Genomic DNA, 57671 nt, shown 5'->3' on the forward strand with positions numbered 1-57671 from the left:
AAAGCATATTGATCACGCCTATACGCATTAAACTGCAAGTTGCAATTTACAACACGATATGAAACCCGATTTCTCCCCGCTTCGCGGGGAGAAATCACTCGCATCTTGAAGTTAGATTGGTATAAGAGTTTAGTTCTTAATATTTTATGGATATTGATTTACTTAAAATAATCTTTAATCTCTTCCAATCTATAGGTATCCTTTTCAAACAAATAGCTAATAATGGCACAACCGCATCAATGAATAAGTTTATTATAAATCAATACACTGACAAAAAATCCCCTCCTTTGCCAGATAAAATAATTAAATTAATAGAATGTATAATGTCATAAAGTAACGACATTACATATCAATAGGTTACTTCCTGCAATAGTGATTAATTTCATTATTGGAATGGATTTAATCCACTGTTTTTTCATCTAACAAAAATACAGCATGAGTATACTTAACAAGCTGATCTCAGGCTGCCTTGAATATAATTTAGAATCATAGCGGAGTATTCATATGGATAAGATTCTGGCTTCTCCATTTATTCATTTCTTTTGGAAATCATGGGTTCTCGAGCCGCACTCACCTAAATATAATATCGTTATAGAACAAAATATTAGGGGGAGTTTAGATGAAAGTAGATTAAAATGGGCTTTGCAAGAATTTATTAATCTTTATCCTTTATTTAAATATCGAATTGAAGAAGAAAATGATGAGTTATATTGGATATTTGGCTCAGATGATATTGAGTTTACATACCTTTCTAATAATGAAGAACAATTGAATCAGTTTGCTCTGCGGCCATTTGACCTCAGAAAAGGGCCAGTCGTTCGTTTTGGTTTAATCAAAGAGACAGAACAGCAATTTCACTTATTTATTGTACTGCACCATATCATCGGTGATGGACAGGGTATAGAAGAGTTTTTTCACAATATCGCTGATCTGTACAACCAACGTCCTCTGCGTCATTCCCCCATGACGCTGCAACAAGCGTCAGAGAAATTTGAACAAGATCGTCAACTTCTACAATTATTGGGTAAATATAACCCTGAGCAATACTGGAAAAAATGTTTGTCAGGAATGACTACCAGTAATCCATTACCTTATTTGCCTCAACACGCGATAGGTGAGCCGGAATTACCGAATGAATTTCGTTTCAACTTGCCATTAGAAGATTGGAAGAACCTCTCAATATCTTTATCCCCTTACAAACCGTTCCTCGTATTTAAGACGTTATGGGCAACGCTCGTAGCCCAATATACTGCAACTGATAGTGTTCACCTTATCTATCCCATTGCAGTCGCTGGCGGGGCATCTGTTTCGCTTGGTGCACAAATCAATGCGGTTGTTTTCCCTTTGCATTTTAATGAGACGGATAGCTTTAATTCTCTCTATCAGGCTACGTTAAACTATAGTACATCATTGAAGGCTCAACCTGATCTGCGTTTTTCAAGTTTGCCTATATTCCAAGCTGTACCCACCGATCTTGTCAATAAGCTCAATGTCGGTATCAATCAGGCCAGTTTTAAGGATCTCAATCTGGAATTAGACGGATGTGAGGTTCATTACGGTAGTCGTTTCAATAACGATTTAGCCGTTACAGAGTGGATACTGGAATATCATCTGGAAGAGGGTTATTGGGCTTTTCGTATCCGCTATCATCCTAACCTTTTCCATGCAAAACAAATCAAAGCGTTAGGTGAACAATTCCAGCAATTGTTGGTTAATGCCTTGTCTTATCCCGAAACGCCAATATCGCAATTTCCTTTGCTAACACCTGAGCAGACACAGACATTACTGGAATACGGTAGCCCACAACAACTAAGCGACACCCAATCAGAACGACACTCCCCTTTGGTGATGGATTTGATCCACAAACATTATCAACAGGCAATCGGGCAATCACAATCTGCTGAAATATCAGGCATCCAAGTTTATGTGTTGAATGAACGATTGCAAATGGTGCCAATGGGGTTAAAGGGCGAACTTTATCTCTCTGGGCCAGAATTGGGCCATAAATATTTGGATCACTCAGTATTGGCAGACAAACAACTTATCGCCAATCCATTTGTTCAATATACCAAGGATAAGTGGCTCTATCGTACAGGCGAACAAGTACGCTGGTTGCCAAATGGAGAGCTAGAATATCTGGGGACAGAAGACTACGATTTTCTGAAAGAAGCGAGTTAAGTTAAAACAACGGCGTGATCGTGATGCTCACCAAGCCTATGAATCACGCCTAATTATTACTGCATCAAACACTACATGACCACAGTTTATTCACTACCACTTATTCAAAATCCTTAAAAGTCGGGCCTTGGAAATAAACAGCTCTTGAAGTCAGATTGGTATAGAAAGCCTATCTTACTTGAGAGTTTTCCCTCTGGTTCTATTATTTTGTGCTTATTGCTCTGATTGCAGAAGATCGCATTTAAGTAAAAATAAACAAATTCTACTTTACGACTGACTCTGGGAAGCACGCTGAAAATCGAAAATGTTTACATCTGCTAAACTTTGGGCAACAGATAACGTCAATCGTGCTCTGGATTACTGTCATTCTTAACACCATAAATCACAACCATTACCTGTGAAGGGGGTTATATGAAAGCACTTGTTTATCATGGAGCCGGAAAAAAACGCTGGGAAGAAAAGGCACCACCTCAACTCATTGAACCAACAGATGCTATCGTCCGCATCGTCAAAACCACCATCTGTGGTACAGATCTGCATATCCTTAAAGGGGATGTTCCCACTGTCGAGCAAGGCCGCACATTGGGCCATGAAGGTATTGGGATCGTTGAATCAATTGGGGAATCAGTACGCAATATCAAAGTCGGTGATAAGGTAATTATTTCCTGTATCACCGTTTGCGGTAGTTGCAGTTATTGTAAACGCCAGCTTTATGCTCACTGTAAAGATGGTGGCTGGATCCTGGGACATAAAATTGATGGTACACAGGCAGAACAAGTGCGTATTCCCCATGCTGATAACAGCCTGCATCGTCTGCCAGAAGGTGTCGATGAAGAAGCGGCATTAATGCTCAGTGACATTCTGCCAACTGGTCTTGAAATTGGTGTTATCAATGGCAAGGTCCAACCGGGGCAGACTATCGCCTTAATTGGTGCGGGACCAGTCGGACTATCAGCATTATTGGCATCACAGTTTTACTCCCCGGCACATATCATCATGATCGATACTGATGATAACCGCCTTAGCGTCGCCCGGCAGTTTGGTGCTAACACGGTTATCAACCCGGCAAAACAAAACGTCGTAGAAGCTATCAATAAACTGACTGACGGCATTGGGGTGGACGTGGCTATTGAATGTGTGGGTATCCCCGCAACCTTCAAAATATGTCAGGACATCATTGCAGCAGGTGGATTCATTGCCAATGTTGGTGTCCATGGCAAATCTGTTGACCTGCATCTGGAAAGTCTCTGGATCAAAAACATTACCATTACTACTGGACTGGTAAACACAAGCAGCACTCCCATGCTGCTGAAAAGCGTTCAATCCGGCAAAATTGCACCTGAAAAGCTGGTCACTCATCATTATCCATTGAGTGAAATAGAAACCGCTTATGAAATATTTGGTAATGCAGCTCAAGAGAAAGCATTGAAAATTGTTTTGTCCGCTTAGTGCGGTATAGCAGAAAGAGGGCAATCCGACTTCCTCTTTCTGCTAAATTATGAGTTATGCATTTCGACTGATACAGAAAAGCCGCCGCAATATACTGCATCAATACACGTATGCAATTCATTACGGCGGCCTTTATGTTGTGTTTGATACTACGCTTGATTTTTAAATTTATTAACTAATTAATAAACCTTCAACTTACAGTTTGTCTTCTTCATCCAAATCTTGTTGTGAAAGGTTCCCTATAGCAATAAATTCATCCAATAACCCTAACAGTTGGGTCAATTTTTCTGGAGAAAAAGCGTCCTCAATCGCCTTATATCCCTCAGCAATTTGCCCTTTTGCTTGCTCATAGAGTTCCTGTCCAGCCGGAGTCAAAGAAACATACAGCTTACGCTGATCATTCATAGGCTTCAGGCGGAATATAAGCCCATCACGCTCCATACGTGTCAAAATGCCTGTCAGACTTGGGCGCAAGATACAAGTGAGACAAGCTAAGTCATGAAAATCAATAGAACGGCTACTCGCAAGTACACGAATAATCCGCCATTGCTGCTCAGTTAAATTATAGCTCTTCAAAATAGGCCGAAAAAAACCCATAGCGGTTTCTCTCGCTTGAAGCAATGCAATTGTCAAGGATTCATGCATAAGTAAAAGTGACTCTTTAGTTAATCGCTAGTCATTCTCTATAAGTTTAACATCCATGCTGCTTATTATAGACAACATGAACACTAAAAAGCCTAACACGCTCAAAATCATCCACAAAGGGGAAAGATTTCAACATTAACAAATAAATAAAACTATCCCACCAACAAAAAGTTAAATAAAAGTTAATTTCAATCTCAAATGACCTTGATTAAAAATATAACAGGCTGATCTTTATGTAGTAAAAACGATCAACAATAAAGTGTTGTTACATAGATCACAATTAAAATTAACAATCTCTTTAACATATTGAAGATTGCCAACACATAGTTTATTAATATATTAATAAGTGGTCTTGCAACACGTCATCCAAGTTTCAAGGAGCTGTCCATGAAAGGCACTGTTTTTGCCGTTGCCCTCAACCATAGCAGCCAGATCAATTTCTGGCATGAGGCATTTAACAAAGAACCTTATAAAACACCACCCAAAACACCTATTTGGTTTATAAAACCCCGTAATACCGTGATTGGTTCAGGGGATGTTATTCCTCACCCTGTCGGGGAAACGGTACAGAGCGGTGCGACTCTGGCGCTGTTAATTGGAAAAACAGCACGCAAAGTTTCAGTTCAGAATGCCGGACAGTATATTGCTGGTTACGCATTGGCAAACGAAGTTAGCCTGCCGGAAACATCATTCTACCGTCCTGCCATTAAAGCAAAATGTCGGGACGGTTTTTGCCCGCTAGGTCAAATGATCAAAGCCAACTCGGTAGCATCACTCGATATTGTCACTGAAATCAACGACCAGGAAGTTGATCGCTGGTCTACCCAAGACCTTATTCGTTCAGCAGCTGAATTATTGGCAGCATTAAGCGAATTCGCCACCTTAAACGAGGGCGATGCCATTCTATTGGGAACGCCCCACCAGCGCGTTACCCTTCATCCTGCCGATAAAGTCACAATCAAGGCCAAGGGCTTCCCTAACTTAGAAAATACGGTTGTATTGGCAGGAGGTCAGGCATGAGATACGCCAAAATTCATTATCAGGGACAAGATCTCAATGTCACCGTTGACGAACAGGAAAATGTCTTCTTACCAGATGGAAATATGGTCAGCGGTGAAGAGGTTGTATGGCTTCCCCCTGCCAGCGGAACACTGTTCGCATTAGGGCTAAATTATGCCGATCACGCAACAGAGCTGGAATTTAAGCCCCCAGAAGAACCACTGGTATTTATCAAAGCAGCCAATAGCTTAACCGGACACCGTCAGGTCTCTGTCCGTCCTGATAATGTGGAATATATGCATTATGAAGCAGAATTGGTTGTCGTGATGGGTAAACCCGCTCACAAAGTTGCCAGAGAAGAGGCCATGAATTACGTTGCGGGTTATACCGTTTGTAACGATTACGCCATTCGTGATTATCTGGAAAATTACTATCGGCCTAACCTGCGGGTAAAAAGCCGCGATACGCTTACTCCAATCGGTCCGTGGATCATAGATAAACAACAGATTGCTGATCCACATAATCTAACGTTGCAAACATGGGTGAACGGTGAACTCCGTCAACAAGGTACAACCGCAGATTTGATCTTCGATATTCCTTTCTTAATCACCTACCTCAGCGATTTTATGACATTGCAACCAGGCGACATGATCGCCACCGGAACACCTAAGGGGTTGTCTAATGTTGTTCCTGGGGATGAAGTCATCGTAGAAGTCGAAGGTGTTGGGCGCTTAGTTAATCGTATTGTCAGCCAGCAAGAATATGAGGAGAGTTTGTCATGACCATGATTAACCATTGGATCAACGGCAAGAATGTCGGCAGCAAAACCTATTTCACAACGACTAATCCTGCAACAGGCGAGGTGCTGGCTGAGGTTGCATCAGGCGGGCAGGAAGAGATCGCCCAAGCTGTTGCGGCAGCCAAAGAAGCGTTCCCCAAGTGGGCAAATACCCCAATGAAAGAACGCGCTCGTTTGATGCGCCGTTTGGGTGAATTAATCGACCAAAATGTTCCCGATATTTCTGCGCTGGAAACCAAGGATACGGGTCTTCCCATCCATCAAACACAAAATGTCCTGATCCCACGGGCTTCGCAAAATTTCAATTTTTTCGCTGAAATTTGCCAGCAGATGAATGGGCGCACTTATCCTGTTGATGACACAATGCTCAACTACACATTAATCCAGCCTGTTGGTGTTTGTGCATTGATTTCCCCATGGAATGTGCCTTTTATGACGGCGACGTGGAAGGTTGCGCCTTGTCTGGCTCTGGGAAATACGGCTGTTTTGAAGATGTCCGAACTTTCCCCATTGACAGCCAACCGCTTAGGCGAATTGGCGTTGGAAGCCGGCATTCCGGCTGGGGTATTGAATGTGGTACAGGGCTACGGTAACACCGCAGGCGATGCACTGGTAAAACATCATGATGTGCGTGCAGTCTCTTTCACCGGTGGAACTGCAACGGGTCGCCTGATCATGCAAAATGCCGGACTGAAAAAATATTCTATGGAATTAGGCGGAAAATCCCCTGTCCTCATTTTTGAAGATGCAGATATTGAACGCGCACTGGATGCCGCTCTGTTTACCATTTTTTCCCTTAATGGCGAACGTTGTACGGCAGGTTCCCGCATTTTCATCCAAGAAAGTATTTACCCCGAATTCGTTAAACGCTTTGCTGAACGCGCGAATCGGTTACGTGTCGGTGATCCCCAAGATCCGCAAACTCAAGTTGGCAGCTTGATAAGCCGGCAACACTGGGAAAAAGTCTCCAATTATATCCGGTTAGGGATCGAAGAAGGCGCCACACTATTGGCCGGAGGCCCCGATAAACCTGCCGATTTACCTGCCCATCTAAAAAATGGCCACTTCTTACGTCCTACTGTCCTGGCAGATGTGGATAACCACATGCGCGTAGCACAGGAAGAGATCTTCGGCCCTGTCGCTTGTCTGCTGCCATTCAAGCGTGAAGAGGATGGGCTACGCATGGCTAATGATGTGGAATATGGCCTTGCTTCTTATATCTGGACACAGGATGTCAGCAAGGTTTTGCGTCTGGCTCGCCATATTGAAGCCGGCATGGTGTTTGTTAATTCCCAAAACGTTCGCGATCTACGTCAGCCATTTGGTGGCATAAAAGCTTCCGGTGTGGGGCGTGAAGGCGGGGAATACAGTTTTGAAGTGTTTGCTGAAGTGAAAAACGTCTGTATCTCAATGGGAGAGCACCCTATACCTCGTTGGGGTGTTTAAATAACGGCCATCCTGATTCCAAGTGAGGGTTTATGGGAAAGTTAGCGTTAGCAGCGAAAATTACACATGTCCCTTCTATGTACCTGTCTGAATTGCCAGGCAAGCATCACGGTTGCCGCCAAAGCGCTATTGATGGACACAAAGAGATCAGCCGGCGCTGCCGTGAAATGGGTGTGGATACGATTGTTGTCTTCGACACGCACTGGCTGGTTAACAGCGCCTATCATATTAACTGCTCCGCCCATTTCTCCGGCATCTATACCAGTAATGAATTGCCACATTTTATCCGCGATATGACCTATGAGTATGACGGCAACCCCGAGCTAGGCCAGATGATTGCACAAGAAGCACGCCAGATGGGTGTTCGTGCCCAGTCACACGAGATCCCAAGCCTGAAACTGGAATATGGCACGCTGGTCCCCATGCGTTATATGAACAGCGACCGCCATTTCAAGGTGATTTCAATTTCGGCCTTTTGTACTGTCCATGCGTTTGAAGACAGCCGCAAACTGGGAGCTGCGATTTTACGGGCAATTGAGAAATACGATGGTACGGTTGCGGTGCTGGCAAGCGGTTCGCTGTCACACAGTTTCATTGACGATCAACGTGCCGAAGAGGGCATGAACAGCTATACCCGTGAGTTCGATGAGCAGATGGATCGCCGTGTCGTGCAGCTTTGGAAAGAAGGCAAGTTTGAGGAATTTTGCAAAATGTTACCGGAATATGCGCAATATTGTCGAGGAGAAGGCAATATGCATGATACCGTGATGCTGCTAGGGCTACTCGGATGGGACAAGTATGACGGCAAGGTGGAATTTTTGACGGAATTGTTCGCCAGTTCAGGGACAGGACAGGTTAACGCGGTTTTCCCGCTGCCGGATTATATTGTGAATCAAAATAAAACTGATGCCTGACAGGAGAAGACCGTGCCACATTTTTACGCTGAGTGTACTGAAAATATCCGTGAAAAAGCCAGGTTGCCGGAATTATTTACCAAAGTGAATCAGGCGCTGGCAGATACGGGCATTTTTCCGCTGGGCGGTATCCGTAGCCGTGCCATTTGGCTGGATACCTGGCAAATGGCGGATGGTAAGCAAGATTATGCCTTCGTTCATATGACACTGAAAATTGGTGCCGGACGCAGCCTTGAAGATCGGCAAAAAGTTGGAGAAATGTTGTTTGGCTTAATCAAGGCGCATTTTAGTGAGTTGATGTCACAGCGTTATCTGGGCCTCTCTTTCACCATGGAAGAACTTGATCCGGTGCTGAATTATAAATCCAATAACGTTCATAGCCTATTTAAAGCAAAAGAGTAACGGCGATAGAGCATTCCAATGTTATCCAATCTAACTTCAAGATGCGTGTGATTTCTCCCCGCTAAGCGGGGGGAAATCAGGTTTCATAGCGTGTTGTAAATTGCAACTTGAAGTTTCAAATCGCGGTCAACAAAGTTATGGCTTGCAAGATGAGGGATATAATTGGAGGACACTAGGGCGTGTTGACGTTTCGTGGAGGGAAGTTTGAACAGCATGATGATCTGGTATCATTGTCTTCGCGAAAAAACCATTACCCCAGCTCATCATGCCAAGAACAATGTTATCAAAATCTTTATGGAATACGCTAGCTGTATTAATGCAACAACATGGATGTATTTACCACAAAGACGCGCATTACCTGACTTTCGAAGGGATCCTTTATCGAATGAGAACGGGATGTCCGTGGCGGGATTTACCCGATGAATTTGGCAAATGGAATACGCTTTTTAAGCGCTTTAACGCCTGGTCAAAGAAAGGTGTTTTTGAATTATTATTCAAATTGTTATCTGAAAATACAGACACCGAATGGTTATTCATTGATGGGAGTATTATCCGCGCTCATCAACATAGCTCAGGGGCAGCTTCAACAGAAGATGAAGCCATCGGTAAAAGTCGAGGTGGACGTTCGACTAAAATTCATTTGGCCGTAGACAGTTATGGTTTGCCTGTCCATTTTGAGCTGTCAGGGGGTCAAACGCACGACATTGTACATGCAGAAAGTTTGGTCACCCATTCACCCGCATCCGATTTTGTGATCGCGGATAAAGGTTACGATAGCGGTACTTTCAGAGATTTCGTTGAAAAACAAGGTTCAAAAACGGTCATTCCCTATCGAAAAAATAGCCGAAAACCCGATAAAAGTATTGATGAAGTTTTATACTGTTATCGGCATTTGGTCGAAAATGCGTTTGCCAGAATAAAACATTTTCGAGCTATTGCGACAAGATACGATAAATTGGCGCGAAATTACGCCAGTATGTTGGCACTGGCGTTTGTCATTATATGGTTACCGATGTGGGTTGAGTAAATGGTGAACTCAAAACGTCAACAGCCCCTAAATTTATTCGCCTTTATTTATTGAGAGGAAACTATGACAGATCATCTGGATACAACTTTGCTGCGTTACCAGGCCTATATCAACGGTCAATGGGTTGACGCGGAAAATAAAGCAACTTTTGAAGTTATTAACCCTGCCAATGGTAAAGTCATTGCTAATGTCAGTGATTTGGGAGCCAAAGAGACACAATCTGCCATTGAAGCTGCCCAGAATGCCCTTCCTGCATGGCGATCATTGACAGCAAAACAGCGTAGCCAAAGGCTTAAACAATGGTTCCATCTGGTGATGGAAAACCAAACTGCCTTAGCGAAAATACTGAGCACAGAACAAGGTAAATCTCACACCGAAGCAATGGGGGAAATCGCTTACGGTGCCAGCTTTATCGAATGGTTCGCAGAAGAAAGCAAACGTATTTATGGCGAAACATTGCCTTCCCCAATACCAGGCCGCCGTCTCGCTACGATCAAACAACCGATTGGTGTCGTTGCAGCCATTACACCGTGGAATTTCCCCAATGCGATGATCACCCGCAAAGTTGCACCTGCGCTGGCGGCGGGATGTACAGTTGTCCTGAAACCTGCTGCTGAAACACCCCTGTCTGCGCTGGCCTTAGTCGTCCTGGCGGAACAGGCGGGCATTCCGGCTGGCGTTTTCAATATTGTCACGGGAATGGATGCTAAAGCGATTGGTGAGGTGCTGACCTCAAGCCCTATCGTGCGCAAACTTTCGTTCACCGGCTCTACGCGGGTCGGCAAATTATTAATGGCACAAAGCGCCGATACTGTGAAAAAACTCTCCCTCGAACTGGGTGGCAATGCACCTTTTATCGTGTTTGATGATGCCGATCTTGATGCTGCGGTAGAGGGCGCCATGGCGGCGAAATTCCGTAATAGCGGGCAAACCTGTGTTTGTGCCAACCGTATTCTGGTACAGGAAGGCATTTATGAGGCTTTTGCAGAACGTCTGGCACACGCGGTAAAACAGCTTCGTGTTGGGCCAGCCACTGATAGTTCATCACAACAAGGTCCACTGATTAATCAAGCGGCAGTAGAAAAAGTACGAACACATATCCGTGACGCGGTATCCAACGGTGCGCATCTGCTGGCAGGAGGAAAATCCCACTCGCTGGGTGGGTTGTTCTTTGAGCCAACAGTGCTGGCAAATGTGACCGAATCTATGTTAGTTGCCCACGAAGAAACCTTCGGCCCGCTGGCACCACTGTTCAAATTCCGTGATGAAGAAGAGGCTATCCGTATTGCTAACAGCACTGAATTTGGCCTGGCTGCTTATTTCTATTCCCGTGACATTGGCCGAATTTACCGTGTGGCGGAAGCGTTGGAAAGTGGCATGGTAGGTATCAATGAAGGTTTGATTTCCAATGAAGTCGCACCATTTGGCGGCATTAAGCAATCGGGGCTGGGACGTGAGGGGTCACGTTACGGTATTGAGGATTATCTGGAAGTGAAATACCTCTGTTTTGGCGGGTTGGAAGCGAAAGGAGCTTAACCCCTATGCTACAGCAAGAAATCGTATCACGAGTCGCACGCCGTTTACATCAGGCAGAGCAAAGCCGTGAGCAAATCCGACAAATCTCACTGGATTATCCAGAGATAACGATTGAGGATGCTTACGCCATTCAACGTGAATGGGTAGATTTAAAAATCAGGGAAGGCCGAATTCTCAAGGGACATAAGATTGGCCTGACATCCAAGGCCATGCAAGCCAGTTCACAGATTAATGAACCGGATTATGGTGTCTTGCTGGATGATATGTTTTTTCAAGACGGCGGTGATATTCCTTGCGAACGCTTTATTGTGCCCCGCATTGAAGTTGAACTGGCCTTTGTGCTGGCAAAACCCCTGCGAGGCCCGAACTGTACGCTGTTTGATGTGTATAACGCAACAGATTACGTCGTTCCCGCACTGGAACTCATTGATGCCCGTTGCCACAACATCGATCCCGAAACCCAACGTCCACGCAAGGTATTCGATACGATTTCTGACAATGCCGCCAATGGCGGTGTGATTATTGGGGGGCGGCCGATTAAACCAGATGAATTGGATCTGCGCTGGGTCAGTGCGCTGCTCTACCGCAATGGCGTGATTGAAGAATCCGGCGTCGCCGCCGCGGTTCTCAATCATCCCGCCAACGGTGTGGCATGGCTTGCCAATAAACTGGCACCGCATGGTGTTCAACTAGAAGCAGGCCAGATTATTCTGGCTGGATCTTTTACCCGCCCTGTTCCTGCGCGTAAAGGCGATACCTTTCATGTGGATTACGGCGTGTTAGGTTCAATTAGCTGTCATTTTGTTTGAGTCTATTGAGGTAACACCATGGATCAGCTAACAAATAAATTTAAACATGCCCTGAAAGCAGGGCGTCCACAAATCGGATTGTGGCTTGGGCTATGCAGCGGGTATAGCGCGGAAATACTGGCAGGAACGGGGTTTGATTGGTTGTTGATTGATAGTGAACATGCTCCCAATGAGATTTCCACTATTCTTGCCCAATTACAGGGGATCGCCCCTTATTCAAGCCAACCTGTTGTTCGTCCGGCATGGAATGATCCCGTAATCGTCAAACAGTTGCTGGATATTGGTGCACAAACGTTATTGTTCCCGATGATTCAAAATGCCGCGCAAGCGCGTGAAGCGGTCAGGGCAACTCGCTATCCTCCCGCGGGTATGCGTGGCGTAGGCAGTGCCCTGGCACGCGCTTCTCGCTGGAATCGTATTCCTGACTATCTGTCCCGTGCTAATGACGAAATATGTGTATTAGTACAGGTAGAAACCTGTGAGGCTTTGCAAAACCTACCGGAGATAGCGGCTGTCGAAGGCGTTGATGGCGTGTTTATTGGCCCGGCCGATCTCAGTGCGGATATGGGACACCTCGGTAACCCGCAACATCCTGAAGTTCAGTCGGCCATTGAACAAGCCATTGTTCAGATCCAGTCTTCCGGCAAGGCCGCTGGTATTTTGATGACCAATGTCGATGTCGCTAAACATTATCTTAATTTGGGTGCGCTGTTTGTTGCCGTAGGGGTTGATACCCTCTTGCTGACCGGAGCAGCCAATGCTTTGGCACAGCATTTCGGCAAATAAGCAGTCAATCATTGGCAATAAACAATGCCAGAATGGCTGATGTCGATCGCGACACCAGCCATAGCAATTGAAGTTAGTTCCTAATCTCTGTGCAAACAACTACATATAGCCAATAAATTTCAAATCCCCAGCCGAAGGAAAATCAAACCACTAACAAAACAAGGAAACACCGATGAGCATTTCACCTGACACGATACCAAAATCCGAAAATCCTCCCCAGCCGCTGAAAAAGCTGACCACTCAACAGCAAAGTGTCATCAATAAATTATTCCGGCGTCTGATCCTCTTTCTCTTTGTCCTGTTCGTCTTCTCTTTTCTGGATCGTATCAATATTGGATTTGCTGGTTTGACGATGGGAAAAGATCTCGGTTTAACATCCACCATGTTCGGTTTAGCCGCAACGTTGTTTTACGCCACTTACGTTATTTTCGGTATTCCCAGCAATGTGATGTTGAGCATTGTGGGAGCTCGTCGCTGGATCGCGACCATCATGGTGTTATGGGGGATCGCTTCCACTGCTACAATGTTTGCCACTGGTCCCACGAGCCTGTATATCTTGCGGATGCTGGTGGGTATTGCGGAAGCCGGCTTTCTGCCGGGTATTTTGGTTTACCTGACTTATTGGTTTCCAGCCTATTATCGCGCACGCGCCAATGCGTTGTTTATGATTGCCATGCCCGTAACGATGGCGTTTGGTTCACTGATTTCCGGTTACATTTTGGCAATGGATGGCATCTGGGATTTGCGCGGTTGGCAGTGGTTGTTTTTGCTGGAAGGCTTCCCTTCTGTTTTGCTTGGTTTTGCTGTCTGGTTTTATCTGGATGACTCACCAGAAAAGGCCAAATGGCTGACTCGTGAAGATAAGCAATGCCTTCAAGAGATGATAGAAAACGATAAGCTTTCTATCACCCAGCCCAATAAACAGATTCAACAGCAAAAAACCCGCTTATGGCGCGAGGTGTTTACCCCGATTGTATTGATGTACACCTGCGCTTATTTCTGCCTGACCAACACCTTAAGTGCTATTAATATCTGGACGCCACAGATTATGCAGAGTTTCAATCAGGGCAGTAGCCATGTAACCATTGGCATTTTGACTGCCATTCCACAATTCTGCACGATTTTAGGTATGGTTTACTGGAGCCGCCACTCAGACCGCCTGCAAGAACGCAAAATGCACACGGTTTTGCCTTATCTGTTTGCTGCCGCAGGCTGGATTTTAACTTCACTGACGGATAACAGCATAGTGCAACTGCTGGGGATCATTATGGCTTCTACCGGATCGTTTACAGCTATGGCGGTATTCTGGACAACGCCAGATCAATCGATTAGTTTGCGCGCCCGTGCCGTGGGGATCGCTGTGATCAACGCTACCGGCAATGTGGGATCTGCCGTCAGTCCTCTGCTGATCGGCTGGTTAAAAGATCAAACGGGAAATTTTAACGCTGGACTTTATTTCGTAGCCGGATTACTGATCATCGGTGCATTAATTGTTTTTCTGATCCCAATGAGACATTCACGGCCACAGGCAAAATTGTAAATAACAAGCAATATATTGGTATACCAATCTAACTTCAAGGTGCGTGTGGTTTCATATCGTGTTGTAAATTGCAACTTGAAGTTTAATGCGTATATACCTTAGCCAACAATAAGATACAGGAGGAAACTGATGACTGTATCCAATGCGCTCAAAGCCAATAAACCCATCATCACGAATATCGATATCAGCAAGGACTATGATGAAATTCAGGGATCGGATGATGTTCATTATCAAACTTTTGGTCGCATGGCGGCATTTTTCGGGCGTAATATGCAGGCGCATCGCCATGACGGTTTTTTCCAACTCCATTATCTGGTGACAGGGCGGATCGAACTGCAATTAGACGCACAGCATTATTCCGTACAAGCCCCTCTGTTTATCCTGATTCCACCTTCCGTGCCTCATGCTTTTTTTACGCAGGAAGATACGGATGGTTATGTATTAACCGTCCGTCAGGAACTAATCACCCCCTTGCTCAGTTCGCTTTATCCTACCCATCGGGAACTGGTTGAGATTCCGGCTATCTGCCTTTCCGTCGCAGATAAATACGATGAATTGGAAACATTCAACCATTATTGGGCACTGATTGGGCGTGAGTCTGCCAACCAATTTACCGGACGAGAACAATCGCTGACTTTCCTGGCTCAATCTCTGTTTACCTTTTTACTACGCAGTATTCCCCTTGACGATCATCATTGCGGTGGTGTCAGAGGAGAATTGAAACTGTTTCAGCGCTTTAATCAATTGATTGATCAACACTATTGCCAGCACCTTGCCGTACCAGAATATGCAGAAAAATTGGGAATTACGGAATCACGGCTAAAGGATATGTGCCGACGCTTTGCCAATCGGCCACCCAAAAAATTGATCTTTGACCGACTACTGCGAGAAGCAAAGCGATTATTACTGTTTAGTGATAGCCCCGTATTTGAGATAGCGTATCAACTTGGGTTTAAAGATCCTGCTTACTTTACCCGATTTTTTAATCGGTTGGTGGGGTACTCACCGAGTATTTGGCGGGAAAAGAATTCAGGGGGACATGTTTAAGTTTTTCAGGACGGCGTAATCATGCAGAAAATCATGATTACCAAAACACAAAGTCGGTCACATTTACGCAACAAACTCTCTACTTTTATCGAAAAGTACCAGTAAACCCTCCGAAAGTCTCTTCAAGAGGAGCCGTTTAGCCGCTTCAATCAAACAGTGAAAGAAACATAAAATTAACAACCATCCCCCCCATATAGATAACAAGTCAAAATAAGGGGATTTTTGGAGCATGAGGTTGCTATGAGACTAGAAAATTTGCGTGCTGATCATAAACGCCCATTTACCAGTAAAGAATACCTGAGTTCACTTCAGGATAGCCGCGAAATTTACATCTATGGTGAACGCGTCAAAGATGTCACAACACATCCGGCTTTCCGCAATGCGGCTGCTTCAATCGGTCAACTGTATGATGCCCTTCATGCCCCAGAAACCCACGATGTACTCTGCTGGGATACCGATACCGGAAGTGGTGGCTACACGCACAAATTCTTCCGTTTCGCCACCAGCGCTGATGATATCCGCCAGCAGCGCGATGCCATTGCCGAATGGTCACGCCTAAATTATGGCTGGATGGGGCGTTCACCCGATTATAAAGCAGCATTTTGCTGCTCATTGGGTGCTTATCCTGAATATTATGGGCAATTCGCTGATAATGCCCGCATATGGTATAAGCGTATTCAGGAAAGCTGCATCTATTTCAATCATGCGATTGTTAATCCACCGATTGATCGCCATAAGCCCGCCGATCAGGTCAAAGATGTTTTTATCAAGATAGAAAAAGAGACAGATGCTGGAATTATTGTCAGTGGCGCCAAAGTCGTCGCGACCAATTCAGCCCTGACTCACTATAATTTTATCGGTTTTGGCTCTGCGCAAGTTATGGGAGATAACCCTGATTTTGCCCTCATGTTTGTTGCACCAATGGATGCCGAGGGTGTGAAATTAATTTCCCGCGCTTCTTATGAATTAGTGGCCGGTGCTACTGGCTCACCTTTTGATTACCCCCTTTCCAGTCGGTTTGATGAAAATGATGCCATTTTGGTCATGGATAAGGTATTAATTCCGTGGGAAAACGTGTTAATTTATCGCGATTTTGATCGTGCCCGTAATTGGGCGGTGCAAAGTGGTTTTGCGCGGCTATTTCCCATGCAAGCCTGTATACGCCTTGCTGTTAAGCTTGATTTCATAACGGCACTGTTACAAAAAAGCCTTGAATGCACTGGCGTGGTGGAATTCCGCGGTGTTCAGGCCGATTTGGGAGAAGTCGTTGCGTGGCGCAATCTGTTCTGGTCACTGACAGATGCGATGTGGGCAGAAGCCAAGCCGTGGGAAAATGGCGCTTATCTGCCTGATACGCAAGCAATTCAGACTTATCGCGTGATGGCGCCCATGGCTTATACAAAAATCAAGAATATTATTGAAAGCAATGTCACCAGCGGCCTGATTTATTTGCCATCCAGTGTGCGTGACATGAATAATCCTGAGATCAATAAATATCTTGAAAAATATGTCCGTGGCTCTAATGGTATTGATCATGTGGAACGAATCAAGATCTTGAAATTAATGTGGGATGCCATTGGCAGTGAGTTCGGTGGTCGCCATGAATTATACGAAATTAATTATGCCGGCAGTCAGGATGAAATTCGCCTGCAATGTCTGCGTCACGCCTATGGCTCTGGCAATATGAAGAAAATGACGGAATTGGTTGATCGTTGTCTCTCTGACTATGATGTGAATGGCTGGACCCGTCCCCACTTACACAATAACCGTGATATTAACCTGTTAGATAAGCTACTGAAATAAATCAGTAGCAGGAGGCCTATTTATGTCTGTAGAAAATAAACATCGCTTGCGTTTCAGGGATGCGATGGCAAGCCTTTCCGCTGCGGTGAATATCATCACCACGGATGGTCCTGCGGGGCGTTGCGGTATGACTGCAACGGCGGTGTGTTCTGTGACAGATACGCCTCCGACTTTGATGGTATGTATTAATCGCAATAGCGCCATGAATCCGGTATTTCAGGAAAATGGCCATCTTTGTGTCAATATCCTGAATCATGAACAGGAATTGATGGCTCGCCATTTCGCGGGCATGACAGGTATCAGCATGGAAGAGCGCTTTAATTGGGATATCTGGAAAACGGGGATACTGGGACAACCCTTGTTACAAGGGACACTCGCCAATTTAGAGGGATGCATTAAGCAAATACAAGAAGTCGGTACTCACTTTGTATATCTGGTAGAAATAAAACAGATTATTGTTCGTGAAGAAGGTCATGGTCTTATTTACTTTAAACGTAATTTTCATCCAGTGATGGATAAAAATATGGCAACCGTTGTTTAAAAAAAGCGCATCAAAGCAGAAATATTCTAACATGAAGGTTCCTTAATAAAGAGCCTTCATTTCTAAATTCTTATCAATCTCTTTTTAATTGGTATTTAATAGAATTGGCATTGGATATCAGCCAGAAATTTCACACTACCCACCTTAAAATACATAAGAAAAAATTCACATATAGATTAAGGTGATTCCATTTCATCCCTATTTTTATTTAATCCACCACTTTTCAACAAACAACAAACGGAAGAGATTAAATGACAGTCAAATTGATTTATTTGCGAGCGCAAAATCCACTTATTAACAATTTTTGATATTAATTTAGTGAATATTCTGCCAGATCTGGTATTACTTTTTTTCGTTCGTGTGATCAACCATCGAGAAGATACCATACCAGTATATTAACCTCCCTCGCTTTACGATCACTTTGAATAAATTAACAAAAGCATAACTTGTGCGATACATTTAAGTTAAAAATATATTAACAACAGTATAATTATCTGAATATATTTTATTTGAGTGTACTGCTCATCTAATGATAGCAAACAGAGGCATCACTATGAGTAAAACCGCTCCGGTAGGTTTATGGGATCAACCTAAGCCTTTCTTCATGATATTTTTTGTAGAACTGTGGGAACGATTTGGCTACTACGGTGTTCAAGGCATTCTGGCTGTTTACTTCGTTCAACAGCTCGGTTTTTCAGAAGCACAATCATTTATCACTTTTGGCGCATTTACTGCGTTGGTCTACGGCCTGATTTCTATTGGTGGTTATGTCGGTGATCACTTACTGGGGACAAAACGTACCATTGTTTTGGGGGCTATCATACTGGCAATAGGTTATTTTATGATTGGTCTTTCCATCATCAATCCTGAGCTGATTTTTTATGCCCTGGGAACCGTCGCTGTCGGTAATGGCCTTTTCAAAGCCAACCCTGCCAGTCTGCTGGCAAAATGTTACCAGCCGCAAGATCCACGTTTGGATGGCGCATTCACGCTATTTTATATGTCCATCAACCTTGGCTCCCTGGTTTCCCTCTCTCTTGCCCCCGTCATTGCCGAAAAATATGGTTATGCCATCACCTATAATATCTGCGGTATCGGCCTGATTATTGCCCTGCTGGTTTATATCGCCTGCCGTCGTATGGTACATAGCATCGGTTCAGAGCCAGACCATGCCCCTTTAAACTATGCCACCTTGTTTTTGGTCTTGATGGGGACAGTAGCTATGATTGGCATCTGTGCATGGTTATTGCACAACATCAAAATTGCCAATATTGCCCTCATGGCGATCTCAGCCATTGTGGTGGTGATTTTCTTCTGGCAGGCATTCAAACAGGACAGAGTCGGCCGCAATAAAATGTTTGTGGCATTTATTCTGATGCTTCAGGCTATCGTGTTCTTTATCCTGTATAACCAGATGCCAACTTCCCTCAATTTCTTCGCCATCAATAATGTTCACCACCAGATCCTCGGTTTTAATATCAATCCCATCAGTTTTCAGGCACTGAACCCCTTCTGGATCATCGTCGCCAGCCCTGTTTTGGCCGTGGTTTACACCAAACTGGGTAACAAAGGTAAAGATTTTTCCATGCCAACCAAATTCACCTTCGGCATGTTCTTGTGCTCCCTGGGCTTCCTGACCGCCGCAGCTTCTGGCTTATTTGCCGATGGTAGAGTAGGCCTCAAGTTTGATGTCATCTCCCCAGCGGCCCCTCGTCAAACCGTGCGTGCGGTTTTCCCGCACACGGCTTTCCGACTGTCTTCTTCCTGCTGCATTACGACGTTACAAGGCGAGCATACCGACTGACTTCGTTTCCGTTTATCGACAGACTATACAACTTAAATAACCCGTGATACTTGTAGAACCAGCTCGGCGGATGGTCCCTCCATCCTTTAGTTCGCTTCTTGTGCTTCTTCCTCAACATAATACAGAGTGTCCATATCGTGTAATTTGCGATGCTTTTGAAATGCATCCGGGAGTTGCACGTCTTGAAATAATTACCCCACCCTCTAAGGATTGGGTTTATTTCTGTTCTGATTAGCTCCGGAAGATCCCGATGCTGACCTTTTCGTGTCACTTCACGAATCTTTCGCTTTACTCTTTTCATCGCTTCTGGTGAGGGGTAGTAATAGGTTCTCAATTTTCCATCCCTTTTGGACGGCTGCACTGCAAACCTGTGCCCCAGAAAGTCAAACGGTGACTTTATTGCATGAACGACTTTCGTCTTTTCGGTATTTAGCGTCAATCCAAGCCGATCAAGTACCTTACAGGCTTGAGCCAGATAAAACCTCGGTGCTTTCTTACACAAAATGACAAAGTCATCGGCATAACGAACAAGATGAGCGTCATGCTCACGCTGATTGAATCCCTCTTTTTCCCAGATATGATCCAGCCAGTGCAGGTAAAGATTAGCCAGTAGTGGAGATATCACGCCTCCTTGTGGAGTTCCTGCTATCCCCGCTTTCAGGTTTCCCTCTTCCATTACTCCAGCTTTCAGCCACATTTCAATCAGTTTCACAACTGAGCGATCTATGACTCTGGTTCTCACCGATAACAACAATTTATCATGGGGGATAGTGTCAAAATAAGACTTCAAATCAGCATCTACCACCCAGTAACATTTAAAATTTAGCCACTTATAGATTTCTCTCAGCGCCTGCTGCGCATTTCTGCGAGGCCGAAAGCCATATGAAAAATCTTTAAAACTCGCTTCGAAAAGCGGTTCTATGACTATCTTTACTGCTGCCTGAACTACACGATCTTCAATAACAGGTATGCCCAGTGGTCTTTCCTTTCCATCCGGTTTAGGAATGTAAACCCTACGCACCGGTTGAGGAGAGTACTTCTTTTGAACTAGCTTCTTCTGGATGTCTTGCAGAAAGTTACCTACACCAATTTCAGTTTCAATCTTATCGATTGTTAACCTGTCAATTCCTGAAGAACCTTTATTGGCTTTAACCTGCGTCCATGCCATAACAAGCACACGACCACTACATACCTTGTCATACAGAACACCAAATTTACGTTTTGGATCCGCCTTGGCTGCCAGGTATAGCTTGCGTTGCAGTACTCGTACCTTTTCAAATGCCGTGTTTAGAGCTTTCGCAATCACGTAGTACCTCCTGTAACAACAGGCATGACAGAAGTAGAGGTCCTTCCCTACGGTCAGGTTATGTTGTCCCTACCATCAACAGTACTATGACCTCCTCCGACTCCTCTATCCTGCATCTCTCAGAATTTCAGCGGTTACCTTATATCTTTGATTACGCAGTGGGTTAGACTACGACAGGGAGAGGTCTCGTTCGTTCCACTCAGTGCTATACATGCATCCCATCCTCAATACCCCGGATCCCTGTCATGACTTCATATGGTTGTTAATCCATCATGATTCACTGGCCTTCGCCCCCATTCTAAAGGCTCGGCAGGATCACCCTACACCACACTCTCCCAGCATAACGGTATGGCTGAAATTTACGAGGCTTGTTCAGGTTCACTTGCGTTACGGGCTGCATACTTGCGCGCACCCACAGTCTGGGTCAGGGGTCACGTTTATCCGGCGTTGCTCCCGTGTTTCAGTCACCATCCACACGTACGCCATAGCTACGCAGTCAAATCAACCAACTACTGCGGCAGGACTTTCACCTGCAAGACACTGAGCAGCTTAGCGAACCGCTCAGAATGGTATTACATCGCCATGGTTTATCGTACTGGTGTATCTGTTCCAGAGCGTCGGGGAGTTAATGATCAGTGCATTAGGATTGGCAATGGTGGCAACGTTTGTTCCTAGCTACCTGACAGGTTTTATCCTGGGCATGTGGTTCCTGTCACAAGCCGCAGCATCAGTATTGGGTAGTTATGTAGCAACCTTTACTGCCGCACCAGAAGGCGTGACGAATCCACTGCAAACCCTGCCAATTTATACTGATGTATTTGGTAAAATTGGGATTACCACCTTGATTGTCGCCGTGATTATGGCCTTTATGGTGCCGTGGCTGAACAAGATTATGAAAGCGTAACCTGCTCGATTAAACAGATTTTCCGCTCGTTGATAAGTCAAATAACGGGTGAGAAATACCAAGTTAAAAGCTGGCTAATTCAAAAAGAATTTAGCCAGCTTTTACATGTGCTAAATAATAAATTTTATCTAAATAACAATTTATTACAGCACATCAATCGCATTCAGTTCTTTAAAGGCCTGCTCCAGACGAATAACCATAGAAGCCTGAGCAGCACGCAGCCAAACACGCGGATCGTAGAACTTCTTATTAGGCTTATCTGCACCTTCTGGGTTACCCAACTGGCCTTGCAAGTAGCCTTCGTTCTTTTTGTAGTAGTTCAGAATACCTTCCCAAGTTGCCCACTGAGTATCGGTATCGATATTCATTTTCACTACACCATAGCTCACAGCTTCCTGAATCTCTTCCGCGGTAGAACCTGAGCCACCGTGGAAAACAAAGTCCAGGCTGTTGTGTGGCAGGTTGAATTTTTCAGAAACGTAGTCCTGTGAATTGCGCAGAATTTTTGGTGTCAGTTTTACGTTACCTGGTTTGTATACACCGTGGACGTTACCGAAAGATGCTGCAATGGTGAAACGCGGGCTAATGGCGTTCAGCTTCTCATACGCATAAGCTACATCTTCCGGCTGAGTGTACAGGGAAGAGCTGTCCAGATGGGAGTTATCAACACCATCTTCTTCACCACCAGTACAACCCAGTTCGATTTCCAGTGTCATGTCGATTTTCGCCATGCGTGCCAGATATTGGCTGCAAATCTCGATATTTTCTTCCAGAGATTCTTCTGACAGGTCGATCATGTGAGAGGAGAACAGAGGTTTACCCGTTTGTGCGTAGTGTTTCTCACCTGCTTCCAACAGTCCGTCGATCCATGGCAGCAGTTTACGTGCACAATGGTCAGTATGCAGGATAACAGGCACACCATAATGCTCTGCCATTTGGTGAACATGGTGAGCACCAGAAATAGCACCGATAATCGCGGCTTGTTGACCTTCTGCTTTCAGACCTTTACCCGCAATGAAAGAGGCACCGCCGTTAGAAAACTGGATAATGACCGGAGCACGTACTTTTGCCGCCGTTTCCAACACTGCGTTGATGGAATCAGTACCGACGCAGTTAACCGCTGGTAACGCGAAATTGTTCTCTTTAGCGACGGCAAAGACTTTTTGAACATCATCACCAGTGATGACACCCGGTTTTACGAAATCAAAAATTTTAGACATGTTACGTGGTCCTGTATTGACATTGAACAGGCAGCCAATGCTGCCTGTTATTACAACTTAATTACTTTTAGCACGTTCTTCCAGCATCACAACGGCTGGCAGTTTTTTGCCTTCAACGAATTCAAGGAAAGCACCACCACCAGTGGAGATGTAAGAGATCTTATCGGCAATTTCAAACAGATCGATTGCCGCCAAGGTATCACCGCCACCGGCAATTGAGAAAGCATCGCTCTCAGCAATTGCGCGAGCAATAATTTCGGTTCCTTTACGGAAGTTAGGGAATTCAAAAACGCCTACCGGACCATTCCACAAAATAGTCTTGGCACTTTTCAGGATTTCAGCCAGGCGTTCGGCAGAAGCATCACCCAGGTCAAGGATCTGCTCTTCATCTTTAATTTCGCTGGTGGATTTCAGCGTTGCTTCCGCAGTCTCAGAGAATTCTGTTGCAACACGAACATCGGTAGGAACCGGAATGTCACAGCTTTCCATCAATTTTTTCGCTTCCGAGATCAAATCATCTTCATACAGCGAACGGCCAACGTTATGCCCTTCTGCGGCAACAAACGTATTAGCAATCCCACCACCTACAATCAGCTGATCGGCAATTTTGGACAGTGAATCAAGAACAGTCAGTTTAGTTGAAACCTTAGAGCCTCCTACAATCGCTACCATTGGACGGGCAGGATTGTGCAGTGCTTTACCCAACGCTTCCAGCTCGCCAGAAAGCAGAGGGCCAGCACAAGCAATTGGGGCAAACTTAGCAACGCCGTGAGTTGACGCTTGCGCACGGTGCGCCGTACCAAAAGCATCCATGACATACACATCACACAGTGCAGCATACTGCTTTGATAACGTTTCATCGTCTTTTTTCTCACCTTTATTGAAGCGAACGTTTTCCAGCACAACTAATTCGCCTTCCGTCACTTCAACACCATCCAAATAGCTTTTTTCCAGACGAACAGGAGAAGAAAGTGCTTCTTTCAAATAATCAACGACAGGTTGCAGTGAGAACTCTTCGTTGTATTCTCCCTCAGTTGGGCGTCCCAGGTGAGAAGTAACCATGACCTTGGCTCCCTGATTCAACGCAGCCTCAATCGTCGGCAAAGACGCACGGATACGTGCATCAGAGGTAACTTTACCATCTTTTACAGGTACATTCAGATCAGCACGGATCAATACACGTTTACCCGCTAGATCTAAATCAGTCATCTTAATTACAGACATGGTGAATCCTCTCATTGATTCTTTATAAAATTACTCAATCTTCTGCTGTGTGCCGTTTGTGACACAACAAATGATTATTTGAAACCGGTTGCGGCCATTGCCAGCGTCGTATCAATCATACGATTGGCAAAGCCCCACTCATTGTCACACCACACAAGGGTTTTAATCAGGTGCTTACCGCTAACCCTCGTTTGTGTTCCATCCACAATAGCACTGTGGGGATCGTGGTTAAAATCCGTTGAAACCAACGGCAAATCAGTATAATCCACTATACCATGAAACTCCCTGGCCGCTGATTTTTGCAGGAGCCGGTTCACATCTTCCACACTCACAGCCGAACAGACTGTTACGCTCAAGTCAATGGCTGTCACATTGATAGTGGGTACTCGAACAGAAATCGCCTCAAACCGATCATTGAATTTAGGGAAAATACGTGTGATCCCCGCCGCCAGTTTTGTATCAACAGGAATAATAGATTGACTGGCCGCCCGAGTTCGACGTAAATCACCGTGATAAGCATCAATCACGGGTTGATCATTCATCGATGCATGAATGGTTGTCACCGTACCAGATTCAATATTGAACGCATCATCCAACACTTGGATGATTGGAATGATGCAGTTTGTTGTACAGGATGCATTAGAAACAATGCGATCTTCGGCAACCAATGCATGATGATTAACACCATATACGACGGTTGCATCCAGATTATTTCCTCCCGGATGTGCAAACAGGACTTTCTTGGCTCCGCTGGCGATATGAGACTCTCCGTCTGCCCGTTCACCATACCTACCTGTACAGTCAAGAACAATATCAATGTCCAACGCTTTCCACGGCAGAGCCGAGATATTCGGTTGATGAAGTAGCTGGATACTGTCACTTCCTACTTGCAATAAATCATTATTCAGGCGCACATTCCATGCAAAACGCCCATGACTGGAATCGTATTTCAACAAGTGAGCAATGCCTTGTGCATCTGCCAACTCATTGATAGCGATCACTGAAATTTCAGCTTGACGCCCTGATTCGTAAAGAGCACGCAAGACACTGCGCCCTATTCTTCCGAAACCATTAATCGCTACTCTGATAGTCATGTTACTCCCTGAATTTCTCTGTAGTTACGCAACCGCTTAGAATAACTGAGCAATGTCTGCTTGTACTGATAATTCCTCACAAAATTAACCAGATTGTGACAGACAAGACATTTTATTATCTCATTTATGCATCAAACTGAAACGGTTCAGCAACTATAAATGCAGATTACGAGAAAAAAGGAGTGATGGCAAGCGCCATTCGTCACATTATGGAGGAAAGATTGAACAAAAAAAGAGCGCATTCGCCCTAAAATTGATACGAATGCGCTTATATGAATTAGTTGCCGATTATTTCAGCAAAGCTGTTGCCTTGGCTACTACATTTTCAACCGTGAAACCAAACTCTTTGAACAGAACATCAGCAGGTGCAGATTCACCGAAAGTATTCATACCAACGATAGCACCATTGATACCAACATATTTGAACCAGTAATCAGAGATACCGGCTTCGATGGCAACACGGGCAGAAACTGCCGCTGGCAATACCGCTTCACGATATGCAGCATCTTGTTTATCGAAAGCATCAGTAGATGGCATAGAAACCACGCGAACCTGACGACCTTCAGCAGTCAGTTGCTCAGCCGCTTTCACCGCCAATTCCACTTCGGAACCCGTAGCAATCAGGATCAATTCAGGCTGACCTGCACAATCCTTCAGGATATAAGCCCCTTTCTCGATATTCGCCAACTGTTCAGCAGTACGTTCTTGCTGTGCCAGATTTTGACGGGAGAAGATCAGCGAAGTAGGGCCATCTTTGCGCTCAATAGCATATTTCCACGCAACCGCAGATTCAACCTGGTCACATGGACGCCATGTGCTCATATTTGGCGTTACGCGCAGACTGGCAATTTGTTCGACTGGCTGGTGAGTTGGACCATCTTCACCCAACCCGATGGAATCGTGGGTATAAACGAAGATGCTGCGCACTTTCATCAGGGCTGCCATGCGTACAGCGTTACGGGCATATTCCACGAACATCAGGAATGTTGCGCCATAAGGCACAAAACCACCATGCAGTGCGATACCGTTCATGATGGCAGACATACCGAATTCACGCACACCGTAGTGAATGTAGTTACCGTCCTGAACTTCGTTTAGCGGTTTAGAGCCAGACCACATGGTCAGGTTACTTGGAGCTAAGTCAGCAGAACCACCCATAAATTCTGGCAGAACTTTACCGAATGCTTCTAGTGCATTTTGTGATGCCTTACGGCTGGCAATAGAAGCTGGGTTCTGTTGCAGTTTTTCAATAAATGCCTTGGACTCCGCTTCCCAGTTTGCTGGCAGATCACCGCTGGTACGACGGTTAAATTCAGCAGCCAGTTCTGGATAAGCTTGCGCATATGCAGCAAATTTCTCTTCCCAAGTGGCTTCTTTAACCTTGCCTGCTTCCTGGGCGTTCCAGCCAGCGTAAATGTCCTGAGGAATTTCAAACGCAGGATGTTCCCACCCCAGCGCTTTACGGGTTGCTTCAATTTCAGCATCACCCAATGGAGCACCGTGACATTCTTCTTTGCCTGCTTTGTTTGGTGAACCAAAACCAATGATGGTTTTGCACATCAACAGGGATGGTTTGTTTGTTTCTTTACGTGCTGCGTCGATGGCTGCTGCAATAGCATCAGGATCATGACCATCTACGCCACGGATAACATGCCAGCCATAGGCTTCAAAGCGTGCTGCGGTATCATCAGTGAACCAACCTTCTACCTCACCATCGATAGAAATACCGTTGTCATCATAGAACGCGATCAATTTGCCTAGTTTCAGTGTTCCCGCCAAAGAGCAAACTTCATGGGAGATCCCTTCCATCATACAGCCATCACCCATGAACACATAAGTGTGGTGATCGACGATATCATGGTCTGGACGGTTGAACTGAGCAGCCAGTGTGCGTTCTGCAATCGCAAAACCGACTGCATTGGCAATACCCTGCCCCAATGGGCCAGTTGTGGTTTCTACGCCCGGAGTATAGCCATATTCTGGATGGCCTGGAGTTTTAGAGTGTAGTTGACGGAAATTTTTCAAATCGTCAATCGAAACATCATAACCCGTCAGGTGCAGAAGGCTGTATATCAGCATGGAGCCGTGGCCATTGGATAACACGAAACGGTCACGATCAACCCAGCCAGGATTAGAGGGGTTATGGTTCAGATAATCACGCCATAGCACTTCGGCAATGTCAGCCATTCCCATTGGTGCGCCAGGATGCCCTGATTTTGCTTTCTGCACCGCGTCCATGCTCAAAAAGCGGATAGCATTAGCAAGGGTTTTACGAGTGGTCATTCTTTACTCCAAGTCGGATAAAAGCGTTAGTGAACTAAGGACTAATTTTCGCAGCGCGGCATACAAACCGCAATCATTAATACCAGATAATTAATGCCAAATGATAAAGAGAGCTATCTTAATTTCTCCTTAACAATAATTCTTTGATTTACCTCGTTGTTTTGGTGCCCTATCGCGATCATGCGGACAACTCAAGGTATCCTTGCGCAAATAGTGAATAATTTACCAGCGTGACTTGCGCAATCGGAAACCACGTATTAGACACGATACCCAATAGGTTAATCAAGACCCCAAAAACCCATTTTTCAGTCAAATTAGGATAATGAACAAAATTCACTTGTAATATATTTTGATGTTAACTGCAATTTTGGTGATATCACCTGTTACAGAGATACATTCCCTTGCTTATATGCTATAGCTTGCCACTCTATTGGAGAAGATAATTTCTCTATAAAAAATAGAAAAACAAAATAAAAATTTATAAATAAACCATTTATGGACAGCTATCATTATTCCATTTTTTATTTTAAATAAATTATCACCAAATATAAAAGTAACCCATAAAAACATGCCAGCAACTCAATAAAGTTTAATTATTAGGTGATAAAAAAAAGCAATTTGAATTAATGAAACAAAAAGGTGAGTTTATAAATTCGCCATCATTTAAGCGTATTCAAAAATAATTAAGGAAATAACATGAAGAAAATAATTATTTTTATTTCATTATATTTACTGGGATTACAAATAGCTTTTTCCAACGTTAATTCAATAAATACAAACTCTGGTTACGATCTTGCGACAGAATTAACGCAACGATATAACGACACTAGAAATAACTGTGGCGATGGGGACCATCCTGCATTTTTATGTTCAGGAATTATGTTAAGAGGAACAGTCCCTTCAGATTATTATTATTCTTGGAATCCAAGTCCACACTCACAAAGTAGCGGTGGTGTCTCATTTTCTTATTTGAGAACTGATTCAAAACTTATTACATTAGATGCTGGTTACACAAATGGTTTCATTTTTTCTCCTTATTTATCCGCTTCAGCAGCTAATAAAAAACACCCTGAAGCTCTTTGTTATTTCCCTATCAATGCAGTCTCTGCCGACAGAAATGAAAAAGGATGTGGTACTATTCCTGGTTTTCCCCGCAGTGCGCCTTGTCAACAACTTGGAATTACTACAGCTCAAGAGTGGATAGAAAATGGAAGCGATGAAATGGGTCAGTGTGGTTTTGATGTCAGCATTAAACCAGGGGCAAATCACGCTGATGCCTTCATACAGGGCGTTCAGGCACGTTTACAGCTCTTGCTGGCAATAAATAATGAATTAATATTGGCTACCTGGCCCCAAAATATTCCCAATGAATTACCCATTGAAGCCTTTTTTTATCTTCCAGGAGGGCTTGATGGTGCACAACATGATCAAAGGAAATTTTATGATGTCACGGGGAAAATAGTGCCGATTATAAAGATAGTTCTTCCCGATAATTATAGCCAAGATGCTACTTTTACTTATAATCAAGAGGATCAAATCATTAAATAGCGTTTCAAAATGGTAGGAGTATTCCTTACCCCGCGCTCCGCGCGGGGTAAGGAACGCCAACATCTGATACTCTCAGTATTATGAAAACTTATTTAACAACTAAAATAAAGAACAGAAAATAAACCTAAAGGCCAAAGTCAATTCCATTAAGAACTATCACTAAAGAAATTCAATTGATAATTGAATATGCCAGATGTTAAGTTAACTATACCAATCTAACTGCAAGATGCGTGTAATTTCATATAGTATTTTAAATTGCAACTTGAAATTTAATGCGTATATATTACAAATCACTTTTTATTTCATAACTAACTACAAATGATTAAATCTAACCTCACATTCAGTCCAATACCGACATTCACTATCATGCAACTAGATTCCATCAATACACGGCAAGATGAGCTGATTCATTTACTCCATAACTGTGTCGAAAGTAATGCCTCTATCGGCTTTATTGCGCCATTGGAAGAAAACGAAGCAGAGCAATATTGGCAAGATGTTGAAGCTGATCTTATATCAGGTCATCGAGTGCTCCTTGTCGCGCTGGAAGGTGAAAATATCGCAGGTTCAGTGCAACTTTCCCTCTGCAAGAAAAAGAATGGACTGCACCGTGCCGACGTGGAAAAACTGATGGTCCATACCGCTTACCGCCAGCGTGGGCTTGGTAGAAAGTTGATGAATGAACTTGAGCGCCTGGCGAAACAATATCAACGTCATTTACTGGTATTGGATACGCGCACTCACGATCCAGCGTCTATACTGTACCGAAAATGTGGTTTTATTGAAGTCGGGCAGATCCCCAATTTTGTCATCGATTCCAACGGAGAATTTTCAGGGACAACGTATTTTTATAAGTGGATTGAAGATGTTCTGTAAAAAAACAAAAAACCCTGAGTCAAAAACTCAGGGCTTATAAATTCTGGCGGTGCGGACGGGACTCGAACCCGCGACCCCCGGCGTGACAGGCCGGTATTCTAACCAACTGAACTACCGCACCGCATGGCGTTCTGGTTGAGAACGGGGTGGATAATACGGGCTACGATAAAATCCGTCAATCGCTTTTTATAACAAAATAGTTTATTTGCACAGTATTTCGCCGCAACTATGCATTTACCCCTATTTTGCTGCTGTTCTTCAATGTATCTGTTCAGGTTTTATACGCCAAAGACAGCTTCCCCCCTTCTTTTCCACCAAATCCAAACGAGATTCATGCTGAATTAATTCTTCATCGGAAGCATAAACAATTTTCAGCCCTGACTGTGGGCGAGTAATCTTCTGGATTTCTGCAACTTGCGTACTACCTGACGTTTCCCCTTCCATCGAAAAAGCCAATGATGTCTGACCACCCGTCATTGACAGATAAACATCAGCCAGAATCTCGGCATCGAGCAACGCCCCATGGAGGGTACGTTTTGAGTTATCGATATGGTAACGATCACATAACGCATCGAGATTATTACGTTTGCCGGGGAAAAGTTTCCTCGCTAATGCCAAAGTATCTGTAATAGTACAAAACTCAGCAGTCGGTGGAATATTGCGATTCAGTTTACTGAATTCATAATCCATAAAGCCGATATCAAACGTTGCGTTATGAATAATCAACTCAGCACCACGGATAAACTCAATAAATTCATCAGCGATATCAGCAAATTTCGGTTTATCCTGCAAAAATTCATCACTAATACCGTGAACTTCAAACGCTTCTGGATCAACTAAACGTTCTGGCTTGATATAAATATGAAAATGGCGTCCAGTCAGACGACGGTTGATAACCTCCACGGCACCAATTTCAATGATGTTGTGTCCTTCATAGTGAACCCCTAGTTTGTTCATACCGGTTGTTTCAGTATCGAGGACTATTTGGCGAGTAATAGCAGTGCTCATCATGTTTTTTTGTGTCAGACTTAGATTTTTGATTAAAGACAATATAGGAAGAGTCTACCAAAAATGAACAAACAGGTAGAAATTTTCACCGATGGTTCTTGCCTCGGCAATCCTGGTCCTGGCGGATATGGCGTTTTACTCCGCTACCAACAGCAAGAAAAAACCTTGAGTGGCGGTTATTTTCGCACAACCAATAACCGTATGGAATTAATGGCAGCCATAATAGGATTAGAAGCTCTCAAACGTCCCTGTACCGTGATCTTAACGACAGACAGCCAGTATGTACGTCAAGGGATCACCCAATGGATCCATAACTGGAAAAAACGCGGCTGGAAAAAAGCGGATAAATCTCCCGTCGTCAATGTCGATCTCTGGCAGCGGCTCGATAAGGCTATCTCGCGGCATGACATTGATTGGCGCTGGGTAAAAGGCCACGCTGGACATCGGGAGAATGAACGGTGTGACGAGCTGGCTCGCACAGCCGCTAGTAACCCCACTCAAGCGGATAATGGCTATATCGAAAGCGAAAATTAACCCACCAACTCATGAGCGTCGGTGAATATTTTTCGCCGCTCCCAGTGCGTTACTGAATCTTGGTTTCATCAATCTTGCCCGCATGGGGTTTAATGTCAACGGTATCGTCCGTTTGCGGGCGATAATCACATTCAGACAACCCAATATTGACATACAGGAGTTATCAAAACGCTTTCCGTTTTGCCACGGTAAAACATGGAAGTTGGCGTGATGGATAACTTCATAATTAAGAAGACGCAGCCAATCCAATTGGCGCAGCATTGTAAACATTTGAGCTTTGCAAGATTGCCGACGATATACCGGAGCAATCATTTCCCTGAAACCTAATATACTCATTGGATTAAAACCACTGATGACCAACCAACCATCGTCTATCATGATCCTATCAACTTCTCTCAAAAGCCAATGTGGATCAATACTATAAGTCAACATATGTGCCAACAAGCAGGCATCAACAGATTTAGTTGCAAAAGGGAGATAATTGGGATCAGCAATGACATCCATATTTTGCCCTTGTAATCCTATATTGACTTGATGGCTGACCAAACAGGAACGAGTATCAATTTCGGCACTTAAGTTACCGATTTTCACTAAATGAAAACCAAAGATTTTGGGCCACCATGGTTCCAATTGACGTTCCAGAGCGACACGGTAATATTCTCCCCATGGTAACTCGACCCAAGAAGCAGGGAGGGTTATTTGCTTGATTAAACGTGCTGATCGCATGTCATCTTCCTTTCAACCTACTTATAAACCTACAATGAAAATGAGGCATATAATGGAGCTTATCAGGATACCAGCCCTTTCAGATAACTACATTTGGTTACTTTGTGATGAAAACAAGCATTGCGTCATTATCGATCCTGCTGAATCACAACCTGTGATTCATATATTAGCAGCAAATCAACTTACTCCCGCTGCGATACTGCTGACACACCACCATTATGATCATGTTGGCGGGGTTCCTGGACTACTCAAACAATATCCTAAGTTACCCGTATACGGCCCTGAAGAGACACAAAACAAAGGAACAACTCATATTGTCTATGAAGATAACACCGTTGAAATAGGAAATTTTTCTTTCCGAGTCATCGCGCTGCCAGGACATACACTTGGCCACATTGCATTCTATCAGGCTCCCTATCTGTTTTGTGGAGATACTTTGTTTTCTGGGGGTTGTGGACGACTATTTGAAGGTACAGCCGAACAAATGTTTTCCTCTCTGGAGAAAATTTCATCATTACCCGATGATACATTGATCTGCTGTGCTCACGAATACACGGTAGCAAATATGAAATTTGCAAAAGCAGTATTACCTGACAATCAGATTATTCACGATTATTATCAAAAAATGCTTAAATTACGTGAAAATAACCAGGCAACAGTCCCAACAGATTTACAAACAGAGAAAAAAATCAATGTTTTCTTAAATTGCCACGATATTGATTTACAAAAAAATATCGGTATCAAACCTAATTCCATGCCACTTTCTTCTATTTTTCAGCAATTAAGGGCCTATAAAGATCGATTTTAATTTTATTGGGTTGTCTTCTACGTAATAGGCCAGTATCATTGCTCACCTTTTAGGCAAGCATTAGAAAAGAACATGAAGACAAAAACGATCTTGTTCACCTCTGTTCTTCTTGCTGGGTGTCAATCGGGCCTGCAAACAAAGGCGCCTTCCCAGCAACAAGCACAGAAGATGTCTTCAACGAATCAGAAAGTAAACGGTATTGCAGCATCAGATGATCCTGCAAACTGGAAGGTGAGTCCGACAGCCCAACAAGATTTGTGGGGACATATTCGCGATGAGTTGAAGATGGAAGTTCCTGCTAATAGCAGGGTGAGCGAACAACAAAGTTACTATTTGAAGCACAAGGGCCATATCCAAAATGTAATATTGCGTGCAGAACCATACATTTACTGGATAGTTGAGCAGCTTGATAATCGACATATGCCAATGGAGCTGGTATTGCTGCCCATAGTGGAGAGTGCTTTTGATCCCCATGCTACTTCCTACGCCAAAGCGGCAGGATTATGGCAGATTATCCCAAGTACTGGCCGTCATTATGGCCTGAAACAAGATAAATGGTACGATGCCCGTCGTGACATTGCGGCATCAACAACCGTCGCTCTTGATATGCTTGAATACCTCAACACGCGATTCAATGGGGATTGGCTTTTGACCATTGCTGCTTACAACAGTGGCGAAGGCAGGGTTATACGTGCCATCAAAGACAATAAAGCACAAGGGAAACCAACAGACTTCTGGTCGTTGTCATTGCCACGGGAAACAATGCACTATGTACCCAAGATATTGGCATTGGGTAACATCATTCGCCATAACGAACAGTTTGGTTTCAAACTTCCTAAGCCTAACAGCCAACACGCTCTGGCAAAGGTTGAAGTGGGGCAACAGATTATGTTGTCGCAAGCGGCTGAACTATCCGGGCTATCATTGACATCAATCAGGGCATATAACCCTGGCTATAAACAAGGTATGACGTCTCCTTATGGACCGCATTACATCATGCTACCCAGAAAGAACGTTAACCAATTTAAGGCGTCTTTGGCCAATAAAAACGTCTTGAGTGACATCCGTCTGGCGGTTAAACACAATACCTACAAGTTACAGCAACAAAGTCACTATACTGTTCGCGCCGGAGATACATTGTCCGCGATTGCAAAGCGTTTCAAGACTACTCACCGAGAATTGCAAAGGCTAAACAGCTTAAAAACAGCTGATCGGCTTAAGATCGGCCAAGTGCTGAAAATCGATAGTAGCGGCCCCGTCACCTATCAAGTGCGCAAAGGGGATTCATTTTTCAGTATTGCAAAACGTCATGGTATAAATCTTAATGATTTAATTAGCTGGAATAAAAGCATAAAAATCAAAGAGATAAAACCTGGCATGGCGTTAACGCTTTACCTTAATTAAGGGAGTTTATCCTCTCCAATATACAGTTCCCTAGCCTTTGGGACAGGGAACTATTGCATTGACAATAAAATGATAATTAGAATCAAGAAAGAGGAAATACAAATTGGTATCATTAAAACAAAATATAAATAATTTACCTAATGCCTTTATCGAAATAAAAAAGTATCTTCTACTCCCTTCTGCATTCCCATTAACGTCCACTCCTTATCTCGAAACAGAAAGTCATGATTACGGAGCCATGCGGTTTCAACTAGCTGGCAAATCGATAATTTTTCGTCAAGCTAAAACAACACCTAATAAACAAGGGCAATTTGTGACTCTTTGGAAAAGGCCAACTCCAGATTCAGAAATAATGCCTTTTGAAAAAAAGGATGACATTGATTTTTGTCTAATAGCGACTTTTTCAGAGCATCAAAAAGGTATTTTTCTGTTTGACTCACATGTTTTGATAAAACAAGGTATATTCTCAAGTCAAACTAAAACGGGTAAAAGAGCTATTCGAGTTTATCCCACATGGGTATTTCCTACGTCAAGACAAGCACTCCAAACACAAAAATGGCAATCCTCATATTTTATAAATTTCGATAAAAAGGAAACTGCCATTGAGAAATTTAAGAACATTTTCCTAAATTATAACCATACATATAATAATTAAACTAAATTATTACCGCCTATACCACTCGTCTTTCAAAATGCGTCTTATATCTCCCCGCTTCGCGGGGAGATATAAACAATCACATTGATTTGCAAGCTGCAATTTGAAGTTGAATTAGTATATTTAATTATTATAGAGCTTGGCGTTTTGTCGATTGAACGTAAGGATGCTACGCAGGGAGCCATACTGCGTACGTGGCTGGAGCAACACGTCTTGCCGGAGTTTTCAGGGCGAACGTTGCCGTCGATACCACTGTGGCGGCTGCACCCGGTTACACGTCCCAGGCTAGTGCAGCGAGCGTGATGCGCTGATTTTCAGCCCACAAATCCTCAATCCGTGGGAATCGCCCCAGAAAACAGCCGTTATCGGGTTACGGTATGCGCCATTTAAGCACCTACAGGATTTGATAAAATTAGTTATTTTATTGTTTTTAAATTATTTTATTTAGTTCAACTATCTACCATACTCCCGTATTATTTTGCCTCTGTTTACCCTATTGCCTTCTGGTCGGTACTATTGACAACAGCCTCTGTATTGCAAAAATATCATCAATAAAATAAATTTTGTTAAAAATGCAATGAAAATCTCAGGGTAACCTATACACCTCCAGATATTTCATACGACCATGCCGATACAGCTTCCAAAACGGGTTTAAGTGACTCCCCAAAGTCCGTCAAAGAGTAAATAACCTTAATTGGTGGTTTATTTCCATATACTTCCCTTAAAACTAATCCATCTTTCTCTAATTTCTTGAGTTGTATGCTTAAAGTCATCTCAGTAATATGAGGGATATCCTTTTTTAACTCACTGAATCTTTTACTTTTATCTTTCAGGTAATACAAGATGACTCCTTTCCATTTACCACCTATCAAATCCATAGCCATACTGACAGGACAAGGGTAACTCTTCCCATTCAATGAAACTTGGCAGCCCTCGCCTTTCGTAACTTCAACCATAAACTCCTCCCTACTATCTAACTGGATAGTTATTGTAATAGAAAAAAATCATCATAAACTAATTATAGCAACTATCAAATTGATAGCTTTCAAAAAAATATAACTTAAGGAAATTTAACATGTCTTTAATGATATTGGCCCACCCAAATTTTGAACAATCAATTGCTAACAAAACGATTGTTGAAGAATTAAAAAATAGTAGCATTGATCTTGAAATCCGTAATATTCATCAATTAAACCCAAATTACAACATTGATATTAATTCTGAACAAGAAGCATTATTAAGACATGATTTAATCATTTTACAGTATCCGATGTACTGGTTTAATATGCCCGCAATTCTTAAAGCTTGGTTTGATCAAGTTTTCGCATATCAATTCGCTTATGGTTCAAAAGGGAATAAATTAAAAAACAAAAAACTCCTGCCCAGTCTTACAATAGGGCAACCAGAGAAAAACTTCAAACAAGATAACAGCCAATTTCTTATAGATAGCTTTCTTAAATCCATCAAAAAATCAGCAGAATATTCACAAATGAAATATATAGAGCCAGTTATTCTTTATGATATAGCTACTGTTAATGGACATACTGAGCTCGAAATAAAAGAAAAAGCCAAAGCTCATAGTGAAAAACTAAAGAGAGTAATTCAAAGCAATATTAATGCAAATTGCTGAAATAATAATTTATGATTAACATTTAAATAAATCTAAAATTATAAGAAATAGCCAAGATCATCAAAGAATAGATATCAATATTCCTTTACTTCATGGCTATTTCATAAGCATGAACCGCAGAGGCAATTGCTATGATAATTCACCGATGGAACGGGTATTTGGTCACGTATTAAACCCGTAGATGATGGTATATAATTCCCCTTTTTTCGGAGAAATTAAATGGCGATGATTGAAGTAAAATGTCGATTTTGCCAACGAACAGAATTCGTCAAAAAGCACGGTAAAGGCGATGCGGGACATCAACGCTATCGTTGTTTATCCTGCAAACGAACCTTTCAACTCGTTGCTCTTGCTATGAACAACTCAGGTATTCGTGATACTGCCCGCGCATTACATATCAGTATCAATGCCGTTGTTCGCACGTTAAAAAACTCCAACCCCGAGGCGTAACAACGCTCTCGCTGGATAAAGTAGAAGTTCAGCTTATCTGTGAAGTTGACGAAATGTGGTCATTCGTTGGAAATAAAAAGTGCCAACGCTGGCTATGGTATGCTTGGGAACCTCGACTAAAGCGTATCATCGCTCACACGTTTGGAAGGCGGAGCAAGAAAACGCTTAAAAAGCTTCTGAAAAAATTATCGCGATTCAATGTTGCTTTTTGGTGTACCGATAAGTTTAAAGTTTACAATATGTTGCCTGAAAATACACACCTCGTTGGGAAAAGTTTCACGCAACGTATCGAGCGTGAAAATCTTACACTTCTCAACAGAATTAAACGATTGAACCGTAAAACACTCGGCGATTCAAAATCCCCTGAGATGCATGACAAAGTTATCGGAACTTTTATTGAAAGAGAATACTATCTTTAAAGCAGAACAACGGATTGAATACATGACCAAGCATAGACAATACAAGGAACAATATCTCATGTATCCATATCAATTACAATTTTCAAGGTAGTTTATATCTATACCAATCGCCATTGAAGATGCTTGATTTCTTATCCAAATCAGATCATGCTTGCAACCATGAAAATTCATCTGACACCAGAACAAAAACGTGCCCTCGAATTGATGCATGATACCACGCGTGACAGTCGAGTCTGTGATCGCATCAAGGCCGTGCTTTTGGCCTCCGAAGGCTGGACAGCTCAGATGATAGCCCAGGCCTTGCGTATTCATGAAAGTACGGTCAGCCGTCACCTAAAAGACTTCATCGCTCAGGAAAAGCTGACGCCGGAAAATGGGGGCTCTGAAAGCCATCTCTCTGCCGAACAAGCCGCTGACCTGATTGAATATTTGACCGCCAATTTGATGCATACCACGACCCAAATTGTGGCCTATGTCCAAGCACGTTGGCAGGTGTCTTTCAGCGTGGGGGGGATGACGAAATGGCTTCACCGCCAGGGTTTCAGCTATAAAAAGCCAAAGGGAGTGCCTCATAAATTCGATGCGGATAAACAGCAACAATTTATTGATGACTACAAGATGCTGAAAGACAGGGCGGCTCAGAATGAGCCGATCCTATTTATTGATGCGGTGCATCCTTCACAGTCCACAAAGCTCAGTTATGGCTGGATGAAAGCAGGGAAAAATCAGGTAAAAGAGGTTGAAACCACCGGCAGTCGTACCCGTCTCAATATTCTGGGTGCGCTGAATTTACAACGGATTGAAGACACCGTGATCCGTGAATATCCAAGCATTAATGCTGAAAATATCGCCTATTTCTTCGGTGCGCTCCGAGAAACTTACCCGCTGTCGCAAAAAATCCACCTCATTCTGGATGGAGCGGGTTACCACCGAGCCGAGTTGGTGAAAGATATTGCATATGTCCTGAATATTGAATTGCATTATCTCCCGCCTTACAGCCCAAACCTCAATCCGATAGAGCGATTGTGGAAGTATATGAATGAGCAAGTGCGTAACAATATCTATTTTCCGGATGCGAAGACCTTCCGTGAAACCCTTCGTCACTTTTTTCATGTCACTTTGCCAGAAAAAGCGAAAGAGCTCACGACTCGACTGACTGATAATTTTCAGACTTTAAAACCTGCATCTTCAAGTTAGATTGGTATATATAATATAACAATATCAATCAATAATGGTTCTAACTATGTTATACCTAAACTTCACCTCATATTTTTCTTTACTGAAATTAATATCTGTAGGAGAATACTTCTGAAGTAAAATATCTTTCAATTATTCATGAGACTTTATTATGATAGAATCAATTTTAAATAACGCAGTAAAACATTCCAGGGCGTTACTAAAGGCGAAAGCAGGAAATAAGTATTACTTTGATGATAATCTCCTTAAGGAAAAAGGAAAAAGGAAAAAGGAAAAAGGAAAAAGGAAAACATAAGGAATTTTTATATGGTTACGAAATGAATTTGCATAAACATAACGAATTTAATAAATCAAGAAACTTTGCAGATACATTAAGGAAAACCAATGAATCTGATATTGAAAAAGACAGAACAATAAAAAACAAAATTTACAAAAATTTATATGAAAACATTATGTATGAAAGAAGAATAAATGAACAAAACATAAAAAAAAGAAATGAGATAAGATCTGCTTTTCGTGAACAAGAAGAATATAGAAGATTATATAAAATCCATAAAGCAGAACGAGAAGCTACTATTTATAAAGAATTATATAATTATACATTGGATAATAAAGAAAACCTCTTAACCGGAAATTGCCCTGATTACTGTAACTGTGCTTTTAATTATTTAATAAATAACTGTCTTGATGATATTTTGAGATTTTTTAATACTGGTTCGGCAACTCCTAATCATATCTACATTCAAATAATTGGTACTTTAGGAATGTATGACCATGTATTTATAACAATAGGTGCTTTTAATCATAATATGTTTAAACCTACATTGGGTAGGTTATATCATAATCTACCAAAAGAATTATGGATATGTGATCCTTGGGCAAATATTGTTTGTCCTGCTGAAAAATATAACGAACAATGGAAAAATAAAATGGATAAATGGCACTACATAGGTAAATGCCTTACACTAAAAGAAACTCCCATTCCTAATGGGCAAGTCATTCCTCCTTCTGCTAACTGTGAATCCCCTATAAAGAAAAGTACATATCTTACGATCCAAAACAGTGTAAAAAAAGTATTTAATTTAGCAATTATATCACCTGACAAGAACGTAATAATTACAGCTATCACCTGACAATAACGTAATAATTACAGCTCTATAACGACACAAATAATTTATAATAAAATAACCCATATGCATAATTAAATATATTTAACAAATAATTTTCAATAAATAATGTTATGTCGCCATTCTATTATTATGTTTTAAATTTGTGACCCAGCTATCTCACAATAAAAATAAGATCAACATAGTAACTGTTTTGCTGAAGTTTATAGAAATAGCAGTTACAAATATTCTCGCTGGAAGAGAAGATATCCATTGCAGTTATCTTCTCATTATTTCAATCAAAATAAACTCTAGCCATTTTTATGATATCTTACGAACCTTACGCTCAATCAATTGACCACGCTAATCAAAATACCGACTAGGCCAGATTTCCGGTTATGCTCCCAATGATTAGATCTTGTGATAAACTTCCTGCTTTTTATTCTGGGTGAGATATGGCTAATTTGCAATGTACCGGACGTAGTGCGGCCTAACAGGTTCATATGATCATGTTCATAAAGTGCCCTGACATCAGCACTTGTCGCTAGACTGGCGCTAAAGGCGTTAGGGGCGAATTGTTCTACAAACTCATCCCACAATATGTGATCGGCTGTTCCACTTAATCACATAGCCTGTCAGTTTCTTATCATTGGCAGATAATGAAGCGGTACGGATTTCAAAATCATTTTTCATCGATAAACTCCCAGATTATCAAGAGGCTTTGATTTCCAGCACTTTGATTGCGTTAGAGTCCACCAGCCCACCGCCTAAATATTTATCGGTGTGTACCTTATAGAATCCCGGCTCGGTGATATTGTCAGGATGGGTACGAATACCCGTTTGATGATCAACGATGAAGTAACCGCGTTTGAAGTCCCCCAGACTAATGATGTCATCTGGCATAAATTCGAGATAATGGACAGGTAAGCCCAATAACATATCGGGATCACCTGCCTGTAAACGCTCCCGCCAGATATAATCTCCATTACCATTTTTCAGCTTTTGAACTTGCGCGGCAGTTGTGGAATTCATCACCCACACCGCATTTTTACGATATTTGTTCTTTAGCAGGAATTTCAGGTCAATCAGGCTATCAGCTTCAAGGCTGGTAACTTCCAGCTTTTGCAGCGTACCAAATGCGCGTACCTTGTCAGCTTGGGTGTCACGGGGATAAGACAAAAAGCCTTTCGCTTTTTTGCTACCGTCACCGCTAACCAGATCTGTTTCTTCGGTATCAACGAAAGTATCTGCGATCTCAGCAGTCAGCCTAAAATATCCACATCACTAAAGTCGATAATTTCCTGTGTGGTTTTGGGGTAGGCATAGATAGGAAATAGTTTGATGCTGACTTCTTCCATCTTTGGTGTCGCAGTCTCACTACACGCCTTACCTTCTTCCCCGTGGATAAGGTGCGGGTTTCGCCAGTCAAAACATAGTGACGTAATTAATCATTACTGAGCTTTTTACTGGTCGGTTGATTCTTTGCCTGACTGCGTTCTTCATCAGATAAAGACTCATAACGGGCAATTTCCGTATTCAGGTTATCGGATTGGCTACACAGCTCGTCGAACTGTTTGGCTTCATCAGCATTGAGTGAGCGTTTTTCGTTTTCGGCTTTGGTCAGCAGCGAACGCATTTGTTGGGTTAAATCGGCTTTTTGTTGGCGTAATTCAAGTAATTTTTTCATGATATTTCTATAATTAATTTGTTTTTTCAGTAAGTGAATTTTTAACACCATGAAAAATAATAATAAATGATTCCAACCATGATGTTTAAGTATACAAAAAATTAATGTTTTTTTGTTTAACAAAAAAAGGGATTAAGCACTTTCGTTAAAAATGAAGTAGAGTAAAATACAATAAGTAACACAGTCATTATTACCTGTGTATCTCAAGGTAAAAAACCAATAATCAGAGCTAAAGATAGTCTTTCTTAAGAAGTTAAATCAACTAATTATGATTTTTCACGTAATTAATAGGAGTGTTAAAAATGTCTGATAAAGATTCGTTAAGATCGTATATAGATAAAATTCGAACAAATAAAATAGATAACCATCAATTCAATAATATACATATGGATATGGTTAATTGTGGAATAATATTAAGGCATTTAAATGCAACATCTAGCATGAATGCACATCCTACTATTATGACTGCACATGATTTTGTTAACTCTATAGATGAATTAAATAAATTAAATAGTAATGAGCACAAGCGATTTGTGATTAACGCTGGTAATGATAGAACGCATTTTGCCTCAGCTAATGTTTTTAAAGATGTGGATAATAATATTTCTATCATTTTTGTTGATTCAAGCCGTGGAAAAAATCAATTCATTCTTTTTAAACTATATTTTGCTTTTAAAGATAAACCCAACATAAAAACTCTTTATATTTATAACCAAATACAAAATAGTGATGCAGATTGCCTACTCTTTTCACTCCATTTTTTGAAAAAGATGCATAAATATAGTGATCACTTTGTAAAGCTTCATCAAGATCTTTTCAATAATAAAATAGAATTTATTAGGGAAAAACACTTACCTTACAAACCAGAACTTGATGATGAATCATTAAAAAAAGCGCGAGTTGTATTTTTCGATCAAGCAATAAAATTATTGCCTATTGATTTTTTTAAACACGCACAGTCAATGAATTTAATGAATACTTATAATGATTACTTCAAAAGTCATTTTGATGAAATCAAGGATATGAAAGCGAATAAGCAGCCAGGAGGAAGAGAGTCATTGATAAACAGATATAAGCGCCATGAAGTAACCCGCACAATTGACAAAAAAAAACGTACCTACAGTAACTCTATTGAAGAAAAAAGACTTAGTCTTGCTGAAGCGGTGCTACATTGGCTCGATGAGTCATGAATAAAAAATAGGTTATATATAACTTTTCAAAATGGTAGGAGTATCAAAGAAACTCAGTCCAAATTTTGCAAACTTTGATTTTCCACAAACAAAAATGCAAAAAAGAGGACTGAGTTATGCTTATCTTACCACCCACTTTCCGCATTGAACGCCGCCTGATGAAAAAAATTGCCCAAAAAACGCAAGATAAAAGATATGCTATCCGGGTTATGGCCATGCTCTCACTTTATCGGAATGAATCAGTTCCTTTTGTCTCTGAAGAATTTTGTGTCGCGCCGTCTTCTGTCTGGCGTTGGATCAAACGTTTTAGAACATATGGTTGGATAGGATTAAAAAGCCAGCCCGCGGGCCGCCCTCGGCAATGGAATTTGACCGTTCTTTTACCTTTTATTCATTATTTACTCGAACTTTCACCACAACAGTTCAATCATGTCCGTTCTCGCTGGAGTCTTGAACTTTTCATTATTCAAATCAATAAAATAATGCATGTAAAATATAAGCCCGACCCTCAATATGAAGAAAAAATGGCACGTATTAATCAAGCATTATCGCAGGTATCAAAAGAAAATCCCGTATTTTATGAGGATGAAGTGGATATTAATTTCAACCCTAAAATAGGTTCAGATTGGTATTTCAAAGGGCAGCAAAAAAGGATTCTTACACCGGGAAAAAATCAAAAATATTACCTTGCAGGTTGTTTTGATATTCAAACCGGAAAAATTTTCTATACGGGTTACGGTAGAAAAAATTCTCAATTATTCATCAATATGTTAGAAGAATTAAAACGCCACCACCGTCATGCGAAAACGTTAACAGTCATTTTAGACAATTACAACATTCATACCAACCAACGAGTCAAGGCTTGGTTGAAGCAAAATCCAACAGTAACCCTGTTATTTCTCCCCGTTTATTCTCCATGGCTGAATAAAATAGAACGGTTATGGCAATCATTGCATGAAACGGTGACACGAAATCTAGGAAATATGAAACTCTCATAATTATGAAAAGTTATATATCAGTAAGATGATAACCTTTCATCTTTTGAGTCGCTCCTGCTCGATAGATGGTTATTTAGGGCTATCACAAACCCAAATTTCAAGCGGGATTTATATCCAGCAAAGCCAATTTCACCAAGGGTGAAAATAAAATTGTCCCTGCTTCTGACACTTTTATATTTACTTTCTCCAGTTTCTCTAATTTCATTTACCTGCCAGAGATACCCCCTATAAATCTTTTTCATCCTCTCAGTTACACGACCGGGTACCCCAAATTCCTGAGCCGCGGCAATGGTGGCATTACTCAACCCATCTTTCCGCTCACCGTTCGTTGAGGCCGGAACACCAACAACCACCTTAACGTTCTTTAAGGCTTCAATCTTTTCCTGTAACGCTTTAAGTGCTTTACCGTTGAAATTGCCAGAGTTTCTAATCATCGCACCACCAACATATGCCGGGAGACTAATTTGCCCTACAGGATTCGAACCTGTGACCTACGGCTTAGAAGGGCAATTATTCCTGATTTTAGATGATTTCTATCGATTTCATTTCATTTCATCTTTTTGATTTTAAATTATTTTTACATATTGAATGATTTCATTCTATGTCATACTATTTCACTATTAAGACACCCATTAGAGCACCCGTAATTATGGCTGGATTATTACTTACCGATAGCAAGATAAAAGGCATTAAACCTAAAGATCAGGCTTACTATGTTTGGCAGGCATCAGCTACTCGTGGAACAGGTAGATTAGGATTAAAAATCTATCCCTCTGGTAGAAAGGTCTTTGTCTATAAGTACCATCTTAATGGTTCGAGAAAATTCCTGACATTAGGTGATTACCCTACACTTACTCTGGCTGAAGCTGCGTCAAAAGTTCAAGAAGCCCAAGAGCAATTATCCTCTCCTAATCAAACCATCATAGAACATGCCACAATCGAGCAGCTATTTAAAGATTATATTACTGACCAGAAGCGCCGTGGCAAGAGATCTTATGACAAAACTCAATACAGGCTAAATCAGGTATTAGATAGCCAGTATATTGATAGAAATACTCCGGCAAAAGATATTACCCCAGACCACATTAAAAGAGTATTGGCTGAATTTATTTCACGTGGGGCTGTCGCTGGTTCAAATAAGGTTCGTTCTAATCTTCATGCGGTATTTAACTTTGGTTTATTCGCTGACAATGATCCTGCCAAACTGAATGAAAAAGTTATTTATGGCCTTGACCGAAATCCCGTGACCATCGTTCCGCGCCAAGAGGGCGCTGATAAAGCACTGGATAGATTTTTATCTTGGGATGAAATGAAAGAGATTTTAAAACTGTTTCGTATTTCGTCAGAAATATTTCCAATTCATCCTGGTTATGGCCGATTAATATTACTCTGCATTTTCACTGGTGGTCAGCGCCCTTGGGAAATAATGACCAATACAAAAGATAACTGGGATAAAAATAATAATACTCTGACAGTGCCACCTCATATTTCAAAAAATGGGGATTACCATGTCATTCCATTGTGTAGATCTGCTACCGAAATATTAGAGTACCAAATCAAGCAATACCCAGATTCAGAATTCTTGTTCCCCGGAGACACGAAAGAAGGCCATCTACTGGCGGCTGAATATGCCAAACAGATACGCAAATTTTGTATTCGCTATGACTTTGAAAAATTCACACCAAGAGATATCAGGCGAACTTTTAAGACACTTGCAGGGGAGATGGGAATTAGCTCTGAGATGAGAGATAGATTGCAAAATCACAAAAAGCCGGGTGTATCAACCAAGCACTATGATCGTTATGATTATCTGAAAGAGAAACGGGAAATTGTGGCGCAATGGGAACAGAAGTTACTATCACTATAGGGCAGAAATTTGCCCTTTAACATTTGGGTTAGTGTTGCACTTCGGCGTTGAGTTCGCTAAAAAATTTCATTTTTTCAAAATAACCTTTTTTGCGAATAAGTTCACAAAATAGAAATGATCAGGGTTATTCTAAAAATCAGACCTATTTTTTTATTTGTAATTCATTATGTTATAAAAACCCCCTCGATTTTGGCACAACATCACTCAGTATAATGCACTCACCAGAGTGAATCTTCCGGTAATTTATTTTACAACGGCAATGTTTTTAACTTTTTACGCTGTGATTGTACAACACGCTTTTTTCCTCCACTTGATTTTATTTGGTTTTTAATTGTCAGCTCCTTATTATTTCCGGCAGATTTTTTATCACGAACGGAACAAATCATTCTGGCTTAACCGAACATTTCTGCCTTATTCAAAACAGGAAGTGGCCTATTTTCAGCTTATTGTCAGACTGGAAAAGCAGGTGCGCTGAATAGGCTCTCCTTTCCTGCCGAATATGACGATGTCCCTGTTAAGCCCATTGCTATTTTATATTCCATCGGCATGAATTCAGGGAGACAGACCGTGTCAGAAAAAGAGAAAAAGCCCCTCACAACATTGCAGGAAGGAAAAGCGCTGTTGGAACAGGGACAGGAAGCAATAACAAAACAGGCTAAAACGCTGTTAGCGGATGCAAGCGGTAACGCCAGCGACCTCCTCAGTTCAGTAACAGGAATAGCCGGTAAAGTTGGATTACCGGATGGGGCCAGCAAAGCACTCGGTAGTCTCAGTGCCGGCAGCCTGCTCCAGGGCGGCGGGTTTGCCGGCGGGGCCAGCAAGGCACTTGGCGCACCGGGGCTGGCCGTCAAAGCTGCGGCGGGTAATCTGGGGGCAGGCAAGATCCTGCAGCAACTGGGCCAAAAACTGGGGCTGGGCGGTGACGGGCCCGCGCCCAGCGGCCTGCTGTTTACCCTGACCGCGGGCACCTTGCCGGCACAGACCTTTGTTGTCACCGATTTCAGCCTGACCGAACACTTTTCGCGTCCCTTTGCGCTGGAAGTGGGGCTGGCCAGTGCGGACGCCGCCATTGACTTTCCACTGGTGCTGGATCGCACGGCAACACTCACTATTCTGCACAATGGCATTGAACAACGCAGCATCACCGGCATCGTCACCCGCTTTGAGCAGGGCAACACCGGCTTACACCAGACCACCTACCGGATGAGCATCCGCCCCGACCTGTGGCGCACTACCCTGCGGCAGAACTCACGCATTTTCCAGCAACTCAATATTGCCGGCATTATTACCAAAATCCTCAAGGAGCACCACATCCGCGACGTGATATTCAACCTGCGCCACCCACACCCGGAGCGCGAATTCTGCGTGCAATATCAGGAAAGTGACTTCAATTTCCTGCAACGGCTGACCGCAGAAGAAGGTATTTTCTACTTCTTCGAATGCAGCAACGGGCGCAACACGCTGGTGTTCGCCGATGACTGCGGCTCGATACCGCCGGGCATCCGCCTGCCTTATCAACCCGGTGAAAGCAGTACGCTGGGGGAACCGGCGGTCAGCAGCCTGACCCATAGCGCACAGGTGCGCCCGGCTCAGGTGCAGCTGAAGGACTACACCTTCAAGAATCCCGCCTGGCCGGCAGAATTTCACCAAAAAATACGGGACGAAAACCTGCAACAGCTGTACTACGAACACTATGACTACCCAGGCCGCTTCAAAGACGAGGCGCACGGCAAGGCATTCACCCGCTACCGACTGGAGGCATTGCGCAGCGACGCCGTGACTGGAGAAGGTCGTGGCAATGCGATTGCCCTGCAACCCGGTAAATTGTTTATTCTCGATAACCATCCCCGGGAAGACCTGAACCAGTCATGGCAAACCATCTCCACCCGCCACAGCGGCAGCCAGCCGCAGGCACTGGAAACCGTCAGTTCAGGCTCTGGCACCACGCTCAACAGCCATTTCTACTTCATCCGCCAGAACCAGAACTGGCGCCCGGCACCGTTACCCAAACCGGTGATTGATGGCCCGCAAATAGCCAAAGTAGTCGGCCCGGCTGGGGAAGAAATCTTCTGTGACCAGTACGGGCGCGTGCGCCTGCAATTCCCGTGGGATCGTTACGGCAAGAGCGATGACCAAAGCTCCTGCTGGATACGTGTCAGCCAGCCGTGGGCCGGTCAGGGCTGGGGCATGCTCGCCATTCCGCGTATCGGGCAGGAAGTGGTGGTGGATTTCCTGCACGGCGACCCGGATCAGCCCATCATCACCGGCCGCACCTACCATGCCAGCAACCTCCCGCCGGGCGCACTGCCGGGCAGCAAAACCCAGATGGCCTTCCGCTCCAAAACCCATAAGGGGCAAGGGTATAACGAACTGCTGTTTGAGGATGCGAAGGGCAGTGAACGGCTGGCGCTGCACGCCCAGAAGGACATGTACACCAAAGTACTCAACAACCGCGATACCCATGTGCTCGCCAACCACACCGAAACCGTGGAGAAAAACCAGGCCATTAAGGTCAATGAGAATAAAGAGGAAACCGTCACCCTTAACAGCGCAGAAATCGTGGGAGAGGTACGCAAACTCACCACCGGCAAGGATTACATTATCACGGTCGGGACGCATAAGCAGGTCAACGTCGGCAATACCCTGGCTATCACGGCCGGGGAGGTGATTGAGCTGCGCTGTGGTGCGAGTGTCCTGCGTATGGACAGTACCGGCAAAATCACGATACAGGGCAGTGAGTTCAAATTTGACGCCAGCGGCGCGGTACAAATCACCGGTAAAGATATCGATCTGAACTAAAAGGAAGCCTTAAGATGGAATTTCGTAACCTGACCCCGTTTGCGGTCATGAATTATTCGATGCTCGATATTGAAGATACTGAACATCATGTCGCCGTGATGAAAATCGGCTACCAGCTCCTGTCCGCCGGGCAGGGGAAATACCGTGCCGAATTGCTGCCGGCACCGCCATTGTGCTTACAGGATGAATATCGCGGCACCATGAACGCCTCACAAGTGTTGCAGGAAAGTGACCTGGCACCGTTTAAACCGCGCTGTGACGTGATTGTCAACGGCACAGCGTATGCACCGGAGAGCCAGCCCTGTACCGAATTCCCCGTACGATTGCAGGTGCAGAGCAAGCAGGGACAGATGTTGCTCGACAAAACCCTGACCGTGACCGGCGAGCGGGAATTTCTCCGTGACACCCACGGAAACTGGCAACTGACCGAACCGAAACCCTTTACGTCTTTGCCACTGGATTACCGCTATGCCTTTGGCGGAGAGTGCAAAATCTACGCCAATGATGACGCCAGCCCGCGTCTGAAAGCATCAGATTGCCTGACAACAGAGCAGCGTCAGAAGCATCCTGACGGGGAGAAAGCCCCCATCGCTCACGCCACCTGCGAAACCAATCCGCTGGGAACCGGTTTTATCACCCCGTGGTATGCCGAAGCTAAACAGCTTATCGGCTATCCGGCACCGCGTATTACCCGACCGGATGCGCCGTTTACTATTGCGCATTTTACCGCCCAACTGAATGGTACATTGTCATCCGATACACCTGCCTGCCAGCCACAGGGAATGGGCTTTATTGGTCGCCCGTGGCTGCCCCGTCGTGCATTAGCGGGCACTTACGATAATAACTGGCTTGAACATCGCCATCCTTACCTACCGAAAGATTTTGATTTCGGTTATTGGAACGGATCTCCGACAGATCAACAAATTGAGTGGCCGGCCACGGATATCGCCATCACCCTGAACGGCCTGACACCGGGTGGAAAACTGCATGTCTGCCTGCCAGGACACCGCCCGTTTATCCTACTACGAATGCACAACGGCGTATTGTTGCCCGTACCGATGCGCATAGACACCCTCATTATCGACAGCAATGCCAAAACGCTGCACCTGACCTGCCGGCTGAATTTCAGGGCTGACCAGCCTGTGCGGGTCGCGGAAGCGCGATTTGAAATTAACCCAGATGCCCCATTACTCAAACTGGCTCCACTGGAAGAGGAGAAAAAAGATGGCTGATAACTACACCGCCCGTACCGCAGGTGATTGGATGATTGTCGGCATGCTGCCGGATGTCTGCAAAACCCCGATGGGTGCTTCTACGCCGCCGATCCCCTACCCGGTGGTGGCGAAACTGGCCGACAGCTCAGCCCCGGAGAAAACCGTGCGCGCCAACGGCCAGCCAGTGGTGGTGTTTGCCGGCAGTTTTGTGCCTGCCACAATCGGTGATCAACCGGGCGTAGCCAATGGCGTCAAAAGCGGCACCGTGGGCGCTAAGTGTCACCCGAAAGCACACACCCAGACCGTGCGCGCCGGCAACAAACTGATGCTACGCCACGGGGATGAATTTTGGATGAACGGTGAATAAGGAAAAATCATGACAGAAAACAATGGTGCCAGGGTAAGCAGCAAAGCGACAGATCAGACAGAAAAACCGATCGGTCAGAAAGATCCCGGTACCCATATTGAATATCCCAAACCAAATTCCCCATTACCGAAAAAAGTCCGGGATGACAGTCCAACTGGGGAAGGCAACACGATAGGGAAAATTGTCGGGCAGGCCACAGCAGCAAAAGTATCAGCGAAAGAAGCCAATTCTATTCCTAAAGTCGAAACACCAGAAGAAAAAAGTTGGTGGGAAAACGCCTGGGAGACAACCGTTGAAGCCAAAGACAACGTTGTGGACTGGGCGAAAGAGAAAGCGGGTGATCAAGCTGAAGCGATAAAACATCCGGTTGAGCGCACTAAGGGTCTGGCAAAAGGTACCTATAATACCTTGGTCGGACTAGCAGAATCCTATGCACAAGGGGCTTATATGATGAGCACCGAGGATTCAGAGGAAGCCGCGCGGTGGTATGAAAAACAGGGTGAACCTGAAAAAGCGAAGATAATACGTGAAGTTCAAGATACTCAGAAAAAGCAAGCTGGGACACCAATTCTGGATGACTTGAAAGCAAAGGCCAGCAATCGAGCACAAAAAGGGGGAATGTTTGAGGCCGAGCTGACAATGGTTTTAGCTCCACTCCCTGCGGGGAAAACCCGTGTTATAAAAAGTGGTGTGACTGAATTAGCCTCTGTCACCAGTAAAGCCAGTCATGCAGTGGCCACGAGTGAAATTGCAGCAGCAAAAAAAGCCGTTGAAATAGAAGCTAAATCAGTGGCAACAGCGGAGAGTAAACTGGCAACCATAGAAACAAAAGTGGCTACGGAAGCGCTTTCAAAAGAGGCTAGAGATGGTATTAAGATCGGCGGTAGACCTAAAGAAGCAGCGCCTCATAATAAGCCGGAAAACAACACAACGGATCAAGCCAATAACAAATCCAGTGACAAAAACGGCAATAACCCGGAAAAAACCACGGGCGGCGGTGATCCAGTCGATATGGCTACCGGCGATTTCCTACAGGTCTGGCCGGTCATAGCTATCCCCGGCCTGTTGCCCCTCACCATGACCCGCACCTACCGTTCCACCACTAATCCTCGTGGCCTGTTCGGGCCAAAATGGGCCGATGACTGGTCGCGTCAACTGGTGCTGGATGACGGCCAGGTGCGCTACACGGATGCTGCCGGCGTAGTCTACAACTACCCCACCCCGGACAACACCGTCTCATCCCGAAACAAGCACCTGCCCCACTGCCTGCTGACCGGAGAACTGGACGGTGCGCTGAGCCTGACCGACAGCCAGACCCAGTTGACCCATCATTTCAACGCCATGACGGGCAATATCCGCCGCCTGTCCGCCATTACCGACCGCCGCCAGAACACTATTCATTTTCATTACGACAAACAGGGTCACCTGGCGGAAATTGTGCGCAATGACGGCATCCGGCTAGTACTGGACTACCAAGATGCGCAGCTAAAGACGATTGACCTGATTAATGGTGACCACCAACAGCGCTGGGTCACCTGCGGCTATGATGCACACGGCTATCTAGCAGAGTGCGATGCCTTCCAGCACAACCACCTGTGGCATGAATACAACGCACAGGGCTGGATGACTCGCTGGCATGACACTGACCAGACCGACCTGTCGGTGACCTACGATGCGCGCGGCCGCGTGCTCAGCACCACCTCGCCCAGCGGCTACTGGTGTGACCGTTTTCGCTATGACGATGGCACCTGCACCACCACCTATCTGGATGCGGAAGGCGGCAAAAGCCAGTTCATCTATAACCCAGACGGGCAGGTTATCAGGGAGATTGACCCGCTAGGGCGCGTCACCCGCCGTCAGTGGCAAAACAGCCAGAAAATATGGGAAGCAGATCCCGCCGGTAATGTCACCACCTTCGGTTACAACCCGGATGGGGCGCTGACGGAAGTCAAGCTGTCAACTGGTGAAATTTTTGCTTACGGTTATGACGAACATGGGCAGCTTATCGAAAGTGTGCTGCCGACCGGCGAGCGCTGGAAATTCCACTATGATGAGCAGGGCAACCTGACGGCGCTGACTAATCCACTGGGGCACAGGGAGGAATACCAATACGGCACCCACGGCGAACTGCGCCAGCGCCTCCTTCCCGATGGACGTGAGTGGCACTACACCTACGACAAGCAACTGCGCCTGGCCAACATCATGACCCCGGATGGTGAAAATACCGGGCTGGAGCTGGACACACTGGGACGCCTGTGCGGCGTCACTAATGCCCTGAAGCAACAAACCCGCTACCGTTACAGCGACGACCATGCCGGCCTCCATCGCAGCCTGACCGAAATCACCCTGCCCGATGGCGTCACCCAGAAACTGGCCTATGACAGCGAACGGCGCGTGGTCGCAGTGACTGACGGCGAAGGCCATACCACGCGCTACACATACGGCGCATTTGATTTGCTGACACAGGTGACCCGGCCTGATGGCACCACGCTGCGCTTTGGCTATGACCGCCTGACCCGGTTGAACTCAGTGACCGCCTCCACCGGCGAAACCTATCGCTATGAGCGGGATGCCGCCGGGCAGATTACCCGCGAAATCGATTTTACCGGACGTATCCTTGAGTATCAGTACGATAAACTGGGGCGTCGCACCCAAGTACAATACCCCGATGGTCAGCAACTTCGCTGGCACTATTCGACGGCGGGGTTGCTGGTCAGACAGGAAAGCTGGCAGCCGGAAGAGAATCAGTTAGTCCTGAAAGCGACCACCACGTACGAATACAACAAACGGCATCAACTGGTGAAAGCCACCAATGCTGATGCGGTGGTGGAATATGAGTATGACAAGACCACCGGCCTGCCGATCTGTGAGCGTATCAACGGGCGGGCAATCACCCGCAAATGGGACAGCCTGACCGGACGCTTGATCAGTGAAAGCCTGGGTGGTCATACCCTGCACTTCGGTTATCACTCGCTGTCAGGAACACTCAATCACTTCCAGTTCAACCAGCATACCCCGCTGACGCTCCGGCATGATGCGCTGGGACGGGAAACGGTGCGCGAAAGTGCCAACGGGTTTATCCTCGCCAGCCGCTACACTGCAACGGGTTTACTGGCCCATCAGTCAACCGGGCGGGACAGCGCCTTTTTCCAAGAAGCGTTGGCTCAAAACGATCCGCACTTTCCCCCACAAGCGACCGCTGTCAACCGGAGCTGGCAATATGACCGAGCCCGTAACGTCCTGGTCATTGACGACAGCCGCTGGGGGCATACCCGTTATCATTACAATACCAACGACCAGATCCTAAGCACCCAATTCCATGGATTCCGCTCAAATGAAGAACAATTCAGTTACGATGCCAACGGTAACCTGAGCCAACATTTGCCTGTCGATGCACAAGGCGCGATGGAGCAGTTCATGCAACGCCAACAGGCCGGGCGGGTGGTACAGCGGGGTGATTCGCATTATCACTATGATGATAACGGCAGACTTATCGAAAAAATCGAGCAGCGTGACGGCTTCCGCCCGCAAGTTTGGCGCTACCGCTGGGATACCCAAAACCAGCTCACCCATTTGGAAACCCCGGACGGCACGCGCTGGCAGTACAAATACGATCCGTTTGGCAGAAGAATTCGCAAAATTAAGGAGCGCGATGGAAAACTGACTGCCGCTAACTTGCAATTGTGGCTTGACGGTAAGCCGGATCTACCCGAAAACCCGAAATCGCTCGGCGGTTACGATTACCTGTGGAGCGGTAACCAACTGATTGAGGAAGTGCCGTACCAGCTTGACGGCACCCGGCTGGAAGCGCGCCGCGTCCGTTGGTTATATGAACCGGGCAGCCTGACGCCGGCAGCGCGTGTTGAGCGGGGCAAACTACACTATACTGTCAGTGATCATCAGGGTACAGTTCGGGAGATTCTTAGCGAGCAAGGTGAACTGACCTGGAGCCAGCGGCTGAGCACCTGGGGTGAGTCTGAACGCGGCGCAGGCGTACCTTCCCATCACCCGGATTACCACGTTCAGTGTCACTTCCGGTTTTTAGGCCAATATTTTGATGAGGAATCCGGGCTTTGCTATAATCGCTTTAGGTATTACAGTCACGAAACGGGGCAATATATTAGTCCTGACCCGATAGGGTTGCTGGGCGGGGTGAATCCTTACGGCTATGTGTTCAATCCGGTTAAATATATAGATCCTTATGGGCTGGAGGGTTGTCCTCTGCCGGAAATCAAAGGTACTCAAGAAGGATTCAAAAAACCACATCAAATTGATGGTATCAAGAAAGATATGCTGGATGGTAATTATGACTTTACAGCAGATAAAGGTAAAATTTCTGTTCTCGTTGATAATAAAGGTGTCTATCATGTTTCGGATGGGCATCATCGAATGGCTGCGGCAATGGAAATACATAAAGAAACTGGAAATGATAGATATATTAGAGAGTTGTTAAAGAATGCTAGAAAAGATAGACAAGATACAGTTCCATCTTCGCGGCCTATGCCATCAAGAAATTGGTGGGGAGCACTAAGAAATAAATGGGGATTTTAAATTGATGGACAAAATAACCATATATAGTGAAATGCTTAATATGGCCTTATCTTATATAAGAAATATTCAAACATTCTCAGCTTTTAAAAAAGCGTTTGATAAAACTTGTTATCATGAGGCAGAGCTACTACATGATATTGTAAAGTCACTATCTCAATCTGAAATGACCGAGCACGATATCTTTTTTTTAAATAATCATGCTCGCTACTATCTAGAAAATGCTAGTCCCAAGTATTACAACAATTATAATTCACATAGAAAAAATATTAAGCTACTCTTTAAATTGGTTCCTGAACATCTAAAAAACAAACTTGAGTGGCAAGGGCCGTAATAATATTTTTTATTTCAAAGAACAAAGCTGGAAAGGTTTCTATGATCTTCCGGCTTTGCTTTTAAGAGCCTAAGAGCCGCTCATTCTCTGCCCTTAGCTGCTCTTGCAGCCGCCAAGCAGTTCCCGCATATTGAACTTAATCTCACTGAGCGGGTCTTGCTGGCGCTGGTACTGTTATCGCAGTCAGGAATCAGCACCAGACAGCCGTCCATGATTTTGACGGTCAGGGTACAGCCCTTTATCAAATCCCCCCGCCTTAAGCCACTGCCCTTTAAGATGGATTACTTGGCCTTATCATTTTGCGGCACATATCTCACAATGTAATAACGCTCTATTTTCGCAGCCTTATTTATACACGGTTTTGCCTAGAATGTACCTTAACTATCTGAACCACGTTCAGTTCAACCAGCATGATGCGCTGGGACGAAAAATTGTACACTGGTCTGATGCCAGCATCTGACCACCTGGGGCCCCGCGGAAAAACGCGGCGGCGTGCCGTCCCATCACCCAGATTACCATGTTCAGTGCCATGTTTGTAACTACTTCGCCTGCAAAAAACAGAATTCAAGCCAAAATAGATACCGCCCTTCTACCTGAATGAAAAAATATAAGACAGTATGAATCTACAATAGTTGTGCCTACAGCTACTAAATTACAAGTCGGTAAGGTTAAAAACAATTCACTCTATCTGGCACCAAATTAGAAGGAGGGGCTGACCAAGTAGTCTTACCTATGAACTATCCTATGATTTGGGTAAAAGATGTCAGGTTTGTAGATTGAGAGGTCAGTTTAAATATGGATAAAGAAAGATTAATATCAGAAATAGATAAAGCTATCGAATGGATGGAGGATGAGAAAAAAACAATAAAAATCAAATAAAAGGAATGATATATTTATTTGCAAGAACCAAAGAAAAAATCATCAAAAATGAATTATTACGTAATGAAATACGCGGTTCAGCAAGAATGTATGTCGAAATGTATAGTGATTATATGAATCCTATGCTGAACTATCTTGATTACGTTGAAAAAAATATTGATGAGTTTTTGAAAAAATAGTTTAAACTTGAAGATTCCCATAATCATCTGGATTTCTTCTATATACCGAGACATCAGCATTCAGCATAAATGACAAAATAGGATGGCTATGTTTACATATAAAAATAACCCAATACGCGCATTTTATACACAACAATCAGTTAGAGTATATCAGGCTTATTCTTCAATTATTGCTGATAGTGCAGTAAAAAATAATAAATTCGTTTCTCCACCTTTTAGTATGACGCGCATGACATGGATTAAACCTTCATTCTTATGGATGATGCATCGTGCAGGTTGGGGAATGAAAGACAGGGGTCAGGAACGTATTCTGGCTATTGATATCTCTCATGAGGGATTTAGAGACATTCTTCAGCAAGGCGTTATTAGTCATTATGACCCTGATTTGTTTCATTCCCAGGAGGAATGGAAAAAAGCAGTTCAACAAAGTGATGTGGTTATCCAATGGGATCCTGAACGAGACATCCATTTAAATAAGTTAGAACAGAGAACCATACAGATTGGTTTGCGTAATCAGGCCGTGGAACATTATGTAAACCAATGGATTATCAACATCGAGGATATAACGAGTAAAGTACACCGTATTCATGAGTTGGTAAAAATGAATAAACTGGATATGGCTTACGATTTATTACCGGAAGAAAGAATTTATTTGGGATAATCCAGTATTTTTCCTCAACAATCAAAAAGGAATAACATGATAACGGTATACCAATATATTCATGACAAGATGATAAAAGACAGAGAAAAAATGCGTAACTATTTACTGGGTCCGTTGGATGAGAACCTTCCTGATGAATATAAGCCAATACGTGATCTTTATTATAACGGTTCAGATGAAGGAAAAGCATTTGTGGAGAGGATGATCATCAAAACAGCCGATAACATTCTGTTTTCTCAATTGGAAAAAATAGACAAACTCCGGTTTTTAGAAAATGGCAAGGATATGTTTTCCATGATGTTAAACCCTAAAGAGTATCATGACAGTGGGGTTTTTGTTCCCGAAAACCTCAGTTTTTGCTCAGTAATGAAAGAATTACTTGAAGAGGAAAAAAATAATCCTACGTCGCCATTTGTTTATTGAATGGGTTTGATTAATAAGCTAATTTCAATAATCGATCCCCTAAACAATTTTAAAACATGTTTAGGGGAACAAAGAGCGTGAATTAAGCCCCGGTAAAGTGCAGCTTCAAACCCAGTGCTTTTGATATTTTGTATATCGTATTAAATGACGGGTTGCCACCATAGGATAATGCCTTATATATCCCTTCCCTGCTTATTCCTGATTCTTTAGCGAGTTGGCTGATATTTTTTGTTCTGGCAATGTTGCCTAACGCTTTGAATAAATATTTTGTATCGTTCTCTTCGATAGCAGCATTTAAGTATGCCTGAATATCTTCTTCCGTTTCTAAAAAATCCACCACATCAAATTTTTTTGGTTCTGTTTTCATGTTAAAACCCCTATTCTTTCGCGAGTTGTTTGGCTTTTTTA

General features: G+C 43.8%; 44 protein-coding genes, 1 tRNA gene and 6 pseudogenes. 37 read left to right on the forward strand and 14 right to left on the reverse strand.

Annotation, left to right across the window (positions count from 1 at the left end):
* Positions 1–504 precede the first annotated feature (504 nt).
* Together WDV75_RS02985 and WDV75_RS02990 are read left to right on the forward strand one after the other, a co-directional pair.
* Positions 505–2178, forward strand: coding sequence for a condensation domain-containing protein (locus tag WDV75_RS02985; RefSeq protein ID WP_273557942.1), 1674 nt, complete (start codon positions 505–507; stop codon positions 2176–2178).
* 411 nt (positions 2179–2589) lie between these two features.
* Positions 2590–3627: a zinc-dependent alcohol dehydrogenase family protein gene (locus WDV75_RS02990; RefSeq protein WP_273557943.1), complete on the forward strand. Its 1038-nt coding sequence runs from the start codon at positions 2590–2592 to the stop codon at positions 3625–3627.
* Positions 3628–3822: 195 nt separating this feature from the next.
* Here WDV75_RS02990 and hpaR read toward each other — a convergent pair whose 3' ends face one another.
* A complete protein-coding gene (gene hpaR, locus WDV75_RS02995; RefSeq protein WP_189758603.1) occupies positions 3823–4272 on the reverse strand; it encodes a homoprotocatechuate degradation operon regulator HpaR in 450 nt (149 codons plus the stop codon).
* A 387-nt stretch (positions 4273–4659) separates the two neighbouring features.
* Between hpaR and WDV75_RS03000 the strand changes: the two genes are divergently transcribed.
* The 14 genes and pseudogenes from WDV75_RS03000 to WDV75_RS03065 form a co-directional block, all read left to right on the forward strand.
* Complete coding sequence (locus tag WDV75_RS03000) at positions 4660–5292, forward strand: fumarylacetoacetate hydrolase family protein (protein ID WP_273557944.1); 633 nt, start codon at positions 4660–4662, stop codon at positions 5290–5292.
* Positions 5289–6053, forward strand: a complete 765-nt coding sequence (locus tag WDV75_RS03005) for a fumarylacetoacetate hydrolase family protein (RefSeq protein WP_273557945.1) — start codon at positions 5289–5291, stop codon at positions 6051–6053. The genes WDV75_RS03000 and WDV75_RS03005 overlap by 4 nt, the downstream gene beginning before the upstream one ends.
* Entirely contained in the window at positions 6050–7516 is a 1467-nt protein-coding gene (hpaE, locus tag WDV75_RS03010) for a 5-carboxymethyl-2-hydroxymuconate semialdehyde dehydrogenase (protein ID WP_189758600.1), read from the forward strand. Before WDV75_RS03005 ends, hpaE begins: the two co-directional genes overlap by 4 nt.
* A gap of 32 nt (positions 7517–7548) precedes the next feature.
* Positions 7549–8430: a 3,4-dihydroxyphenylacetate 2,3-dioxygenase gene (gene hpaD / locus WDV75_RS03015; RefSeq protein WP_273557946.1), complete on the forward strand. Its 882-nt coding sequence runs from the start codon at positions 7549–7551 to the stop codon at positions 8428–8430.
* Positions 8431–8442: 12 nt separating this feature from the next.
* Positions 8443–8832 (forward strand): 5-carboxymethyl-2-hydroxymuconate Delta-isomerase, encoded by a 390-nt coding sequence (locus WDV75_RS03020; RefSeq protein ID WP_189758598.1) that lies wholly within the window; start codon positions 8443–8445, stop codon positions 8830–8832.
* Positions 8833–9097: 265 nt separating this feature from the next.
* On the forward strand, positions 9098–9859 hold the full coding sequence (locus WDV75_RS03025; RefSeq protein WP_338802971.1) for an IS5 family transposase: 762 nt from the start codon (positions 9098–9100) through the stop codon (positions 9857–9859).
* 63 nt (positions 9860–9922) lie between these two features.
* Complete coding sequence (locus WDV75_RS03030) at positions 9923–11395, forward strand: NAD-dependent succinate-semialdehyde dehydrogenase (protein ID WP_273572066.1); 1473 nt, start codon at positions 9923–9925, stop codon at positions 11393–11395.
* A gap of 5 nt (positions 11396–11400) precedes the next feature.
* Positions 11401–12204 carry a 2-oxo-hept-4-ene-1,7-dioate hydratase gene (hpaH, locus tag WDV75_RS03035; RefSeq protein ID WP_273572064.1) on the forward strand — a complete coding sequence of 268 codons (804 nt, stop codon included), beginning with the start codon at positions 11401–11403 and terminating at the stop codon, positions 12202–12204.
* An 18-nt stretch (positions 12205–12222) separates the two neighbouring features.
* Complete coding sequence (gene hpaI / locus WDV75_RS03040; RefSeq protein ID WP_420497570.1) at positions 12223–12990, forward strand: 4-hydroxy-2-oxoheptanedioate aldolase; 768 nt, start codon at positions 12223–12225, stop codon at positions 12988–12990.
* A gap of 172 nt (positions 12991–13162) precedes the next feature.
* Positions 13163–14530, forward strand: a complete 1368-nt coding sequence (gene hpaX, locus WDV75_RS03045) for a 4-hydroxyphenylacetate permease (protein ID WP_273572063.1) — start codon at positions 13163–13165, stop codon at positions 14528–14530.
* A gap of 129 nt (positions 14531–14659) precedes the next feature.
* Positions 14660–15577, forward strand: a complete 918-nt coding sequence (hpaA, locus tag WDV75_RS03050; RefSeq protein ID WP_273572061.1) for a 4-hydroxyphenylacetate catabolism regulatory protein HpaA — start codon at positions 14660–14662, stop codon at positions 15575–15577.
* 240 nt (positions 15578–15817) lie between these two features.
* A complete protein-coding gene (hpaB, locus tag WDV75_RS03055; RefSeq protein ID WP_273572060.1) occupies positions 15818–17380 on the forward strand; it encodes a 4-hydroxyphenylacetate 3-monooxygenase, oxygenase component in 1563 nt (520 codons plus the stop codon).
* Between the two features lie 22 nt (positions 17381–17402).
* On the forward strand, positions 17403–17921 hold the full coding sequence (gene hpaC, locus WDV75_RS03060) for a 4-hydroxyphenylacetate 3-monooxygenase, reductase component (RefSeq protein WP_273572059.1): 519 nt from the start codon (positions 17403–17405) through the stop codon (positions 17919–17921).
* Positions 17922–18474: 553 nt separating this feature from the next.
* Positions 18475–19593 (forward strand): annotated as a pseudogene (locus WDV75_RS03065) (oligopeptide:H+ symporter); the annotation flags it as partial.
* Positions 19594–19693: 100 nt separating this feature from the next.
* Here the strand turns inward: WDV75_RS03065 and ltrA are convergent.
* Positions 19694–21031 (reverse strand): group II intron reverse transcriptase/maturase, encoded by a 1338-nt coding sequence (ltrA, locus tag WDV75_RS03070; RefSeq protein ID WP_338803455.1) that lies wholly within the window; start codon positions 21029–21031, stop codon positions 19694–19696.
* A 568-nt stretch (positions 21032–21599) separates the two neighbouring features.
* Here ltrA and tppB point away from each other — a divergent pair.
* Positions 21600–21935, forward strand: a pseudogene (tppB, locus tag WDV75_RS03075) (dipeptide/tripeptide permease); the annotation flags it as partial.
* A 143-nt stretch (positions 21936–22078) separates the two neighbouring features.
* Here the strand turns inward: tppB and fbaA are convergent.
* The 4 genes from fbaA to tkt form a co-directional block, all read right to left on the reverse strand.
* The gene (fbaA, locus tag WDV75_RS03080; protein ID WP_273571828.1) at positions 22079–23155 is read right to left on the reverse strand and encodes a class II fructose-bisphosphate aldolase; all 1077 of its coding nucleotides are present in this window, start codon (positions 23153–23155) and stop codon (positions 22079–22081) included.
* A 57-nt stretch (positions 23156–23212) separates the two neighbouring features.
* A complete protein-coding gene (pgk, locus tag WDV75_RS03085; RefSeq protein WP_273571829.1) occupies positions 23213–24379 on the reverse strand; it encodes a phosphoglycerate kinase in 1167 nt (388 codons plus the stop codon).
* Positions 24380–24453: 74 nt separating this feature from the next.
* Positions 24454–25473 carry an erythrose-4-phosphate dehydrogenase gene (epd, locus tag WDV75_RS03090; RefSeq protein ID WP_273571830.1) on the reverse strand — a complete coding sequence of 340 codons (1020 nt, stop codon included), beginning with the start codon at positions 25471–25473 and terminating at the stop codon, positions 24454–24456.
* 288 nt (positions 25474–25761) lie between these two features.
* A complete protein-coding gene (tkt, locus tag WDV75_RS03095) occupies positions 25762–27756 on the reverse strand; it encodes a transketolase (RefSeq protein WP_273571831.1) in 1995 nt (664 codons plus the stop codon).
* Positions 27757–28452: 696 nt separating this feature from the next.
* Here tkt and WDV75_RS03100 point away from each other — a divergent pair.
* Both WDV75_RS03100 and WDV75_RS03105 read left to right on the forward strand, forming a co-directional pair.
* Positions 28453–29304, forward strand: coding sequence for an N-acyl homoserine lactonase (locus tag WDV75_RS03100; RefSeq protein ID WP_273571832.1), 852 nt, complete (start codon positions 28453–28455; stop codon positions 29302–29304).
* Between the two features lie 318 nt (positions 29305–29622).
* A complete protein-coding gene (locus WDV75_RS03105) occupies positions 29623–30180 on the forward strand; it encodes a GNAT family N-acetyltransferase (protein WP_273571833.1) in 558 nt (185 codons plus the stop codon).
* A 44-nt stretch (positions 30181–30224) separates the two neighbouring features.
* On the opposite strand, the gene WDV75_RS03110 is transcribed toward WDV75_RS03105, so the two are convergent.
* Both WDV75_RS03110 and dnaQ read right to left on the reverse strand, forming a co-directional pair.
* A tRNA-Asp gene (locus WDV75_RS03110) sits at positions 30225–30301 on the reverse strand.
* 137 nt (positions 30302–30438) lie between these two features.
* On the reverse strand, positions 30439–31188 hold the full coding sequence (dnaQ, locus tag WDV75_RS03115; protein WP_189761127.1) for a DNA polymerase III subunit epsilon: 750 nt from the start codon (positions 31186–31188) through the stop codon (positions 30439–30441).
* Between the two features lies 1 nt (position 31189).
* On the opposite strand from dnaQ, the pseudogene rnhA reads away from it, so the two are divergent.
* Positions 31190–31722: pseudogene (gene rnhA / locus WDV75_RS03120) on the forward strand (ribonuclease HI).
* Positions 31723–31731: 9 nt separating this feature from the next.
* Here the strand turns inward: rnhA and WDV75_RS03125 are convergent.
* On the reverse strand, positions 31732–32448 hold the full coding sequence (locus WDV75_RS03125) for a class I SAM-dependent methyltransferase (protein WP_273571834.1): 717 nt from the start codon (positions 32446–32448) through the stop codon (positions 31732–31734).
* Between the two features lie 52 nt (positions 32449–32500).
* Here WDV75_RS03125 and gloB point away from each other — a divergent pair, with 52 nt between their 5' ends.
* From gloB to WDV75_RS03140, 3 genes are all read left to right on the forward strand, one after another.
* Positions 32501–33256, forward strand: a complete 756-nt coding sequence (gene gloB, locus WDV75_RS03130; RefSeq protein ID WP_273571840.1) for a hydroxyacylglutathione hydrolase — start codon at positions 32501–32503, stop codon at positions 33254–33256.
* Positions 33257–33328: 72 nt separating this feature from the next.
* The gene (gene mltD, locus WDV75_RS03135; protein WP_273571835.1) at positions 33329–34660 is read left to right on the forward strand and encodes a murein transglycosylase D; all 1332 of its coding nucleotides are present in this window, start codon (positions 33329–33331) and stop codon (positions 34658–34660) included.
* A gap of 103 nt (positions 34661–34763) precedes the next feature.
* Positions 34764–35315 (forward strand): MepB family protein, encoded by a 552-nt coding sequence (locus WDV75_RS03140; protein WP_273571836.1) that lies wholly within the window; start codon positions 34764–34766, stop codon positions 35313–35315.
* A 596-nt stretch (positions 35316–35911) separates the two neighbouring features.
* Here WDV75_RS03140 and WDV75_RS03145 read toward each other — a convergent pair.
* Complete coding sequence (locus tag WDV75_RS03145; RefSeq protein ID WP_273571837.1) at positions 35912–36271, reverse strand: winged helix-turn-helix transcriptional regulator; 360 nt, start codon at positions 36269–36271, stop codon at positions 35912–35914.
* Between the two features lie 119 nt (positions 36272–36390).
* Between WDV75_RS03145 and WDV75_RS03150 the strand changes: the two genes are divergently transcribed.
* The 4 genes from WDV75_RS03150 to WDV75_RS03165 all read left to right on the forward strand — a co-directional run bounded on the left by WDV75_RS03150 (position 36391) and on the right by WDV75_RS03165 (position 40144).
* Positions 36391–36945, forward strand: a complete 555-nt coding sequence (locus tag WDV75_RS03150) for an NAD(P)H-dependent oxidoreductase (RefSeq protein WP_273571838.1) — start codon at positions 36391–36393, stop codon at positions 36943–36945.
* A gap of 219 nt (positions 36946–37164) precedes the next feature.
* Positions 37165–37814 (forward strand): IS1 family transposase gene (locus tag WDV75_RS03155; RefSeq protein ID WP_273571839.1). Its coding sequence is split into 2 segments (ribosomal slippage): positions 37165–37369 and positions 37369–37814, totalling 651 coding nucleotides; the frame shifts between segments, so codons are not numbered across the junction.
* Between the two features lie 159 nt (positions 37815–37973).
* Positions 37974–39011, forward strand: a complete 1038-nt coding sequence (locus tag WDV75_RS03160; RefSeq protein WP_338860671.1) for an IS630 family transposase — start codon at positions 37974–37976, stop codon at positions 39009–39011.
* 230 nt (positions 39012–39241) lie between these two features.
* Positions 39242–40144: a hypothetical protein gene (locus tag WDV75_RS03165; RefSeq protein WP_273571288.1), complete on the forward strand. Its 903-nt coding sequence runs from the start codon at positions 39242–39244 to the stop codon at positions 40142–40144.
* A gap of 431 nt (positions 40145–40575) precedes the next feature.
* On the opposite strand, the pseudogene WDV75_RS03170 reads toward WDV75_RS03165, so the two are convergent.
* Positions 40576–40810 (reverse strand): annotated as a pseudogene (locus WDV75_RS03170) (HK97 family phage prohead protease); the annotation flags it as partial.
* Between the two features lie 18 nt (positions 40811–40828).
* Positions 40829–41804 (reverse strand): annotated as a pseudogene (locus WDV75_RS03175) (phage major capsid protein).
* Positions 41805–42106: 302 nt separating this feature from the next.
* Here WDV75_RS03175 and WDV75_RS03180 point away from each other — a divergent pair.
* Both WDV75_RS03180 and WDV75_RS03185 read left to right on the forward strand, forming a co-directional pair.
* A complete protein-coding gene (locus tag WDV75_RS03180; protein ID WP_273571290.1) occupies positions 42107–42994 on the forward strand; it encodes a YopJ family acetyltransferase in 888 nt (295 codons plus the stop codon).
* Positions 42995–43110: 116 nt separating this feature from the next.
* Positions 43111–43974 (forward strand): annotated as a pseudogene (locus WDV75_RS03185) (IS630 family transposase); the annotation flags it as partial.
* 35 nt (positions 43975–44009) lie between these two features.
* Here the strand turns inward: WDV75_RS03185 and WDV75_RS03190 are convergent.
* The gene (locus WDV75_RS03190) at positions 44010–44426 is read right to left on the reverse strand and encodes a hypothetical protein (RefSeq protein ID WP_273571293.1); all 417 of its coding nucleotides are present in this window, start codon (positions 44424–44426) and stop codon (positions 44010–44012) included.
* 215 nt (positions 44427–44641) lie between these two features.
* On the opposite strand from WDV75_RS03190, the gene WDV75_RS03195 reads away from it, so the two are divergent.
* The 8 genes from WDV75_RS03195 to WDV75_RS03230 all read left to right on the forward strand — a co-directional run bounded on the left by WDV75_RS03195 (position 44642) and on the right by WDV75_RS03230 (position 57263).
* Positions 44642–45859, forward strand: coding sequence for a tyrosine-type recombinase/integrase (locus WDV75_RS03195; protein ID WP_273571295.1), 1218 nt, complete (start codon positions 44642–44644; stop codon positions 45857–45859).
* Positions 45860–46741: 882 nt separating this feature from the next.
* Positions 46742–48658, forward strand: a complete 1917-nt coding sequence (locus WDV75_RS03200; RefSeq protein ID WP_273571320.1) for a type VI secretion system tip protein VgrG — start codon at positions 46742–46744, stop codon at positions 48656–48658.
* A gap of 14 nt (positions 48659–48672) precedes the next feature.
* Positions 48673–49890, forward strand: coding sequence for a DUF2169 family type VI secretion system accessory protein (locus WDV75_RS03205; RefSeq protein ID WP_273571297.1), 1218 nt, complete (start codon positions 48673–48675; stop codon positions 49888–49890).
* A complete protein-coding gene (locus WDV75_RS03210) occupies positions 49883–50239 on the forward strand; it encodes a DUF4150 domain-containing protein (RefSeq protein WP_273571299.1) in 357 nt (118 codons plus the stop codon). The genes WDV75_RS03205 and WDV75_RS03210 overlap by 8 nt, the downstream gene beginning before the upstream one ends.
* 9 nt (positions 50240–50248) lie before the next feature.
* On the forward strand, positions 50249–54790 hold the full coding sequence (locus WDV75_RS03215) for an RHS repeat-associated core domain-containing protein (protein ID WP_273571301.1): 4542 nt from the start codon (positions 50249–50251) through the stop codon (positions 54788–54790).
* Between the two features lie 4 nt (positions 54791–54794).
* Positions 54795–55121, forward strand: a complete 327-nt coding sequence (locus WDV75_RS03220; protein ID WP_273571303.1) for a hypothetical protein — start codon at positions 54795–54797, stop codon at positions 55119–55121.
* 1146 nt (positions 55122–56267) lie between these two features.
* Positions 56268–56840 (forward strand): DUF4291 domain-containing protein, encoded by a 573-nt coding sequence (locus WDV75_RS03225; RefSeq protein WP_273571305.1) that lies wholly within the window; start codon positions 56268–56270, stop codon positions 56838–56840.
* Positions 56841–56930: 90 nt separating this feature from the next.
* Complete coding sequence (locus WDV75_RS03230) at positions 56931–57263, forward strand: transposase (RefSeq protein ID WP_273571307.1); 333 nt, start codon at positions 56931–56933, stop codon at positions 57261–57263.
* 82 nt (positions 57264–57345) lie between these two features.
* Here the strand turns inward: WDV75_RS03230 and WDV75_RS03235 are convergent, their stop codons facing one another.
* A complete protein-coding gene (locus WDV75_RS03235) occupies positions 57346–57630 on the reverse strand; it encodes an addiction module antidote protein (RefSeq protein ID WP_273571322.1) in 285 nt (94 codons plus the stop codon).
* Positions 57631–57671 lie beyond the last annotated feature (41 nt).

Origin of the sequence: Xenorhabdus griffiniae, from assembly GCF_037265215.1 — a bacterium.
GTDB lineage: Bacteria > Pseudomonadota > Gammaproteobacteria > Enterobacterales > Enterobacteriaceae > Xenorhabdus > Xenorhabdus griffiniae.

Bases quoted from the DNA above. Each gene is read 5' to 3' on its own strand.
- WDV75_RS02985 (WP_273557942.1), top strand. From the start codon at position 505: ATGGATAAGATTCTGGCTTCTCCATTTATTCATTTCTTTTGGAAATCA.
- WDV75_RS02990 (WP_273557943.1), top strand. From the start codon at position 2,590: ATGAAAGCACTTGTTTATCATGGAGCCGGAAAAAAACGCTGGGAAGAA.
- hpaR (WP_189758603.1), bottom strand. From the start codon at position 4,272: ATGCATGAATCCTTGACAATTGCATTGCTTCAAGCGAGAGAAACCGCT.
- WDV75_RS03000 (WP_273557944.1), top strand. From the start codon at position 4,660: ATGAAAGGCACTGTTTTTGCCGTTGCCCTCAACCATAGCAGCCAGATC.
- WDV75_RS03005 (WP_273557945.1), top strand. From the start codon at position 5,289: ATGAGATACGCCAAAATTCATTATCAGGGACAAGATCTCAATGTCACC.
- hpaE (WP_189758600.1), top strand. From the start codon at position 6,050: ATGACCATGATTAACCATTGGATCAACGGCAAGAATGTCGGCAGCAAA.
- hpaD (WP_273557946.1), top strand. From the start codon at position 7,549: ATGGGAAAGTTAGCGTTAGCAGCGAAAATTACACATGTCCCTTCTATG.
- WDV75_RS03025 (WP_338802971.1), top strand. From the start codon at position 9,098: ATGCCAAGAACAATGTTATCAAAATCTTTATGGAATACGCTAGCTGTA.
- WDV75_RS03030 (WP_273572066.1), top strand. From the start codon at position 9,923: ATGACAGATCATCTGGATACAACTTTGCTGCGTTACCAGGCCTATATC.
- hpaH (WP_273572064.1), top strand. From the start codon at position 11,401: ATGCTACAGCAAGAAATCGTATCACGAGTCGCACGCCGTTTACATCAG.
- hpaI (WP_420497570.1), top strand. From the start codon at position 12,223: ATGGATCAGCTAACAAATAAATTTAAACATGCCCTGAAAGCAGGGCGT.
- hpaX (WP_273572063.1), top strand. From the start codon at position 13,163: ATGAGCATTTCACCTGACACGATACCAAAATCCGAAAATCCTCCCCAG.
- hpaA (WP_273572061.1), top strand. From the start codon at position 14,660: ATGACTGTATCCAATGCGCTCAAAGCCAATAAACCCATCATCACGAAT.
- hpaB (WP_273572060.1), top strand. From the start codon at position 15,818: ATGAGACTAGAAAATTTGCGTGCTGATCATAAACGCCCATTTACCAGT.
- hpaC (WP_273572059.1), top strand. From the start codon at position 17,403: ATGTCTGTAGAAAATAAACATCGCTTGCGTTTCAGGGATGCGATGGCA.
- fbaA (WP_273571828.1), bottom strand. From the start codon at position 23,155: ATGTCTAAAATTTTTGATTTCGTAAAACCGGGTGTCATCACTGGTGAT.
- pgk (WP_273571829.1), bottom strand. From the start codon at position 24,379: ATGTCTGTAATTAAGATGACTGATTTAGATCTAGCGGGTAAACGTGTA.
- epd (WP_273571830.1), bottom strand. From the start codon at position 25,473: ATGACTATCAGAGTAGCGATTAATGGTTTCGGAAGAATAGGGCGCAGT.
- tkt (WP_273571831.1), bottom strand. From the start codon at position 27,756: ATGACCACTCGTAAAACCCTTGCTAATGCTATCCGCTTTTTGAGCATG.
- WDV75_RS03100 (WP_273571832.1), top strand. From the start codon at position 28,453: ATGAAGAAAATAATTATTTTTATTTCATTATATTTACTGGGATTACAA.
- WDV75_RS03105 (WP_273571833.1), top strand. From the start codon at position 29,623: ATGATTAAATCTAACCTCACATTCAGTCCAATACCGACATTCACTATC.
- dnaQ (WP_189761127.1), bottom strand. From the start codon at position 31,188: ATGAGCACTGCTATTACTCGCCAAATAGTCCTCGATACTGAAACAACC.
- WDV75_RS03125 (WP_273571834.1), bottom strand. From the start codon at position 32,448: ATGCGATCAGCACGTTTAATCAAGCAAATAACCCTCCCTGCTTCTTGG.
- gloB (WP_273571840.1), top strand. From the start codon at position 32,501: ATGGAGCTTATCAGGATACCAGCCCTTTCAGATAACTACATTTGGTTA.
- mltD (WP_273571835.1), top strand. From the start codon at position 33,329: ATGAAGACAAAAACGATCTTGTTCACCTCTGTTCTTCTTGCTGGGTGT.
- WDV75_RS03145 (WP_273571837.1), bottom strand. From the start codon at position 36,271: ATGGTTGAAGTTACGAAAGGCGAGGGCTGCCAAGTTTCATTGAATGGG.
- WDV75_RS03150 (WP_273571838.1), top strand. From the start codon at position 36,391: ATGTCTTTAATGATATTGGCCCACCCAAATTTTGAACAATCAATTGCT.
- WDV75_RS03160 (WP_338860671.1), top strand. From the start codon at position 37,974: ATGAAAATTCATCTGACACCAGAACAAAAACGTGCCCTCGAATTGATG.
- WDV75_RS03180 (WP_273571290.1), top strand. From the start codon at position 42,107: ATGTCTGATAAAGATTCGTTAAGATCGTATATAGATAAAATTCGAACA.
- WDV75_RS03190 (WP_273571293.1), bottom strand. From the start codon at position 44,426: ATGATTAGAAACTCTGGCAATTTCAACGGTAAAGCACTTAAAGCGTTA.
- WDV75_RS03195 (WP_273571295.1), top strand. From the start codon at position 44,642: ATGGCTGGATTATTACTTACCGATAGCAAGATAAAAGGCATTAAACCT.
- WDV75_RS03205 (WP_273571297.1), top strand. From the start codon at position 48,673: ATGGAATTTCGTAACCTGACCCCGTTTGCGGTCATGAATTATTCGATG.
- WDV75_RS03210 (WP_273571299.1), top strand. From the start codon at position 49,883: ATGGCTGATAACTACACCGCCCGTACCGCAGGTGATTGGATGATTGTC.
- WDV75_RS03215 (WP_273571301.1), top strand. From the start codon at position 50,249: ATGACAGAAAACAATGGTGCCAGGGTAAGCAGCAAAGCGACAGATCAG.
- WDV75_RS03220 (WP_273571303.1), top strand. From the start codon at position 54,795: ATGGACAAAATAACCATATATAGTGAAATGCTTAATATGGCCTTATCT.
- WDV75_RS03225 (WP_273571305.1), top strand. From the start codon at position 56,268: ATGTTTACATATAAAAATAACCCAATACGCGCATTTTATACACAACAA.
- WDV75_RS03230 (WP_273571307.1), top strand. From the start codon at position 56,931: ATGCGTAACTATTTACTGGGTCCGTTGGATGAGAACCTTCCTGATGAA.
- WDV75_RS03235 (WP_273571322.1), bottom strand. From the start codon at position 57,630: ATGAAAACAGAACCAAAAAAATTTGATGTGGTGGATTTTTTAGAAACG.